Origin of the sequence: Neolewinella antarctica, assembly GCF_011927835.1 — a bacterium.
Lineage (GTDB): Bacteria > Bacteroidota > Bacteroidia > Chitinophagales > Saprospiraceae > Neolewinella > Neolewinella antarctica.
This window is the reverse complement of sequence record NZ_JAATJH010000001.1, coordinates 115,343-173,013: the sequence shown is the minus strand read 5'-3', so window position 1 is coordinate 173,013 and position 57,671 is coordinate 115,343. Positions and strand designations below refer to the sequence as shown.

The 57,671-nt window shown below is 56.0% G+C and carries 48 protein-coding genes (1 of these 48 cut by a window edge); 26 read left to right on the top strand and 22 right to left on the bottom strand.

Annotated elements, in window-relative coordinates; all coding sequences use genetic code 11:
* The 5 genes in view from GGR27_RS00715 to GGR27_RS00695 are tightly spaced (at most 37 nt apart) and all read left to right on the top strand, a layout consistent with a single transcriptional unit that may run on beyond the window.
* Nucleotides 1-2,617, top strand: partial view of a hypothetical protein gene (locus GGR27_RS00715; protein ID WP_168035481.1) — the 3' portion only. 323 nt of this gene lie to the left of the window's left edge; 2,617 of the gene's 2,940 nt are visible here — the last part of the coding sequence; its start codon lies off the left edge, out of view; it ends in the stop codon at nt 2,615-2,617.
* 11 nt (nt 2,618-2,628) lie between these two features.
* The gene (locus tag GGR27_RS00710; protein ID WP_168035480.1) at nt 2,629-6,492 is read left to right on the top strand and encodes a carboxypeptidase-like regulatory domain-containing protein; all 3,864 of its coding nucleotides are present in this window, start codon (nt 2,629-2,631) and stop codon (nt 6,490-6,492) included.
* Between the two features lie 2 nt (nt 6,493-6,494).
* On the top strand, nt 6,495-7,757 hold the full coding sequence (locus tag GGR27_RS00705) for a contractile injection system tape measure protein (protein ID WP_168035479.1): 1,263 nt from the start codon (nt 6,495-6,497) through the stop codon (nt 7,755-7,757).
* Nucleotides 7,754-9,112, top strand: a complete 1,359-nt coding sequence (locus GGR27_RS00700; protein ID WP_168035478.1) for an ATP-binding protein — start codon at nt 7,754-7,756, stop codon at nt 9,110-9,112. Before GGR27_RS00705 ends, GGR27_RS00700 begins: the two co-directional genes overlap by 4 nt.
* A 37-nt stretch (nt 9,113-9,149) precedes the next feature.
* The gene (locus tag GGR27_RS00695; RefSeq protein ID WP_168035477.1) at nt 9,150-10,469 is read left to right on the top strand and encodes an eCIS core domain-containing protein; all 1,320 of its coding nucleotides are present in this window, start codon (nt 9,150-9,152) and stop codon (nt 10,467-10,469) included.
* Nucleotides 10,470-10,860: 391 nt separating this feature from the next.
* Here GGR27_RS00695 and GGR27_RS00690 read toward each other — a convergent pair whose 3' ends face one another.
* Nucleotides 10,861-11,349 (bottom strand): peptide-methionine (S)-S-oxide reductase, encoded by a 489-nt coding sequence (locus tag GGR27_RS00690; RefSeq protein ID WP_168035476.1) that lies wholly within the window; start codon nt 11,347-11,349, stop codon nt 10,861-10,863.
* 183 nt (nt 11,350-11,532) lie between these two features.
* Here GGR27_RS00690 and GGR27_RS00685 point away from each other — a divergent pair, with 183 nt between their 5' ends.
* The 3 genes from GGR27_RS00685 to GGR27_RS00675 are packed head-to-tail and all read left to right on the top strand — an operon-like array spanning nt 11,533 to nt 14,663.
* Nucleotides 11,533-11,694, top strand: coding sequence for a hypothetical protein (locus GGR27_RS00685; RefSeq protein WP_168035475.1), 162 nt, complete (start codon nt 11,533-11,535; stop codon nt 11,692-11,694).
* The gene (locus tag GGR27_RS00680; RefSeq protein ID WP_168035474.1) at nt 11,691-13,430 is read left to right on the top strand and encodes a sodium:solute symporter; all 1,740 of its coding nucleotides are present in this window, start codon (nt 11,691-11,693) and stop codon (nt 13,428-13,430) included. Before GGR27_RS00685 ends, GGR27_RS00680 begins: the two co-directional genes overlap by 4 nt.
* A 24-nt stretch (nt 13,431-13,454) precedes the next feature.
* The gene (locus tag GGR27_RS00675) at nt 13,455-14,663 is read left to right on the top strand and encodes an RsmB/NOP family class I SAM-dependent RNA methyltransferase (protein WP_168035473.1); all 1,209 of its coding nucleotides are present in this window, start codon (nt 13,455-13,457) and stop codon (nt 14,661-14,663) included.
* A gap of 9 nt (nt 14,664-14,672) precedes the next feature.
* On the opposite strand, the gene GGR27_RS00670 is transcribed toward GGR27_RS00675, so the two are convergent.
* The 6 genes from GGR27_RS00670 to GGR27_RS20350 all read right to left on the bottom strand — a co-directional run bounded on the left by GGR27_RS00670 (nt 14,673) and on the right by GGR27_RS20350 (nt 20,995).
* The gene (locus GGR27_RS00670; RefSeq protein WP_168035472.1) at nt 14,673-16,076 is read right to left on the bottom strand and encodes an adenylate/guanylate cyclase domain-containing protein; all 1,404 of its coding nucleotides are present in this window, start codon (nt 16,074-16,076) and stop codon (nt 14,673-14,675) included.
* Nucleotides 16,077-16,140: 64 nt separating this feature from the next.
* On the bottom strand, nt 16,141-16,569 hold the full coding sequence (locus GGR27_RS00665) for a hypothetical protein (protein ID WP_168035471.1): 429 nt from the start codon (nt 16,567-16,569) through the stop codon (nt 16,141-16,143).
* 4 nt (nt 16,570-16,573) lie between these two features.
* A complete protein-coding gene (locus GGR27_RS00660; RefSeq protein WP_168035470.1) occupies nt 16,574-17,125 on the bottom strand; it encodes an RNA polymerase sigma factor in 552 nt (183 codons plus the stop codon).
* A 24-nt stretch (nt 17,126-17,149) separates the two neighbouring features.
* Nucleotides 17,150-17,914: a lipoyl(octanoyl) transferase LipB gene (lipB, locus tag GGR27_RS00655; RefSeq protein WP_168035469.1), complete on the bottom strand. Its 765-nt coding sequence runs from the start codon at nt 17,912-17,914 to the stop codon at nt 17,150-17,152.
* 140 nt (nt 17,915-18,054) lie between these two features.
* Nucleotides 18,055-19,038 carry an NAD(P)H-quinone oxidoreductase gene (locus GGR27_RS00650; RefSeq protein ID WP_168035468.1) on the bottom strand — a complete coding sequence of 328 codons (984 nt, stop codon included), beginning with the start codon at nt 19,036-19,038 and terminating at the stop codon, nt 18,055-18,057.
* Between the two features lie 19 nt (nt 19,039-19,057).
* Nucleotides 19,058-20,995: a sialate O-acetylesterase gene (locus tag GGR27_RS20350; RefSeq protein ID WP_168035467.1), complete on the bottom strand. Its 1,938-nt coding sequence runs from the start codon at nt 20,993-20,995 to the stop codon at nt 19,058-19,060.
* A 110-nt stretch (nt 20,996-21,105) separates the two neighbouring features.
* Between GGR27_RS20350 and purB the strand changes: the two genes are divergently transcribed.
* Nucleotides 21,106-22,446: an adenylosuccinate lyase gene (gene purB, locus GGR27_RS00640; protein ID WP_168035466.1), complete on the top strand. Its 1,341-nt coding sequence runs from the start codon at nt 21,106-21,108 to the stop codon at nt 22,444-22,446.
* Nucleotides 22,447-23,085: 639 nt separating this feature from the next.
* On the opposite strand, the gene GGR27_RS20500 is transcribed toward purB, so the two are convergent.
* Nucleotides 23,086-23,316 carry an IS3 family transposase gene (locus GGR27_RS20500; RefSeq protein WP_406603634.1) on the bottom strand — a complete coding sequence of 77 codons (231 nt, stop codon included), beginning with the start codon at nt 23,314-23,316 and terminating at the stop codon, nt 23,086-23,088.
* 296 nt (nt 23,317-23,612) lie between these two features.
* Between GGR27_RS20500 and GGR27_RS19770 the strand changes: the two genes are divergently transcribed.
* Entirely contained in the window at nt 23,613-24,068 is a 456-nt protein-coding gene (locus tag GGR27_RS19770; protein WP_209037842.1) for a YqaE/Pmp3 family membrane protein, read from the top strand.
* Here GGR27_RS19770 and lpxB read toward each other — a convergent pair.
* From lpxB to GGR27_RS00615, 4 genes are all read right to left on the bottom strand, one after another.
* Nucleotides 24,065-25,192 (bottom strand): lipid-A-disaccharide synthase, encoded by a 1,128-nt coding sequence (gene lpxB, locus GGR27_RS00630; RefSeq protein WP_168035465.1) that lies wholly within the window; start codon nt 25,190-25,192, stop codon nt 24,065-24,067. The two genes, GGR27_RS19770 and lpxB, sit on opposite strands and share 4 nt — an antisense overlap.
* Nucleotides 25,193-25,285: 93 nt before the next feature.
* Complete coding sequence (locus tag GGR27_RS00625; protein ID WP_168035464.1) at nt 25,286-26,203, bottom strand: DMT family transporter; 918 nt, start codon at nt 26,201-26,203, stop codon at nt 25,286-25,288.
* Between the two features lie 40 nt (nt 26,204-26,243).
* Complete coding sequence (locus GGR27_RS00620) at nt 26,244-26,999, bottom strand: ZIP family metal transporter (RefSeq protein ID WP_168035463.1); 756 nt, start codon at nt 26,997-26,999, stop codon at nt 26,244-26,246.
* Between the two features lie 161 nt (nt 27,000-27,160).
* Nucleotides 27,161-27,481, bottom strand: a complete 321-nt coding sequence (locus GGR27_RS00615) for an ArsR/SmtB family transcription factor (protein WP_168035462.1) — start codon at nt 27,479-27,481, stop codon at nt 27,161-27,163.
* Between the two features lie 134 nt (nt 27,482-27,615).
* On the opposite strand from GGR27_RS00615, the gene GGR27_RS00610 reads away from it, so the two are divergent.
* From GGR27_RS00610 to GGR27_RS00600, 3 genes are all read left to right on the top strand, one after another.
* On the top strand, nt 27,616-29,637 hold the full coding sequence (locus tag GGR27_RS00610; protein WP_245184351.1) for a maltotransferase domain-containing protein: 2,022 nt from the start codon (nt 27,616-27,618) through the stop codon (nt 29,635-29,637).
* A 142-nt stretch (nt 29,638-29,779) separates the two neighbouring features.
* The gene (locus GGR27_RS00605; RefSeq protein WP_168035461.1) at nt 29,780-31,129 is read left to right on the top strand and encodes a (Fe-S)-binding protein; all 1,350 of its coding nucleotides are present in this window, start codon (nt 29,780-29,782) and stop codon (nt 31,127-31,129) included.
* 49 nt (nt 31,130-31,178) lie between these two features.
* Nucleotides 31,179-31,958: a (Fe-S)-binding protein gene (locus GGR27_RS00600; RefSeq protein ID WP_168035460.1), complete on the top strand. Its 780-nt coding sequence runs from the start codon at nt 31,179-31,181 to the stop codon at nt 31,956-31,958.
* 184 nt (nt 31,959-32,142) lie between these two features.
* Here GGR27_RS00600 and GGR27_RS00595 read toward each other — a convergent pair whose 3' ends face one another.
* From GGR27_RS00595 to GGR27_RS00585, 3 genes are read right to left on the bottom strand one after another with little or no spacing between them, the layout of a single operon-like run.
* Complete coding sequence (locus GGR27_RS00595; RefSeq protein WP_168035459.1) at nt 32,143-33,393, bottom strand: Pycsar system effector family protein; 1,251 nt, start codon at nt 33,391-33,393, stop codon at nt 32,143-32,145.
* Complete coding sequence (locus tag GGR27_RS00590; RefSeq protein ID WP_168035458.1) at nt 33,386-34,327, bottom strand: SdiA-regulated domain-containing protein; 942 nt, start codon at nt 34,325-34,327, stop codon at nt 33,386-33,388. The genes GGR27_RS00595 and GGR27_RS00590 overlap by 8 nt, the downstream gene beginning before the upstream one ends.
* A 10-nt stretch (nt 34,328-34,337) precedes the next feature.
* Nucleotides 34,338-38,123, bottom strand: a complete 3,786-nt coding sequence (locus GGR27_RS00585) for an outer membrane protein assembly factor (RefSeq protein WP_168035457.1) — start codon at nt 38,121-38,123, stop codon at nt 34,338-34,340.
* Between the two features lie 200 nt (nt 38,124-38,323).
* Between GGR27_RS00585 and GGR27_RS00580 the strand changes: the two genes are divergently transcribed.
* On the top strand, nt 38,324-38,821 hold the full coding sequence (locus GGR27_RS00580; RefSeq protein WP_168035456.1) for a VOC family protein: 498 nt from the start codon (nt 38,324-38,326) through the stop codon (nt 38,819-38,821).
* Here GGR27_RS00580 and GGR27_RS00575 read toward each other — a convergent pair.
* Nucleotides 38,811-39,998 carry a lactonase family protein gene (locus tag GGR27_RS00575; protein ID WP_168035455.1) on the bottom strand — a complete coding sequence of 396 codons (1,188 nt, stop codon included), beginning with the start codon at nt 39,996-39,998 and terminating at the stop codon, nt 38,811-38,813. The genes GGR27_RS00580 and GGR27_RS00575 overlap by 11 nt on opposite strands.
* Before the next feature lie 105 nt (nt 39,999-40,103).
* Between GGR27_RS00575 and GGR27_RS00570 the strand changes: the two genes are divergently transcribed.
* From GGR27_RS00570 to GGR27_RS00535, 8 genes are all read left to right on the top strand, one after another.
* The gene (locus GGR27_RS00570; protein WP_168035454.1) at nt 40,104-40,418 is read left to right on the top strand and encodes a DUF4286 family protein; all 315 of its coding nucleotides are present in this window, start codon (nt 40,104-40,106) and stop codon (nt 40,416-40,418) included.
* 58 nt (nt 40,419-40,476) lie between these two features.
* On the top strand, nt 40,477-40,758 hold the full coding sequence (locus GGR27_RS00565; protein WP_168035453.1) for a hypothetical protein: 282 nt from the start codon (nt 40,477-40,479) through the stop codon (nt 40,756-40,758).
* Between the two features lie 14 nt (nt 40,759-40,772).
* On the top strand, nt 40,773-41,825 hold the full coding sequence (gene lpxD, locus GGR27_RS00560; RefSeq protein ID WP_168035452.1) for a UDP-3-O-(3-hydroxymyristoyl)glucosamine N-acyltransferase: 1,053 nt from the start codon (nt 40,773-40,775) through the stop codon (nt 41,823-41,825).
* Between the two features lie 234 nt (nt 41,826-42,059).
* The gene (locus GGR27_RS00555; RefSeq protein WP_168035451.1) at nt 42,060-43,451 is read left to right on the top strand and encodes a bifunctional UDP-3-O-[3-hydroxymyristoyl] N-acetylglucosamine deacetylase/3-hydroxyacyl-ACP dehydratase; all 1,392 of its coding nucleotides are present in this window, start codon (nt 42,060-42,062) and stop codon (nt 43,449-43,451) included.
* 2 nt (nt 43,452-43,453) lie between these two features.
* Nucleotides 43,454-44,248: an acyl-ACP--UDP-N-acetylglucosamine O-acyltransferase gene (lpxA, locus tag GGR27_RS00550; RefSeq protein ID WP_168035450.1), complete on the top strand. Its 795-nt coding sequence runs from the start codon at nt 43,454-43,456 to the stop codon at nt 44,246-44,248.
* 212 nt (nt 44,249-44,460) lie between these two features.
* The gene (locus GGR27_RS00545) at nt 44,461-45,090 is read left to right on the top strand and encodes an ABC transporter ATP-binding protein (protein ID WP_168035449.1); all 630 of its coding nucleotides are present in this window, start codon (nt 44,461-44,463) and stop codon (nt 45,088-45,090) included.
* A gap of 24 nt (nt 45,091-45,114) precedes the next feature.
* Complete coding sequence (locus GGR27_RS00540; protein WP_168035448.1) at nt 45,115-46,194, top strand: arginine-tRNA-protein transferase; 1,080 nt, start codon at nt 45,115-45,117, stop codon at nt 46,192-46,194.
* A 19-nt stretch (nt 46,195-46,213) separates the two neighbouring features.
* Nucleotides 46,214-46,831 (top strand): tetratricopeptide repeat protein, encoded by a 618-nt coding sequence (locus GGR27_RS00535; RefSeq protein WP_168035447.1) that lies wholly within the window; start codon nt 46,214-46,216, stop codon nt 46,829-46,831.
* Nucleotide 46,832: 1 nt separating this feature from the next.
* Here GGR27_RS00535 and GGR27_RS00530 read toward each other — a convergent pair whose 3' ends face one another.
* From GGR27_RS00530 to GGR27_RS00520, 3 genes are all read right to left on the bottom strand, one after another.
* On the bottom strand, nt 46,833-47,048 hold the full coding sequence (locus tag GGR27_RS00530; protein WP_168035446.1) for a hypothetical protein: 216 nt from the start codon (nt 47,046-47,048) through the stop codon (nt 46,833-46,835).
* A 187-nt stretch (nt 47,049-47,235) separates the two neighbouring features.
* On the bottom strand, nt 47,236-47,742 hold the full coding sequence (locus GGR27_RS00525) for a thioredoxin family protein (RefSeq protein WP_245184350.1): 507 nt from the start codon (nt 47,740-47,742) through the stop codon (nt 47,236-47,238).
* 43 nt (nt 47,743-47,785) lie between these two features.
* The gene (locus GGR27_RS00520; RefSeq protein WP_168035445.1) at nt 47,786-48,844 is read right to left on the bottom strand and encodes a PorP/SprF family type IX secretion system membrane protein; all 1,059 of its coding nucleotides are present in this window, start codon (nt 48,842-48,844) and stop codon (nt 47,786-47,788) included.
* Nucleotides 48,845-49,171: 327 nt separating this feature from the next.
* Between GGR27_RS00520 and GGR27_RS00515 the strand changes: the two genes are divergently transcribed.
* Nucleotides 49,172-50,029, top strand: a complete 858-nt coding sequence (locus GGR27_RS00515; RefSeq protein WP_168035444.1) for a C40 family peptidase — start codon at nt 49,172-49,174, stop codon at nt 50,027-50,029.
* Nucleotides 50,030-50,079: 50 nt separating this feature from the next.
* Here GGR27_RS00515 and GGR27_RS00510 read toward each other — a convergent pair whose 3' ends face one another.
* On the bottom strand, nt 50,080-51,288 hold the full coding sequence (locus tag GGR27_RS00510; RefSeq protein ID WP_168035443.1) for a pyridoxal phosphate-dependent aminotransferase: 1,209 nt from the start codon (nt 51,286-51,288) through the stop codon (nt 50,080-50,082).
* Nucleotides 51,289-51,756: 468 nt separating this feature from the next.
* On the bottom strand, nt 51,757-52,797 hold the full coding sequence (locus GGR27_RS00505; RefSeq protein ID WP_168035442.1) for a pepsin/retropepsin-like aspartic protease family protein: 1,041 nt from the start codon (nt 52,795-52,797) through the stop codon (nt 51,757-51,759).
* A gap of 163 nt (nt 52,798-52,960) precedes the next feature.
* Here GGR27_RS00505 and GGR27_RS00500 point away from each other — a divergent pair, with 163 nt between their 5' ends.
* Nucleotides 52,961-54,583: a CTP synthase gene (locus GGR27_RS00500; RefSeq protein WP_168035441.1), complete on the top strand. Its 1,623-nt coding sequence runs from the start codon at nt 52,961-52,963 to the stop codon at nt 54,581-54,583.
* Here GGR27_RS00500 and GGR27_RS00495 read toward each other — a convergent pair.
* A complete protein-coding gene (locus GGR27_RS00495) occupies nt 54,580-56,298 on the bottom strand; it encodes a T9SS type B sorting domain-containing protein (protein ID WP_168035440.1) in 1,719 nt (572 codons plus the stop codon). The genes GGR27_RS00500 and GGR27_RS00495 overlap by 4 nt on opposite strands.
* Before the next feature lie 333 nt (nt 56,299-56,631).
* On the opposite strand from GGR27_RS00495, the gene GGR27_RS00490 reads away from it, so the two are divergent.
* Nucleotides 56,632-57,201 (top strand): YceD family protein, encoded by a 570-nt coding sequence (locus GGR27_RS00490; protein WP_168035439.1) that lies wholly within the window; start codon nt 56,632-56,634, stop codon nt 57,199-57,201.
* 49 nt (nt 57,202-57,250) lie between these two features.
* Nucleotides 57,251-57,481: a 50S ribosomal protein L32 gene (rpmF, locus tag GGR27_RS00485; protein WP_168035438.1), complete on the top strand. Its 231-nt coding sequence runs from the start codon at nt 57,251-57,253 to the stop codon at nt 57,479-57,481.
* The last annotated feature ends 190 nt before the right edge of the window (nt 57,482-57,671 follow it).

The following is a 57,671-nucleotide window of genomic DNA, read 5'->3' as shown; positions in this document are numbered from 1 at the left end:
CATCCGGAACGCTTGGCTTAGTGTCGGCACGCCGGACTGCTCGCCGCCGCTGTACCCAGCTTGCGAAGCCGGAGAAATGGATTTTGCACCGCGCTGGCGAACCGACATAGCTGGTAAGCCGGACAAAGACCCCGCCGTGCGGGTAGGGGGTATTCACGACGTGTTGATTCAACTCGCACCAGACATTCAGCACGGAAATTTAAATAGTGACGTAATGGCCACGACCGTACAGTACGCAATGGACGGTCAGCACTTTCCGCTGGAGTTAGAGTTGTGGTTCCCCCGTTGGCGAGCGGCCAGTCCGCGTCTGTACCGCCGGATCGTGGCGGCCGTCCAGAGCACCGGGTTTGAGCAACAACTGGCTATGACTCTGCGCGTCACCCGGGATAGCGCTGAGACCATTGATGACCAGAGCCTGCAACGCAATATTCGCGGTGTTTTTTTCCTCGATTACGAATTACGGCTCTCCATTGGTAACCCCGCGGCCGAAGTTACCGTGCGCCTGGCCAACGTAGCCTTACGTGTTCGCGCGCATAGCCGCGTTCAGCGGGGGCTACTGACGGTGGCGGGGGTAATACAATCAGTTAATGACTCGGACTTACTTGCCCGCTATTTCGCCCGTCTGTACGCCCGTAGACTGAGCTTCGACCGGGTCCGCGATTTGGTCCGTACCAACCGGAAAGTGGGAGAAGATTTTTGCCGGATTACCCACGTTCACCCGCTTCCCATAGGGGTTTGCGCCGAGCTGCACCTCGACGGCACCACCGACCTAGAATTGGCTCTCGCGGCATTTTACCGGGTTATTGAGCGGTTCTTGAATCCCGCCGTGCCGTTTCGCACCCTCGATGAATTGGTGGGAATGGGGTTACCTACCGAGGATATCTTTACCGGCCCCGCCCTCGATCACGGCTTCATCCTGGAAGAGGATCTTACCGCGGCAGCCTTACCCACCCGGGTGGCCATCAGCGACTTAATCGGTTTGGTGATGGACGTCCCCGGCGTACGAACCGTCGAGGGTCTTCGGTTTACGACCTACGACCGGGAGGGAAAGCCGCAGTGCACGGGTAAAGAATGGGCTTTCCACGTCCCGGCGGGGCACTATCCGGAGCTCTACCTCGATGGGTCGGCGATCAGTGTTTATCGGGATGGATTGCCGCTCCAACCGCGCCGGGCGGAGCTACGGATGCTACTAAATCAGCTCCGGAACGACGACGTAGCAGCAATGCCCGATCCGAAAGCGCTAGACTATCCCGTACCCCGTGGGCGCTACGTAGGGGACGCTGCGTACCTACCCATACAGCGGACCTTACCGGAGGTGTACGGGTTGGGCATTACCGGTTTGCCGGCCGGGGCGGATGCCGAGCGCAGGGCTCAGGGTAAACAACTTGCCGGCTATCTTCACCCCCTGGAAAATATCGCCGCCGCCACCGCCAAAAGAGTAGGCGATTTTGCGGATCTTTTTTCAACTGACGCAACGCTCGACCCAGGCTGGACGGACCCCGCGTTGACGGACCCGCGGGAGGGCGTACCCCTCTTGCTCGTCCACGAAGCAAATTTATTTGGACCGAACTATACGCAAGATGTCGCGCAACAATTGCTCCGGGAAGGTGGCGACGCCGCGGCGTTGCGTGGTTCCGTACTCGACCACCTACTGGCTCGTTACGGCGAAGAAATTCAAAATTACGTGGCGTTAGTCCACGACGTAGATACCCGGGAAGGTCACGGCGTCGAGCGGCTGAACGCGAATAAGGCCGGCCTCCTGAAGGGCATCGTTGCGAGTAGCGCCCGGCGCGGAACGCGGGATGGTCTATCTCGCCGATTAGACGATCTGCTTTTCACCGAGGGTGACGGGCCGATTATTATCGAACACGTTCGCCTGCGACCAAAATTCCCGGGCGATGCGGTCATGGAAGTATGCCTGAGCAACGATTGTGACCACCGGGGGCGAGACGACGCCTATTCGTTTCGCCTGACGTACCTATTTAACGGGGAAGCATCTTTATACAACGAGGACATGGAATTGCGCCGGTACGCGAACCGGCTCATCCGCCGGCAAACGCCCGTTCACTTATTACCAAAAATATGCTGGTCGTCAGCCGAGGTTGTAGAAAAAGTGACAAAAGCTTACGAAGAATGGAATAGCCTCGACGAGCCTTTTGATTGGGCTGACCGGAACGCAGAGCTACGGGCAATGACGGCTCGCAAATTAGCATTACCCGGTACCGAGGCTGCCCTCCTGCTCGGTTATTTCGGCAATCTTTTTCGTCAGATAGTAGTGGACCTAGCTGAGGCCGAAGGCGAGCCTACCCTTCTTGAACCCGCGATCGTCGAATCACTATTTACCTCGCTGAGGGAAGACCTAGTACGTATCCGTACCGGGGATGCCGATCTGGCGCACTGGCGGTGGGTTGACGTTCTCCTACGGGGCTGGCTGACGGAGGCTTTGGTCCACTACCAAGAATTTTTACCCGTCACGCTAGCACTCAATCGTTTGCTGGCTGCAATTGCTAAAGCCAACAGTGTCTACCCCGTCGCGACGCTCCACGATTGCGACGATGGAGATGATGGCAATCCCGTTCGCCTGGGCGCCACTTCCCTCGGAAATTTCAACCCTTAACCGTAACTGCTATGTACCCACAACAAAGTCTGTACCCCCATTTTACCGCTAACCAAGTACTGAGCGATGGCGACTTGAACCAAACCTTCGCCTATCTCTACGAGCAGCAGCGGCTGACGCGGAGCCACCTAATTGGCGTTGGAATCGTCTGTGGCCTACGTGCGAAGTTGATAACGGTAGGTGACAAACCCGCCTTTACCATCAGCAGCGGTTGTGGCGTGACTACGGAGGGGCAGTTAATTCTGCACGAAGATGACGCAGCCCAGTGGCGATTCGTCGAACCATACGACCCCCCGGGGGGAAGCGAGTACTTCCAGCTATCCGGCACGCCCGTCCCACTCTGGGAATTAACTACGCGAGAAAATAATGACAATGAATCCCTCTCGGACAACTTCCTGAGGGGTAACCGACAAGACGGTGGGATGGCGCTCCTGCTCTTTCGTGAGTCGCGCCTGGAGGACAACCGAAATTGCGACCGGACGAACTGCGACGAAAAGGGAGAGACCGTCCTCACGGCCATCCGCCCACTGCTACTCCGCCGTAGAGACTTGGCGGAGATTATGCGTAACCTGGGGGGGGAGGCGTCAGAGATTGGCGTCCTCCACGGCCTGCGAAATCAACGACGACGGGACAGTCCGGTACTGGAGCGGCTGCGCCTGGCCCGCGTCCGCCTGGGGGAAGAGCTGACGGGTACGACCGCTACGGTGCTACGGGCTTTTCAGCGTGCAATTACGGAGATGATCGATGGGGACACGGAGCAAAAAGTTCGGACCCTAGAGAAGGTAGCCGGTGTACTGAGCGGAATAGACCGGAAGCCGATCGACCTGAGTAGACTAAAATTTTTGTCGGAAAGTGAAATGTTAGCCGGGGCGCACGCGCTCGATCTGCCCTACTACTATGACCACCTGCGTCATTTCGTTGCCGCCTATGAAGAATTGAGGTATGAATTAGAACGGTTTACCCGGGTTTGCCTGCCGGATTCGCGCTACTTTCCCCACCACGTGGTGCTTCACGATATTCGATTTCCTACTTTAAGCGATGCCATGCGGACTCCCTGGATCAGTTCCCCGGCTGGCAATAACCAGGTCGAAGCGAAGCGACGGATCGGTCGACTTCACGAGAGGCTGGTCGACTTAACGGAAAGCGTGGACTTACGACGCCCCCCCAACCGGCTAACCACTGTGTTTGACGTGAGGAATACAGCCACCGTCAACGTCAGCAAGATAGATGCCGTACACGAAAGGATGGCTGCTTTCCAACCGTTACTGAAGTCGATTGGTAGTTTTCGCGCGGCAAGTCGCTTTAACGTTGCCCGGGATTATACTAAATTTAAGCATACCACCGCCCGGGTGCGGGGCGCTACTGAACCAATTGTGGGGGCCTCCGAGGTTATGGGGCCTCAACCTGCCGGCAAGTCGGCGACCGCTACCGTAAGCGTTAGTGCGGCGGAGGATATCAGGAATATGATGGAGGCACTTGAGCGTGCTAGCGTAAAGCCCGGAAAAGTGGTGGCTGATATGGAAGAAACGCTCGCCGACCTAATTAAAATGGACAAACGAGATGGTGCGGCGGCCGAGGAGTTAATCCCCTTCTCCATAAACCCTAGCTCCCTCACGACGGCCCTGTCACAGCGTGCCTTACCGGTGTACTATAATAGTGAGGCCTTAATTAATTCGTGGAACGACCACCGTACCCACCGGGGCCAGGGCAGCTATTTGGCGGGCTTCAATGCAGCGTCCTTCGGGGGGGATACCCGGGCGCTCGATTATGAAATGGCCCCTCACCAGTTCTTACGTATCGAAGGTGCCATCGGCCAGTCAGCGGAGCTCGTACGCCGGCGCGTGGCAATGGAAATTACCCAACGACAACTTCCCCTGGACTTGGTTGTCCTCAGCGCCGGAACGGACCAACGCGCGGTCCTGAGCGCAACTTCAGTCGTTCAGTTCGCTGATTTGGAGACAGCTTATCTGGCGCAAAGCCACGACATGCTGGGTGACCTGGTAGAGGTCCTCGTGAGAATCTATGACCTGCCGCAGCGGGGAGAAGGAGACGGAGACGGTCAACTATCCGGGATCACCAGCCCGACGATCCCAAGCCATCCTTTGTTTTCACTGCTACCCGAGTACAGAGTGTTGCCGGGGACGGTGGGGGCGTTAAAGGAGGCGGGGGTAACGCCGACTACCGGGGCGGATGAATTTTATGGAGGCTTAGCGGATCGTATCCTGGAGGTCGCCGCGGCCGTTCCGGCAACGTTGGTTGCTTATGGGGGGTCCGGTTTCTCCCCCAGGTTACTGAAGTTGATGCAAGCGGTACGAGAAAGCCAGACCGCTCTCATTAACGCGATGACCCCGCAGTACGAGGAAGCACTGCAAGCGGTTGGTATAGACGTTAGATCATTCATCGATCTGGCCAACCTGTGGCTCTTAGCGGGTGACCGGCCGGCGTTAGACGCGCTTTATTTACGCTACACAGAGCGCAAGAAATCGCTACTGACGCAGCAACTTTTGGGCTCATTCATCCGTAAGCACCCCGGTTTGCGACCTGCCTGTGGTGCACCACTGGGGGGTACGTACGTACTCGTCCACCACGGTGGGGGGGACGGTAGCGTTAAGCCGGGTCGGGTCACCCTGAGCGGTCGTGTCCTTGACGGATCGGACGCGTTGGCGGGGGTTAACGTTCTTAGTGTGGGGGCCGGTAAAGGAACGCTCACCGACATCGACGGTAATTTCAGGTTGGAAGTGTCTTCGCTTCCCACTCAACTAAACGTGAGTTATACGGGCTACCCGACGCGGCGGACAATTATTTATACGGGTGCCCCAATTCGCATTGACCTCAGCCAACTCGTGCGCCAGGACGCCCCCTTCCCCGGTGTAGCGGCCGGGACGGTAATCGCGGACTTCTATCTCCCCTATCGGATTGGTGATGGCTCGGCGCCAACCACCATCATGGCACCCGCGCCCGCGCCCAAACCCACCGACCCCGACCCCGACCCCGACCCCGACACAGAGGAAGGCGACGATGATGATGACGCCAAGAAGCTCCCCTTTGCGGGTAAGGCGATCCGGTATCGCTATCCGTTCATGATACAACTGCCCGCGGCGAAAAGTATCAATTACGCGGAGTGCTCAATTGTACTGGACCGGTTGAGTGTCGTGCTGGACAAGGATACGCTTGCCCTGAGTGAGGACGATCGCAAAGCATTCAACGACAAGTTGGCGAGTATGTGGTCGGGCAGCGTAAATCAGAGCGGCTTTAGTGAGCGGATGGTTTTGATGAATGACGCACTGGCTGAGCTCGGTGATTTACTGGGTAAAGGCGATGACCGCTTCACTAAAATAGCGCCGCTAAAGCTTTCCGTGGAAATAGAGGAAGGCTTTCAACTCCTCACGGTCCGTCACTTCGGTGCGGATGGCAAGGGAGAAGCCACCATGCAGTGGACGGTTAAATACCAGCAAACAACAAAAGATGCTAAGCTGATGAATCGCCGGGTGTGTACTTATGCGCAAGGACAACTCTCGCTCTCGCTGCCGGAAATTAATACTTTCATCAGCCAGGGCCGGTGTAAGGTAGAAACGGCGGACTTTAGCGTCGGCGAAGATTTTGAATCCGTCTCTACGGAGGCCTTGACGGGTGACGTATGGACAGACCCACCCTCCATCGGAGCTCAGCGTTTGGGGCGTGCCGTAAAGGCATTTATTGAGATTGGCCCGGCAAAGCCGTCCGTGACGACGCTCGCCTCCCACCCCGACGATATAGAAACGAAAGTAGAATTCGGCGAAGTTGGCAAAGCGGCCGGCAAGAGTCTGCTCAGGGCATTACTGGTGGATAATTCATCGGGTGCCTTTCGGGTGATTACCAAAGAATACACGGCTTAACCATGCGACACGAAATAATCACCCAACGTATTGAATGGCACGTACCGAACGTCAAACCCGCCGTGGTGGCGGGCTTTCACGCCCGCCTGGAAGATTTTCAACGCGAACGGTTTTTACCTGACTTTGCTATTTACCTGGATGAGCGTTACCACACCGATGTAGTAAAGATTATTCCCCGGCTGTGTATAGAAATCAATCTTAACGGAGCAGATGATCTGGAGAAAATCGGGCCTTCCGATATCAGGAGAGCGCTGCGGGACGCTACTGTAGTGGAAGATCAAGAACTGCGGTCGCTAGATCCCCTGCACGTAGCGGTTCCTTCGCCTTACGACGCTTTAGTCGACTATCTGCAAACGGGTAATCTCCTAACTACGTACCGACAACCATCCCTCATCATTATCGAATTAGCCAGTTCTTGGCAATTGAAATTGAAGCGCGTAATTAAGTCAATGAACGAGCGTACGGCGAGGTTTGCCCTGGCGCGTTGGAATCGCCTCTTACGGGAAGTAGCGGTGTCGGTCATGACGAAGCAAGCAACGGTAATAACCGCCGTTACCGAAGCAATCGTCGCGGCAGTGCGCAACGAAAGGGACGGGGTTGGCCCGGCGCGGGCCGTTACCTCAACTTCCGAGATCAACGGGACTGAGATCAGCGACACCTCAATGAGTCTACCATCGACGGCGGAAGTTAACGGCACGCACGAGAAAGACACACCTCAAATACTTACCAAGCTCACTACACTAGGGTATAATTTGCGGAAAACTCCCGCCCCGACCGACGCCGCGCGTATCTATTTTGTGGAGAATGCCGGGGTCGTATTGCTACATCCCTACATCAATACAATCAGGGACCGTGCGGGGCTGGCGCTGGACGACACTACCGCCCTCGCCAACCTACTTGATCAGGCTGTTTTTGCCAAGAACGACGTGCCGGAATGGGAGCGTGCCCTGACGAAGCTTCTGGTGGGGCTGGACTCGGATGAACCATTACCAGCTGGTGATCCGCTCGGCGAGGATCACAAACTCATCGTTACGGAGTTACTCGATTCAGTCATCGAGCACTGGGCTAAACTCGGGAACACCGACCACGCCGGCCTGCGTGCCGGATTTTTACAACGCCCGGGGAAGCTCAGTTTTGCTGGTGATCAGTGGGTGCTCCAAGTTGAAGAAAGCGCCATCGACGTGCTACTTGACTTTTTACCCTGGGCGCTTTCGCCGGTAAAAAACGAGGCCATGGGTACGCCACTTAAAGTAATCTGGCGATGACAAAACTAATCACTTACATCCCCGCCGTAGAACTGGCTTTAGATTATCTATTCGCGGTACTGGAACACCAAATGGTGCCCAATGAAGTTCCGCGGCCCGCCCGGCCGGAGTTTGTGGACGATGGTAGTCCTTTCGCCCGTTTCATCGAAATTTTTAAGCCAACGGCGGCGGAGCTACTGGCGCTCTGTCTGGCACTTAGTCCTCATTTGAGACCCGGTGCGCTCGACGCGATCGTGCGTCAACACCTGCCCGATGGCGGTGAGATGCCGGCGTTCGGAGGGGTGAGGGGCCAGTCCTACCGGGGAATTCTGCCGACCGGGCAGACGCTGCTTTTTCTCCTTTCGAGCCGACCGGGCGGGGCCTTGGGGCCACTCAGTGGCTTAGCGGGGGCGTCACGGGTACTTAAGCTATTACGTATCGGTAGTCGATTGGTGAACGCTAAGCTGCTGAGCTTGGAACCACCTCCCCGCGGCGAGCCGGTGCTGAGTGGAAAATTGGTCGTGAACGAGGCCTGGTTGGGGGAATTGCTGGACGTGGGCGAGGCCATCCCCGCCTGCGGTCCTGACTTCCCCGCCGAAGTGTTGCGGCCGGTACTAGGCTGGCCGGACATCGTGTTGCCCCCCACCACGGCAGGGGAACTAGAACGATTACGACGGCATTTAGGGCAGTTCGAACGGCTGTCGCGGCTCCCTGGCCTCGGCAAATACCTGCGGCCCGGTTACCGTGGTTTGTTCCACGGTCCGCCGGGGACGGGTAAGACGCTGGTCGCCGGCTTGCTGGGGGAAGAATTAGGTCGCCCGGTGCTACGGGTCGATCTCTCCGGTATCGTCTCTAAGTACATCGGCGAGACGGAAAAACACCTCGCTAGCCTTTTCGATCGGGCCGCCGACCGGCGCTGGATTCTCTTCTTCGACGAAGCCGACGCGCTGTTTGGCAAGCGGAGTGAGACCAAGGAAAGCAAGGACCGGTACGCTAACCAGGAGATTAGCTATTTACTACAGCGGGTCGAGTCTTTTCCCGGTATCGTTCTGCTGGCCACTAATTTCCGGGAGAACCTGGATGCGGCTTTTTCTCGTCGGTTCGAGGCCATCGTGGCTTTTCAGCCCCCGGGCGCGGCGGAACGTCTGCGGCTTTATGAAGCCATGTGGCCGACCGCGGTGGGCGTCGACCCGGAGACGAACTTAGCGGAAGTGGCGGGACGCTACGCATTATCGGGGGGCCAGGTGGCGGGTGCCTTGCGGTTTGCGACGGCAGAGTGGTTGGCGGATGGTGGCACGGGGCCGATCATGCACGCGGACTTGCTGGCGGGCGTCGCGGGGGAGTTTGGTAAGGTTGGGTGGATGTTTAAGGGGTGAGGTTACGCTATTGTCACTAAATTTTAAAGCTATAATTATGAAAACCACGCAAGCAAAAGCCGCTAAAAAGCAATCAAAACCTTTTTTCCAGGCCAAGACTCCTTCAAGCGTTAAGATTGATGGTGTACACCACGCGCGGGAGCAGTCTGCGGCCCGGGAGAGCGGTATGCCCTCCGGAAAGCACGGAAGTTCTGACGAGTTAGTAGCTAGTAAAGAAATTGTCAGCAACTTAGAATCCATAGCCGGATCTGGCACCGCCATACCGGATCAAGTACAAGCGGAATTGGGTGACAAAGCACGTACCGATCTGGCGAGGGTGAGGGTTCACGCCAGCCCTCAGGCTGATGCATTAACCAAACGCTTAGGCGCAAATGCGTTCACTTACGGCAAGGATATATTCTTTAAAGGCGGAAAATATCAGCCCGCCACGGATGCTGGGAAGGCACTATTGCACCACGAGTTAGTTCACGTCAGGCAGCAGTCTGCGGGGGAGAAGCGGATTCAGCGGCAGGCAGATGAGGAAGGTAACTGGTTAGACGATGCAGTGACCCTCGGGGGGCATTTTGCCGAAGAATTTGGTGAGAGCCTCATCGACGTCCCCATCGGTATGGCAGAGGGGGGCGTCGACGCCGTTAAGGGGATAGCCACGATGGCGCGGGGTGCCTACCGGATTTCTCCGGTCGGGGAGTTAATGGATAAAAAGCAGCACGATGAATCGGAGGCAGCTTTGGAGCGAGTTGCCACCGCAGTGAGGGAAGATCCCACCGTTCTGTGGAATGCAATCAAAGAACCCTACGAGAAGGCAATCAAGGAAGGCCGACCCGGTAAAGCAGTCGGGCGGGGTATTTTTGACGTCGGGTCTGCGATATTTGGTGGAAAAGGGTTGTCAAAACTGGGAAAACTGGCAAAAGTCAAAGTTCCTGCAGCCGTAATGAAAGCCGGTAAAGCGGTAAACGCAAAGATTCCACCGGGTAGTAGACTGCGCGTGATTAGTCGCTTGTACCAACTGAGACTTACGAAGGTAACGGCCTCCGTGACTGGGGACGCTGAACAGGTAGTTGTAAAGCATTTAGAGCGCATGCAGAATTTATACAATACTACTGCTAACGATGATGCCTTTATCAAGTTGGCTAGTGAGATTACACAGGAAATGACTGACAAGATTGTGGTCCCAAATTCACGACGGATATTAAATGGACAGAACTACAATAGCATTACGGGCTTGGCGAAAATTAAGCCCGATGATCTAGCGGGGCTAGGGAATCATTATTCAAGTTTTATTACAAAAGGGTTTAATCATAATAGTAATCCAAGTCACGTAAACGCATCACTTGCCAGGTTAGGTACAACCTGGTGAAACCAAGGGTCAAGCAAAGTACACGTCGGACCAATAAATCCCATAATTGTGTAGAACTGTGTTGAATTCAACCGTCCGGGAACACGAATTGATGAACGTCAAGTACCTGCATTTATCCATCCTTAAATTAGCAGATTTACTCGTTCGCAATTCAACCACAGTTTCGTTTTTTCGACCTTTTACGTCATAAGTACACCGGCTCAGAAGGGGTTAGATTCTTGAGAACTGCACGCGTTGACTAGCTAACTTCCGGTTACCTACTAACAGCCAGCACAAGCACTCAATTGGCTTGATCATCGCCTAAATAATGTGGCATCCAATTGCTAGAATCCAGTTTACTAGCGGAAGGGCTCCACCGGGCGAGATGCAATACAGTTTGCCCAAACAATCATCACCTAACCACCCCCCCACGGTAACCCCGCAAAAAGTCCAACTTAGGCGCAATGAACCGAACACAAAATGGTCGACCCGGGTCGGTACGGTAATAATCCCGATGCTCCGGAAGCGAAGGCTTAAAAGCCACAAAAGGCAATACTCGCGTTATGATAGGCTCAGCGAATTCATTGCCCGCCAGTATCAGTAAGTCAGTAAGTTGCGCACGATCACTTACGTCGAAATAGTAAACGGCGGAACGGTATTTATGACGCAACCCGTGCACCTTTATCGCGGCGTGCGTACGCAGATGCACGTCAAGCAAACTCACCGCGCTAATCCTGTCGGGGTCATAGTGGACGATCACCGCTTCGGAAAAAGCATCGTTGGGCGCCACAGAGGAAATCCAGCCCTGCTCCACCCGCTCGACGCCGATCAGGGACACGAACACGCCTTCCGTACACCAGTGGCAGCCGCCACCCAGACCGATTTTCTTTAGTTTACCCATGAAACGGGTAAACTACCCGCTCGGCAACCTGGTTGGCCCTCCCCGCGATTTTCGAAATTTCTCCGCACCCGTCCCGGCTAAGTCGGGATTAGCTAGTCCCGTACTTAGTCGGAGCGGACGCGCCTCGGTACCAATGGACCACCCGCACCAACTTTCAACGCCCAAACAACGTACCTTACGGGCATGCCACTGAGCCAGTACCCACCCGCACCGCCCCCCGCCGACGACGACCCGCCCGAAGAACCGCCCATCCTCGGTAGTTGGGGCCGGATGTACGCCACCGTTTTGGTCGCGCACGTCGTCCTGATCATCTGTTTTTATTTATTCAGCCAAGCCTACGCATGAGCACTATTGACTGGATGGTGATGATCGGCACCCTGACGGCGATCGTATCCTACGGCGTCATCAAGACGCGCTCCGTTGACAACGTGAAGAGCTATTTACTCGGCGACCGCGACCTGAAGTGGTGGACCATCGGCCTGTCCGTCATGGCCACGCAGGCGAGCGCGATCACGTTTCTGAGCACGCCCGGCCAGGCTTACGACAGCGGGCTCGGCTTTGCCCAGTTCTACTTCGGTTTACCCATTGCGATGGTCGTGTTGTGCGTCTTCGTCCTGCCGATCTACTACCGCCTGAAAGTGTACACGGCGTACGAATACCTCGAAGGGCGTTTCGACCTGAAGGTCAGGACGTTAACCGCCCTCCTCTTTCTGATCCAGCGAGGTCTGGCGGCGGGCATTACGATCTACGCGCCGGCCATCATTATGTCCTCCATTCTGGGCTGGTCGCTCAACCTGACCATCTTCCTGATCGGTATCGTCGTCATTTTTTATACGGTGATGGGTGGTACGAAAGCGGTGTCGGTAACCCAGAAGCAGCAGATGATCATTATCCTGCTCGGGATGATCGCCGCCGGCGTGGTGGTGGTCACCAAGCTTCCGGCGGAAATCGGCTTCAACGACGCGCTCAACATCGCCGGCAATCTCGGCAAACTCGAAGTGATCGACTTTAATTTTGACCTCAACGACCGGTACAACATCTGGTCGGCCATGCTCGGCGGCACGTTCTTGTTCCTGAGTTATTTCGGTACGGACCAGAGTCAGGTGCAGCGTTATTTGTCGGGAAAGAGCCTCACCGAAAGCCGGTTGGGTTTGCTCTTTAACGGATTATTGAAAGTCCCGATGCAGTTCCTGGTGCTCTTCATTGGCATTATGGTTTTCGTATTTTTCCTCTTCGTCGCGCCACCGGTTCACTTCAACAATGCCAACCTCGACCACGTGCGTGAGAGCGCTTACGCACCCCAACTCGTAGAATTAGAAAGCGAGAACGAATTGATCAGCGTGCGCACGAACGCGGCGGCGCGGTCGCTGGTGCAGGCAATCAAGACGGATGAGCCGGGTCGAGTGGCCACCGCCAAACAGACCCTCCAGGAAGCCGTCGACGCCCGTAAACTGGTGGCCAGCCGGGTCGACGAACTAGTTACCCAGGAAGCAAAGGACCGCGGAATCGACGCCATCAGTGAAGACCGGGATTACGTCTTCATCACCTTCGTCATCAATTATTTGCCGGTAGGCCTGGTCGGCTTGCTCCTGGCGGTCATCTTTTCCGCCGCGATGTCCAGCACGAGCTCTGAACTAAACGCGCTGGCAACCACTACCATGGTGGACATTTACCGGCGGAGCATCGTCAAGGACAGGGACGACCAGCACTACCTCCGTATGAGTAAGTACCTCACGATTGGCTGGGGTTGCGTGGCGCTACTTTTCGCCACGACGGCTAACTTATTCGACAACCTCATTCAGGCCGTCAACATCATCGGTTCCCTCTTTTACGGGGTGATACTGGGGGTTTTTGCCGTGGCTTTCTTCTTCAAGAGTGTCGGTAGCAGAGCGGTGCTAAACGCCGCGATAATCGTACAGATTCTAGTCGGTATCACCTTTACGCTCTCCTACTTTGAGGTGATCGACCTGGCGTATCTCTGGTTAAATTTAATCGGTTGCGTACTCACGATTTTAATCGCGCTGCTGCTCGAAAACAGCGGCGTGAACGATGGCCCGCGGGGTGACGTTCTCGATGCCTAATTTTTTCCCTCAATACCCTTTCCAATGTCAGCCAGACTGTACCCCGCCCACTTCGAAGCCATCGCTTCGGCCCTCCAAGCCATCTTCCTCAAAGGCAATTACGCAGATAAAGAAATATCCCGCGTCCTCAAAGAAGATAAGAAACGAGGAAGTAAAGACCGTGCCTTCATTGCCGAACAGACGTACGGTGTTGTCCGCAACTACCGCCTCCTCAAGCACCTGGCCGAGCTGGAAAATCCTACCTCGCGGGAGGACTTCTGGCGGCTAACCGGCGCTTGGCTGTTGCACAACGGCACGAACCTGCCCGGTTGGAAAGAATTTGGCAACTTATCCCGCGAAAGGGTGGAGGAACGGATGGCGACGGTCGACGACAAGCGTGCCGTACGTGAGTCAATCCCCGACTGGCTCGACGCACTCGGAACCGATCAGTTGGGAGACAACTGGGGCGCAACCCTCACCGCCCTGAACGAGCAGGCACCGGTCGTCCTGCGCACCAACCGACTCAAAACCACTCCGGAAGAACTGATCAAGGCGCTCGCTAAAGAGTCCATCCTGACGGAGCACATCGCCGCCGACGCCCTGCTGGTTACCGAGCGGCGTAATCTCTTTGCTACCAAAGCCTTCAAGGCCGGTCATTTCGAGTTACAAGACTTCAGCAGCCAGCAAGCCGCCCCTTCGCTCGACGTCGACCCCAGCCACACAGTTATCGATGCTTGCGCCGGCGCCGGTGGTAAAAGTCTTCACCTGGCCGCGCTGATGCAGAACCGGGGAAAACTGCTCAGCCTCGACGTGCACAATTGGAAGTTGGAAGAACTCAAAAAGCGGGCAAAACGGGCCGGCGTTAATAACCTCGAAACGCGGGCAATAAGCTCCACCAAGATCGTCAAGCGGCTTACCGAGCGCGCCGACCGGCTCTTACTCGATGTCCCCTGCTCCGGCCTCGGCGTTCTCCGGCGTAATCCGGACGCCAAGTGGAAGTTGAACCCCGATTTCCTCGAGCGCGTCATTACCGAACAGGCCGATATTTTGGCACGGTACAGTAGAATGGTCAAACCCGGTGGGAAAATGGTCTACGCCACCTGCAGCATTTTACCCAGGGAGAACGACGACCAGGTCGATCGTTTTCTTAATGAGGAGGCGGGGAAAGACTGGACGTTGGCGCGTAAGCATACCTACCTACCACAAGTGGAAGGGTACGACGGGTTCTTCGTCAGCGTGCTGGACCGAACGTAACGAACCCCGTTACTCCGGCGGAATTACGAAATACCGTTTCATCATCCCAATATTTTTGGCATCGAAGGTGCCGGCTGGCTCGGTAACGATGGAGCCCGGTAGTAGCGCGCGGGTCGACTCCGAAATGGCTACTTTACCCGCTTTGCCGGCCGTTTCCAGGCGCGACGCCTGGTTGACCGTGTCGCCCCAGATGTCGTAGACAAACTTGTGTAACCCAACGACCCCGGCGACAACGGGCCCGGAGTGAATACCGATGCGGGCGGAGAAGTTTGGATTAGTTTTCAGATACTCCTGGATGGCCAGGGCGGCCTTCACGGCGCGCTCCGCGTGGTCGTCGGACTCGATGGGTAAGCCACCGGCGCACATGTAGGCATCACCAATTGTTTTAATTTTTTCGATGCCGTATTTTTCTACGATGCGATCGAGCGCCTGAAAAGCTTCGTCGAGCATGGCGATGAGCTGCTCCGGGGAGACGGTCTTGGCCAGTGAACTGAATCCTTTAAAGTCGGCAAACATGACCGTGACCGAATCGTAACGCCTGGTATTCGCCTTGCCGTTCAGCTTGAGTTCTTCCGCGATGGGGGCCGGAAGAATATTTAGCAGCAGTTCGTCGGACCGCTGGCGCTCGAGCTCGATGACGTTGTTTTGTTCCTGCAACCGCTCCTCGTGCTTGCGGCTGGCGTGGAACCGCGCGTAGAGTAGGCCCGCCAGTGCGATTAATGCGACAATCAGGAGAATAAAGAAATTCCGCCGCTGTGCTTCTTTCTCGGATCTCATTTCCTGTAAGTACAGTTCTTGCTCCTGCCGGATCAACTGCATGCTGTCTTCCAGCGCGCGAAAGGCGTAGTCGTCCAGCAAGCGGTCCTTTTGTTCCAGGACGACCATTTGTCGTAACTGACTGTCGTTGAGGGACATGATCTCCCGCTCCTGCAGTGATACTATAGCATTTAACGCGCTTTCGTCGATGCTGTCCGAGGACGGTAGGTCGCGGAGCCTGGCCCGCCGGTTCTTGCGCCGCTTGTCCACGCTGGGCAGCTCAGTGTCGGCGGTGCCGGTGAGTACCCGTAAGATGGTGCCTACCGAATCCAGCATCGTGGCGTTCCGCTGCGTACGGAACAACTGAGCGGCCTCCTTCAGGTAAGTAGCACCCTGGGTTTTTTCCTTCAGCCGGGCGGCGGGGTCGGCGGCCAGTGCTTGGCCCAGCAAAAGTAGCGCTTCGGCTTCCACCTTGGGTAGCTGCGCCTGGCGGGAACTGGTGACTAATCCGCGCGCCTGACCGACGGCGGCGCGGTAGTTCCCGTCGTCGATCATGGACTGAATGACGGACACTTGGCGGGAGTATTCGTCCGCTTGGGCGCATATTCCGGGCGAGACGAGCAACAGGGCCACCAGTACGAGGATCGATTTTATCATCATCTCTTAGTACCCTCCCCGGGCGGCAAAGGTTTGCGCAGAGTTTAACAAAGCGTTTCCGCGTTTACGAACGGTACTTTTCGGCGACGGTCAGGTCACGGAATTCAGCGGGGGTGTTGGCGCGGTCCCGATCCCGATAGCTATCGGGATCGGGGGTGCCGGGTTCAGTGGTTTGAAGCCGGGTCCGGAAGGCGTCCACGTCGAAGTTATCCGACGGAGAAAAAGCGCTGTTCAGGTCTTCAACGGACTGCGAACGCTGCGCCAGTGGACTAACGGGGCGGTTCGTCAGCAGTGAAATGCCCACCGTACCGGCGATTAGGAGCAAGAGGGCCGCGATCATCCAGGGTCGCAGACCGATGAAGCGCTGCGTTGCGGTGCGGCCTTTGCGATCCAGCCGGTGCTCCAGTTGGTTCCAGGCGCGGGGCGACGGCGTACGGCGAATCGAATTGGCCCGTTGACGAAATTCGTTATCGAAAGGATCAAATTGTCCCATGGCGTTAATCTTTTAGGTTGGGGCTGTAGCCCAGTTTCGTGAGTTGCTCCCGCATGCGCTTCTTGGCCAGGATGAGCTGGCTTTTGCTCGTGTTGATGCTGATGTCCATCAGGTCGGCGATCTCCCGGTGTTTGTAACCTTCGATCACGTACAGGTTGAAGACGGCGCGGTAGCCGGGTGGCATCCGATCGAGCTGCTCCATGATGTCCGCTTCGGAGAGGCGGGAATTCGCAACGGCCGGCGTGGAAAAATACTGGGGGTTTACGTCAGCGATCTCGGAAGCTTGCTTAAGCGCATGGTTCTTGCGGAGCAGCATCAACGCTTCGTTGACGACGATCCGGCGAACCCACCCTTCAAAACTACCGCTGTCGGTGAACGTAGAAATTTTGTCGAAGACTTTGAAGAAGGCCGTGACCAGCACGTCCTCCGCATCCGCATCCCGCGCGGTGTAGCGGCGCGCGACGCCCATCATTACGGGGCCGTACCGATCGTAAACGGACCGCTGGCAGCGGCGGTCACCAGCTCTACACCCATCGATCAGTTCTCTTTCGCTCATTCCCTTATTGTCTGCGGTTGCCCCTTAGATGCCCGGCGGGTGAGTTTTGGCGTCTACCGTCCAGTCAAACTGAAATACATCCCGAAAATGTCTGCGCACGATGGGCTTGACCTCCGCCACATCCACGGGTCGGCCAACTTCAATGCTGAGACTCGTGACGGAACGCCCATCATCCGCGATGCCGCACGGGACGATGTTTCCGAAGTGGGTCATGTTCGGTCGCACGTTGAAAGCAAAGCCGTGGAGCGTCGTCCACCGCGAAAGGTGCACCCCGATTGCACATATTTTCCGGCGGGGTTGTCGCCGGGCCGCATCGCCGGGTAACCACACACCGGTAAAGCCCTCGTCCCTTTCGGCGCTAATGCCATACTCGGCGCAGGTCCGAATGACGACTTCTTCGAGCGCACGTACGTAGCGGTGTACGTCGGTAAAAAATTCTTCCAGGTCGAAGAGTGGATAAGCCACCAGTTGGCCGGGGCCGTGGTAGGTGATGTCACCGCCGCGGTTGATCTTGTAGAAAGTAAATCCCTGGGCCGCGAGGGCTTCCTCGTCGAGTAAAAGATGATCGGCCGAACCAGATTTCCCGAGCGTATAGACCGGAGGGTGTTCGACGAAGAGAAGTTCGTGCACCTGGGGCAGGACCGCATGCCCGTCCTTAGCCTGCTGACGGTTGCTCCGCTTGCGGGCTACGATGACGGCATGGCGCTCAGTTTGCGTATCCCAGGCTATTTTGTAGTCCAGGACGCCCAGGTCTTCAAAGCGGACTTGTGGGATGGGGTTTAGTGGCATTGGCGTGATAACAGCTCGGGCGTAGATTTTGATTTACGGCACATAGTTCACTCCTGCGAAACACTGCTCCCCAACGAATTTCTATGCACCCGCGACTGCGCCTATTTGTGTTGATTCACCCAATAGCACTGATACTCTCCTTAATCGCCAATGGTGATGACGATTTTACCAACGTTGGCGTTCGACTCCATGTACTCCAGCGCCGAGCGAGCGTCGTCCCAGTCAAAAATGGTATCGACCAGCGCGAATAATTTTCCTTCCCCAAAAAGCGGCCAGGCGTGCGTACGGAGGTCAGCGGTCAGCTTACGCTTGTACTCATCGGAACGATTGCGCAACGTGGACCCGACGATGGTCAGGCGTTTCATGAGAATCGGACTCATGTCGTATTCCTCCGCGTACCTGCCCCCCATTTGGCTCAGCATAATTCCGGTGCCGTCCACGGCAATGGTGTTGATATTCTGTTTTGAGTAGGGCCCTCCGATGAAGTCTACGAGCACGTCCACCCCCTTACCGCCGGTGTGGCTCATGACGATCTCGTCAAATTCCTCGGACTTATAGTCGATGCAGACCTCCGCGCCGAGGTCGTAAAGTTGGGCGTGCTTCGGGGCGCTGGCGGTCACGAATACGCGGGCTCCCTTTTGCTTTGCGTACTGCACCATCGCCGTACCGACGCCACTAGCGCCCGCGTGAATCAGGACGGATTGCCCGGCCGTTAACTGGGCCAGCCAGTCGAAACACTGATATGCGACCGTGAACACCTCCGGCAGGGCGGCGGCTTTCGTGAAAGACATATTTGCCGGTAGCTTCAGGCACATTGCCGCGGGCACGGCCGCCAGTTGGGCGTAACCGCCCCCGTCGACGAGGGCGCACACGGGGTCACCGACCTCCAAATCGCTAACCTCGCTCCCCACCTCGATCACGGTGCCGGAAAGGTCCAGCCCCAGGATAGAACCCGTCCGCTCGTAACCGGGGTAGCGGCCACGGAGTTGCAGCAAGTCCGCCCGGTTCACGGAAGTGGCCACGACGGCCACCAGCACCTCGTCGGCCGCGATTACCGGATCGGGGACCTCCGTTTTGATCAACTTTTCGGGGCCGCCGTGCTCGTTATAGATTAGTGCTTTCATGGATGGGTCGGGGGTGTATTCATCTAATTTCTACGTCGAAGCCGTTCACCGGCAGGCCGTGCTTACTGAAAAGATTCCCGTCGGGATTGTTCGCCCAGTTGTAGCGAACGCGGGTGATGGATTTTCCGGGGGCACCGAAAATCGCTATCTTGTTCCCGTCGACAAGAACTGCCTGAGCAAACTTCCACTCGCCCACCCCGTCCAGCACCGTGAAGCCTTTAACGTACCCGTACCGGTCATCACTAACGACCCGCAATCCTCCGTCCAGGTGATCAAAAGTTAGGTCGACCCGGGCGGGGTCATCCGACTTCGCCTCGGCGGTAACTAGCTGGGGGCTATCCGCCACGACGTCCTTCCCGTAGACATCCCGCAACGCGAATAAGGAAAGGCGCCGCCCGACTTCCCACTTATTCTTTGGGTGGATGTCATCAGCTTCCCCAATATCGGTGATGACGGCCATCCCGGTCAGCGGTTCGGCCAACGCCTGGGTTTGGCTCTCCCGTAGGACGGCCCAACCGGGTTCGTCGGGTGTCGCTACGGCGTCTTTGAAATTGGCCAGTTGCACCCAGTAAAAGGGCAGTGTACCGGGATTACTAAACTGCTCGCGCCACTGACGGATCAGCGCCCGCATTTGTCCGGCGTACTTGACGTTATCGCCCTCACTGGCGTTGCTCTCACCCTGGTACCACAGGACCCCGGCCAGCGGCATGTTCCCCAGCGGCGCGATCATGGAGTTGTACAGGATGGTGGGGATTTGATTTGGTTTATGGTCGACGCTGATGCTACCGATATTGTAGCGATACTCTCCCGCCAGAGATACCCTGCCGGTGGCGGTTTCCAGATACATTTCCGGCGGGGAAGCGCTGAAGCCACCGCCGCCGCCGGTATCCACGACGCGGATGGTGATAATGTCGTCACCAGCCTTCAGTACGCCGGGCTCGATTACGTAGACACGTTTCTCCAGATGACCCTGGGGAATGCTGCCGACCAGTTGGTCATTCACGTAGGTAAAATCACCGTCATCGATCGCCCCCAGATGGACGGTCGCGCCACCCACAGCCTGCTCCGTGGTAAGCGTGAAGGATTTGCGAAAATAAAAGGTGCCGTCGATGGCGGGGTAGCCCGCTGCTTCCCAGAAAGTCGGCAGGTTCATTATGGGCCAGGCGGAGGCGTCGTGATCTGCCTTGAGCCAGCCCATCTCTTCACCTACGTCGTCGGACGGAAGTTCTCGGCCGGGGAAGTTTTTTCGGAAGTTCTCCATCCCCGGGCCCCCGACGGAACTCACGGCCGCGATCAATTCGTCAACCTCGTCCGGGGTTTCCGCACCCAGTGCCGCGGGGCTCATCCACGGCTCGATGCGGCTGCCGCCCCAGCTGGAGTTTAGCAGGCCGATGGGCACGTCAACTTCCTGGCGTAAGTAGTGGGCGTAGTAGGCGCCGACGCCGCTGAATTTCCCGATCGTCCCGGCGTCGCCCGTGCGCCAGCCATCCGTTGTGGTCAGGTGCTCCTTCGGTTCGTTCGCGTGGCTGTGGGGTAGGCTTAATTCTCTGATGAGCGGATCACCGATGGCGCGGGCGCGTTCTCCGGTCAGGTCCGACTGCTCGAGGTGCCAACCCATGTTGGACTGGCCGGAAATTAAATACACGTCCCCAAAGTACACGTCGTCGACGGAGGTACGCTCCCGGCCGCTCGTGACGGACAGGGTATGGGGCCCGCCGGCTTCCTGGGTGGGCAGTTTGAATTCCCAACGGCCATTTACGTCGGCTTTCGTTCGTTGCTTCACGCCACGAAAAGTCAGGCTGACCGTTTTTCCCGGTTTACCCCAGCCCCAGATTGGGTGGGCAACTGCGCGCTGTAAGACTGCGTGGTCGGTAAAGGATTCGAAGAAAGTGAGGCCCTGGGCGCGGACGCCGGTGCAGAGGGTTACCGTTAATAGCAAAATCAGTTGGCAGCGCACGGCAAATTACTTAGGTTACTCTTTTGTTGTTGGCGGAAGTAAAGCTAATCCTTAGCACCGGACGTTAACTACCTTCGTCGGAAGTTTTATCGATCGCCCAACAATCACCCATGTCCGCACTCCGCGCAATCGGCCCCATCGACGGGCGCTACGCTTCCAAAACCAAAGAACTCAGCGAGTACTTCAGTGAATACGCGCTGATCAAGTATCGCGTCCTGGTGGAAGTCCACTACCTGCAAGCTTTGTACCGGTTGGGGCTGCCGCAACTCCAAGCGTTGACGAAAGCACAAGTGAACGGCCTGAGCGACATTGTGACCAAATTTAGCGAAGCCGACGCCGAATCCATCAAGGCCACCGAGCGGGTGACCAACCACGACGTGAAGGCGGTCGAGTATTTCGTGAAAGAAAAACTGACGGAGGCGGGGATGGGCGAAGTCGTAGAGTTCGTCCACTTCGGCCTGACGAGCCAGGACATTAACAATACGGCCATCCCACTTTCCCTGAAGGATGCGCTGGACGAGGTAATGTACCCGGCCCTGGAGAACCTCATTAGCCAGATCGACCACCACGCGATCGACTGGGCCGAGATCCCCATGCTCGCCAAGACGCACGGCCAGCCCGCCTCCCCCACCCTACTCGGTAAAGAGTTCAGCGTCTGGACGCACCGGCTGCGCGAGCAGCTGCGCCAGCTTTTGGAGGTGCCGATCCCCGCAAAATTTGGCGGCGCCACCGGCAACATGAACGCCCACTACGCCACCTTCCCGGATTACGACTGGCACGGCTTCGCGAGTGACTTCGTCAGCAACAACCTCCAGCTCAACCGCTCCTACCCCACCACCCAGATCGATCACTACGATAATCTGGCCGCGCTGTTCCACGCCCTCAACCGGATCAGCACCATCCTGATCGACCTTTGTCGGGACGTCTGGCAGTACATCTCCATGGAGTACTTCCGCCAGCGGACCGTCGCCGGTGAGATTGGCAGCTCGGCGATGCCGCACAAGGTCAACCCCATCGACTTCGAAAATGCGGAGGGTAATCTGGGCATCGCCCGGGCGCTGTTCACGCACCTGGCCGATAAGTTGCCCATCAGCCGCTTGCAGCGTGATTTGACGGACTCGACCGTGCTGCGTAACGTTGGTTTGCCCCTCGCGCACTTGCTGCTGGCCGTTAAGGCAATCGATAAAGGGTTCAGTAAACTGCTGCTAAACGAAGCTAAACTCGCCCAGGACCTGGAGGCGAACTGGATCGTGACCGCCGAGGCCATCCAGAATATTCTGCGCCGGGAGGGTTACCCTAAGCCTTACGAAGCCCTAAAGGAACTTACCCGGGGGCGGACGGAATTTTCGGAAGGTGTTCTACACGCGTTTATCGACGAACTGAACGTATCAGCCGCGATTAAAGAGGAGTTGAAGCAAATCCGACCGGAGACTTACGTGGGCCGGTTTTGAGCAGGGTGCCATTCTGACCTCATGGTTGACAACTTCATAGACTGAAGGATGCCCCGGAGACATCACCTGCGCGTTAGTCCATTAGGGCAAACGCATCAAAATAATTAGCATCACCAAATTATTGATAATTGTGCGGAACGAACGCAGTGAGCTGGCACGTGCGGTAGCTAACCGCCGAAGGTAGCAGCGAAGCTAATCGAATATCGTATATCAAGAATCGTCAATCAAAAACGCAGCTTACGCAGTTTGATGCGTTTGCCCTAGTTAGTCCATCAAATAATTTCGAACCGCATTTCTGTTAGCTAGTAGCAGCAAACAGTGCTGAATCAGATTCGACTAGAGATTGTCCGAAATACAGGTAGCTAGCTACGGCAAAGGATTCATCTCATATTTTGCTATTTTGGTTACAGTCCAGCTATGCGCGGTAACCAAAGGATTGAATAATAGCAAAGGGGGCGATTGCTGAGTGGCCTAAGCCCCCGTTCCATCGAATCTAACGATAACGCCGTATGAGTGAGTTGAATAGCAGCGATGATGATGGCCGCACCGATGGTGGCTATGATGCCGCAAACGAATCCGGCTATTACCAAACCTCTGAGGGGCGCACCGTCGACGCGTGATCTTTTCATACCGATCGCGCTAAAGATGATCCTCGGGGGACCGAGAACGATTCCAAAGACGAAAAGAACATCGACTCCACAGACGTAGCCCACGGTGGCCATTCCACCTCCCTCGCTGGAATCCGCCGTGGATGTGCTCTGCCAAGACCGTCCGGACCGTCTGCCGACCAACCTGAATCCCTTCATCAGCTAACTCCGAAACGAGGCGGCGGGTGCCATATCGGCGCTTATGTAAGAGAAACGCGGTGATGATTTTTTAACTGGTTTCACTTTGTGTAGATGTGACCGAATCGCGTTCGAAACGGTGGCGTCGTACTTTCGGTACTTCTTCTTTGTGTTCGTTCCTTGTTTCATTTGACTGAAAATTACAAAAATTTCCCATCCGGTATTTCAGGACCATCTCAAGAATACGTAAGCTGCAGAGTACGGTCGAACACCACTGAGAAAATAGTAGGTCAGGAGACCGGAAAGGGCTTCCGTTCTCCTATCTTTGGTGGAGAGTACCAATATTCCTCCCAACCAGACTTCACCGCTTAAACAACTATAATGCGCATTTCTACACTGTTTCTGCTCGCTCTGATGCTCCTCCTAGCCACCCCCAATGCCCGTGCGTCCGTAATCGTGAACCCCATCCAGGACACCGAAGAAGCCGCCACCGAAGCTGAAGTACTGGCAACCGCCGCCGCTTACAAAGAATCGCTTAAGACCATGACCGGTAAAGAGCGCCGCAATTTGAAGCGCAGCCAAAAGCGCCAGTTGAAAAAAATCCTTAAGGACCAGAAGGACGGAATTTCTGATTTAAGTGATACGGAGATATTACTGCTCATCTTAGCCGTCTTCATCCCACCCTTAGCCGTTTACCTGCACCAAGGCGAGATCAATACTAAGTTTTGGATCAGCCTCGGACTAACGCTAGTATTTCTCATACCTGGCATCAGTTTTTTCTTGCTATTTCTTCCCGGCATCATCTACGCAATCCTCGTCATTCTCGGTATCGTCTAAACGAGTTTTCCGGTGAAAATCAGGCGGGCCGCTCTCTTTGCGGCGCCTCCACTCCCTAATTTGGCGCGTAAGGCGACCAAGTCGGCTAACTGCCGGTCCCGTTCGGGGCCGGCAGTTATTTTTTGGAGCTGGGTGGCCAGCTTTTCGACCGTGAAGTCATTCTGCACCAACTCGGGGACGGTCGGCGCTTCCGTGATCAGGTTCACGAGGCTGATGTATTTGATGTGCTTGCCGACCAGGCGCTTAGCGATGGCGTAATTGATGGCGTTGCCTTTGTAACACACGACCTGCGGGACGCCAAAAAGGGCGGTTTCCAACGTAGCCGTGCCAGAAGTCACCAGCGCAGCGTCCGCGCGGCCGAGGATGTCGTACGTCGCTCCTTTCTCAATCGTTAGCCGTGGAGGAACGTCGACTCCATTCGTGAAATCTTGGTAGAAACTTAGTTCCTGGCCGGGCGCGGCCGCGATTACGTACCGGTGTTGTGGGTGTCGCGCGGCGGCGGCGAGCATGATTGGCAGACCAGTGGTAATTTCCTGGGTGCGGGAGCCAGGTAGGAGCGCCACCACCAAGCCATCCTTGCCTCTTGTTTCATTTCCCCGCACCCGCGACCGCGCCCCTTGCTCCGCAACGGTGTCCAACAGTGGGTGCCCAACGAAAGTAGCTTTGACCCCGCGCTCACCGTACCACGCCTCCTCAAACGGAAGAATGACCAGCATCCGATCGACGGTGGCCTTAATGGTTTTGACCCGGTAAGAACGCCAGGCCCAAACCTGGGGAGAGATGTAATAGCTGATGTCGAAACCAGCTGGTTTGGCCCATTTGGCGATGCGCAGATTGAAGCCGGAATAGTCGATGAGTATGAGGCGGTCGGGCTGGAAGGCGGCGATGTCCCGGCGGCAAAATTTCTCGTTACCCAGAATCGTCCGCAAATTTTTAACGACCTCCACCAGCCCCATGAACGCCAACTCGCGGTAGTGTTTGGCGAGTGTGGCCCCCGCCGCCTCCAGCAAATCCCCGCCCCACGCCCGAAATTCCGCATCGGGGTCGAGCTGCTTTATGGCCAGCACCAGGTTCGACCCGTGCAGGTCGCCCGAAGGCTCACCGGCGATCAAATAGTATTTCACAACAGGTCGTTTAGTTACCGCTCGCGTGCCTCAGAAAAACGTGGTTGGCGCGTCCGCGGGGATGCAAAGTAAATGGTCAAGGAGCAAAATCGGTCAGGTACGCACCGCGGTTTTGGACCGCCCGATAATCACCACCCCGACAATGACGAGCAACGCCCCCAAGCCCTGCACCAGGTTGAGCGATTCATCCAGCACAAAATACTCCAGCACGATCGTCGCCACCGGCCCGATGGCGCCCAGGATTGCTGCGTCGTTCGCTCCGATCCTCCGCACACCTTCCGTTACGAGGTAACTGGGGATAACGGTACAAAAAATAGCCAACGTCACTCCGTAGGCGTACAACTGCCACGGGAATCCAAATAGCGTGTTACCCGACAGGTAAACGTGGAACAGCACCGCAACGCTCGCACCGATCAGCGCCAGACTTGTGAAGCGCACCGTCCCCAGCCGTGGTGCCAGCCGGCCGGAGCCAATGACGTAAAAACTGTACAGAAAAGCACTCAAAAACACCAGCCCCGCCCCCAACGTGAATTGGTTCCCGACGCTAAAATCCGACGAGCTGAACGCCAGCGCGATGCCGCAGTAGCACAGTCCGGTCGCCAGCCACTGGACGGGTTTAATGGCCGTCTTAAAAATGATGCGTTGCAAAATAAGCACCAGCGTCGGATAAACGAAAAGGATAATCCGCTCCATACCCGCGCTGAGGTACTGGAGACCCAGGAAGTCCGTATAACTCGCCAGGTAGTAGCCGAAGACACCGAGCAGAAGGATGATCGTGGCGTCCGCACGGGAAAGCGGGCCGTTCGTTGCGGAGCGTTCCCGACGAAAAAAACCGATGAGGAGGAACAACGGCAGCGCAAAGGCCATGCGAAGCCCGAGCAAACTGATGCTAGTGATGTCGTACTGGTAAGCCAGCTTGATTACAATGGCCTTAAAACTGAACAGAATGGCACCCAGCAACATGAGCAGCACTCCGGTGCGGCGATTTCTATCTTCGGCTAAGTCAGGCAATACGGGGTGGTTCTTTAAATCCAGCTTCGGCGGGCGGGGATCAGTGGGCGGTGAAATAGGCTACGAGGACGCCGGCGAGCACCACGGTCATTTTGGGGACGGAAATGCCGTGCGACCGGCCACCATCCGCCTCGAAGATAATTGTCGTGGATATGTGTAAAAAGCCACCAATGACGAGAGCCAAGATACGGTTCGTCCACACCGGGTCCATACTTAAGAAAGCCCCGACCCACGCACCAAGCGGCGAGAGGCAGGCAAAACCTAACAAGCAGAGCCAGGTAAAGACCGGCGTAAAACCCGACGCCCGCAGCAGTAGGGCGAGTGCGAACGCCGCGGGTATTTTGTGTAGGACGATGCCCCAGAGCAAATGCCCCCCACCGGCGTGCGCGTGCGCGTGGCCGGCCACGTCGCTGACGGCACCCAGTGGTAGTCCTTCCATGAAGGCATGTAACCCGAGCCCGAACATGATGGATAGTGCGTAACCCGACCCGGCGTCGTGGTGCGCGTGCACGTGACCGTGCTCTACACCCTGGCTAAAGGACTCCAGGACGAGCTGTAGGATAAAGCCACCGATGACCCACGCGCCGGTGTGCGAGGCGGAGTCACGAAAGACCGTCGGCATCAACTCCATCGCCGCGATACCCAGCAGGTAGGCCCCGCTGAAGGATAACAGGAGGGGCAAACCCTTAGTCTTGACTACTTCACCGGCGCGGACGCTGCGCGTGGACAACCACTGGGCGATCCCGCCGCCCGCCAGGACGCTGATGAATAAAAACAGGTATTGCCAAATGGCCATGGGGGTGACTTTGCGGAAAGGCAAAGTTAGCGCAACGGTGTTGCGCATTTTACTAACCGGCTACTTGAATGGTGGAAAATTGGATTAACCGTATGCATACCCTGCAGGCTACGTTGCGTTCCGAGTCGTGGCGCTGCGCACGGGACGGCGGGTAACCTCGCCTACATGTTGCACTGACAATTCTCCAGGCATTCGATGATGAGGCTGACGTCCCTTTCCTTAAGTGAGTACATCATCGAGCGGCCGTCGCGTTTCACGCTCAGGATACCCTTCAACTTCATGTTTTGGAGGTGATGGCTCACCAAGCTTTGCTCGTACCCCAGTGCTTCACAGATGTCGGTAACGTTCAACCGTGGGTGTTGCTCCAACAAATGCACGATGCCGAGCCGGAGTGGGTGGGCAACGGTCTTGAGGATGTACGCAATGCGCTCCAGCTTTTCGGCTTCCTGGGGGTTAATGGCGGCGGGCTTGATGGAGGGCATGATCAGTCAGTTTAGAGTGGACGGCGTGGCGTACGTCGGCACCGTAAGGTGGGTCAATATACAACCTTCATGGCCTCATGGTTGATGAGCGGGGGGGGCACGGTTTGTCGCATTTCGACTTTACCGCATCAGTAATGCCCCGCACCGAGAAATTTACGAACCCGAACATTCAGCATACGCAGTCCTTTAATAATTTTGCCGCACACAAACTCAGCCTAACTATGCAGAACCGTTCCATCATCGACCACGTAAAACCGGAGATCAACGCCGGCAGATTCATGATAAAACGGGTGGTCGGGGAACTGGTCGACGTGTCGGCAACAATTTTTGGCGACGGCCACGATTACCTCCGCGCCGTCGTCCAGTTCAAGCACGCGGCGGAGAAAGACTGGACGGAAGTTGAAATGAACGAACTCCCGAATGACTTTTGGGAAGCTACGTTCGCCGTGCCCAAGCAGGGTATCTACGGTTACCGCATCGTGAGCTGGGTGGATCACTTACTGACCTGGTACCGCGGCTTTAAGAAAAAACAGGCCGACGGTCAGGCGATGGGTATCGAACTCACGATTGGCGGCAATTTTCTGACCGTGCTCAAAAAGCAGTCTCCGAAAAAAGACCACAAAAAGCTGAGTGAAGCAATCAAAGCACTGGGGCAGTCCGATACGGAAGCGGCCGTGGCGTACGTACTCGGGCCGGAGTTTGGTAAACTCATCAACGACTACCCGCTGCGTCAGTACGAAACCACCTACGATCGCGACCTGCGCGTCAAGGTCGGTCGTTTGCGGGAGCGTTTCAGCAGTTGGTACGAACTCTTCCCCCGTTCCACCTCACCGGACGTAAACCGGGCGGGCACCTTTAAAGACGTCGAGCAACTTCTTCCCCGCATACACGAACTGGGCTTCAACGTGCTCTACATGCCGCCCGTCCACCCGGTCGGCCGCAAAAACCGCAAGGGCCGCAACAACGCGACCACCGCGCTCGAGAACGAGCCGGGCAGCCCCTGGGCCATTGGTGCCGCAGAGGGAGGGCACAAAGCTATCCTCCCGGAACTGGGAGATATTGCTGACTACAAAAAACTGATTAAGTCCGCCAAGTCTGAATACGACATCGACGTCGCCCTCGACCTCGCCTTCCAGTGCGCGCCCGACCACCCCTACATCGAGGCCCACCCCGATTGGTTTATCTGGCGGCCGGACGGCACGATCATGTACGCGGAAAACCCGCCGAAGAAGTACCAGGACATCGTACCGATCAACTTCGAAACCGAAGACCACGCCGCGCTGTGGAAAGAGCTCCTGAGCGTGGTCATCTACTGGTGCGAAGCCGGCGTCAATATTTTTCGCGTCGACAATCCGCACACGAAGCCCTACCGTTTTTGGGAATTCATTATCGAAGAGACGCACAAGACTTACCCGGACGCCATCTTTCTGGCGGAAGCCTTTACCCGCCCGGCCATCATGTCCGAGCTCGCCAAGCGAGGCTTTCAGCAGAGCTACACTTATTTTACCTGGCGGAACTCCGCCCAGGAAATGAAGGCCTACGTGATCGAGTTGACGACCACTGAGTTGGCCGACTACATGCAAGCTAACTTCTGGCCGAACACGCCGGATATTCTTGCCTACGAGATGATGGGTGCCGACGCGAACCAATTTGCTAAAAGGCTACTGCTCGCCGCTACCCTATCGAGCTCTTACGGGCTCTACGGCCCCAGCTACGAACTGATGGAAAACCGGGGCAACACCAATGGCAAGGAAGAATACTACGACTCCGAGAAGTATACCATACGGCACTACGACTGGAGTTACCGCAACCGCATCACCGATATCTACGAGCGGATTAACCGCGCGCGTAATAACCACGCGGCCCTCCAGCAAACGCGCAACGTTCGCTTTACGGACGTCAGTAATGAGAACTTACTGAGTTACGTGAAGTGGGACCAGAATAAGACGAGCTTTATTTGGACGATCGTCAACTTTGATGAGCACAACACGCAAGCCGGCTACGTCGGTGTGCCCGTTGATTTACTCGGTGAACAAGGTTTCCGGGTCCGCGACCTGCTGACGGGTGCCACGTACTGGTGGAACAGCAACGCCAATTACGTAGAGCTGAATCCACACCAGATGCCGGCCCACGTTTTCGAAATCACTCCGGCGTAGTTCATTTAAGCAATTTGGACAAAGGGTTGTGGTTTGTGGGTGCTTTTCACGCAATAGTCATCCAGAATACCCACCCGAATTCTTCCCAGCGAATTTTCGCTAACTATTGCCCATCCCCCCGGGCAAGGTTACCTTTGGCTCCATGCTACAGTCAATTGTGTTTGCGCTGGTCGCCCTGGCCGCGTTGGGTTTTGCTTACTACCAATTCAGTAAGGTTTACGCCAACATTCAGTTGGGTAAAAAAGAAGAGTTGCGCGGGCCTACGGGTGAGCGTTGGAAGAATATGTTTCTGGTTGCTTTCGGGCAGAAGAAGATGTTCAAGCGGTGGATTCCCGCCGTGCTGCACCTGACGCTTTACGTAGCTTTCGTGTTTACGCAGATTGAATTGATCGAGATCTTTATCGACGGCATCTTCGGGGCGCACCGCTGGTTTCTCGGCCCCCTGGGTGGAATGTATAACTTCATCATCAGTACGATCGAGGTGCTGTCCGTGCTCGCCTTCGTAGCGACGGTCATCTTCCTCATCCGCCGCAACATCCTCTTCATCCCCCGGCTGAATAAGCCAGAAATGGAAGGTTGGCCGAAACTGGACGGTAACTTAATCCTGATTTTCGAGCTTATCCTGCTGGCGTGTATTTTCACGATGAACGGAACCGACGTTGTCTTACAGGACCTCGACCCCGGTCACTACGGAAAAACTAACTTTGTCGTCTCCGGGCTAGTAGCGCCCTACATCTTCGGTGGGATGAGCGCCGACACCCTCCACGTGCTGGAGCGCGCTGGTTGGTGGGGCCACATCACGATGGTCTTTGTGTTCCTAAACTACCTACCGAAGTCAAAGCACCTGCACATATTACTGGCCTTCCCCAACACCTGGTTCGCGCGCCTCAAGCCCCGGGGTGAGATGATCAACATGCCGGAGGTGATGTACGAGGTCAAATCGATGATGGAAATCGAGGACCCCGACATGCCGGAGATGGACCCCAACGCGGAGCTACCGGAGTTCGGCGCCGACGATATCTTCCAGATGACGCAAATTGATTTGCTCGGTGCGTATTCCTGCACAGAGTGCGGGCGCTGCACCGACGTTTGCCCGGCCAACATCACGGGGAAAAAGCTGTCGCCCCGCAAGATCGTCCAGAACCTGCGGGATCGTTCCGAAGAGGTTGGTAAGAAGATCGCCTCCGGAAGCGCTGAATTCGCCGCCGACGATAGCCAGCCGGTCTCGGCCACCAACTTTGAGGACGGTAAAACGCTCTGGGATTACATCACCCGCGAGGAAATTCACGCCTGCACCACGTGCAATGCCTGCGTTGAAGCCTGCCCGATCCTGATCAATCCACTAGAAATGATCAACAAAATGCGCCGCCACGAAATCCTCACCGAAGCCGCCGGACCGCAGGACTGGCTACCCCTGTTCAACTCACTCGAAAACCAGCAACGCGCCTGGAGCGTCGGCACTTCCCGCACGGCCTGGGCCGAAGAAGCGTAAGCCGCACGAGCTCCCCCATCACCCTTTCCAACCCCTAAAGCTCATTACCATGACGGTTAAAACAATGGCTGAATTTGCCGCAGAAGACAAGATGCCGGAAATACTCTTTTGGGTAGGTTGCGCCGGCAGCTTCGATGACCGGGCGCAAAAAGTGACCCGTGCTTTCGCCCAGATTTTGAACGCGGCGGGTATTGAGTTTGCCGTCCTGGGTGACGAAGAAGCCTGCACTGGCGACCCCGCTCGTCGGGCCGGTAACGAGTTTCTTTACCAAATGACGGCGCTCCAGAATATCCAGACGCTGAACATGTACGGCGTGAAGAAAATGGTGACGGCTTGCCCGCACTGTTTCAACACCATCAAGAACGAGTACCCCGCCCTCGGCGGTCACTACGACATCGTTCACCACACGCAATTACTGCAGGAACTGATCGACGGCGGCCGCATCAAGATGAGTGGCGGCGGTGAGTTTAAGGGTAAGCGCATCACCTACCACGACAGCTGTTACCTCGGCCGTGTGAACGGCATCTACGAAGCACCGCGGGAAATTCTGGAATCTCTAGATACGCAGCTCGTAGAAATGAAGCGGAGCAAAACCAATGGTCTCTGCTGCGGAGCGGGCGGTGCGCAAATGTGGAAGGAAGACGAGCCGGGCGAGAAGCGCATCAACGTGGAGCGCACGGAGGAAGCTCTCGCGACCGGAGCCAGTGTGATTGCCGTCAATTGCCCGTTCTGCCTGACCATGATGACCGACGGCGTTACTGGCAAAGACAAGCAGGACGACGTGATGGTGTATGACTTGAGCGAATTGATCGTGCGCCAAATGGCGTGATCGCCGGGGCGCGGACGCGGGTGCGGGGGTTTTGGGAATAAAGAATAAAGAGGTAAGATTACAGACTGGATCGAACGTAATGCTCGATTCAACCCATTGCTAAGTTCTTACTTCTTTACTCTTTATTCTTACCTCTATACGCTCCTCCCGAGTAAACCTTTGCACCCGCGGCCGCGCCCAATCCCTAAGAATATACGTTGAGCAGGTACACGATCAGGAAGGAAATAACCGCCAGGGCCAGACCGCCGACGAAGGTGTTGTAGCTGATCGTTAAAAGCAAATACTTCTTGTGCATAACCGCTCCGAGGTCGTAGAGGTCGCGGGACAAATCGTCGTACATCGACGTCTGGTCGTGCTTAATGTTGCGGAGGTAACTGACAAAGTCAGACTTCTCAAGTTTAAGAAAGTTACCGAAGTATAGCAAACTAGCTTCCTTGCTTTTGATCAGCTTGTCCTTTTTAATCCGGTATTCCGTCACGCTCGGACGGGCGGAGAAGACCGCGAACACGACGGCAATCAGCGAACTCATCATGAGGCTGATGATGGGCACCAGGAATTCTGGATTTTCGTAGAAAGTATCCTCGAAAAAGCTAAGACTAGCACCGGAAACGGTGATGACAATCGACAAAATGATCGTGTTGATCGAGATCATCATGTTGGCCTTGCCGTCGGCTATCTTACTCAGCGTGATGTGATTACGGAAGGCCGTGCGGTACATCGTGTCGATGCCCCGGCCGAAGTTTTTCCCCGTATTGGCCTTGACTTCTTTCTGCTCAATCTTGTAGTTGTTGCTGTGTTGATCGGCAACGTTGCGGCGGCGGCGCTCGTCAAAGTCTTCCAGCCCGACTTCCGTTAGGTATTGAAAGTTCATCAGCAAATCCTGCATGTCGTGACCGAACTTGACGGGGTCGCCTTCCCGGCCGGATATTTCGTCGCGCTCCAGTTGGAGCAGATCGTAGCGGCGCTCGAAGCGCTTGCGGCCGTACCAGCTCCAGGCGGCGTCGTGCAGGAGCCGTACCGGTAGGGAGTCCTCCTGGCGGGCGTCGTAGGCACCCTTTATCCAATCGGCGGCATTGCCCTCGGTGGTGCTCAAATCCACGTTATTTTGCTTAGCCCAGTCGCGAAACAGTTCCGTAGAACGCTCCGCCACTTCGTGAGCGCCGCCCACGTATCCGAGCGGATAGAAATGGCCAGCAATGGTGAGGAGATCTCTGGTATCACCGTCGAGACCGGCATCATCCGCTAGTTCGGCAACTTTTTCCGAGACCTCCTCCGCGTATTCGAAATTATGGAAGATAAATTTGGGGTCCAGATCAGAGCGAAACTTGCGTTTAACGTACTTGGCCGCATCCGCGATGGCCGGATTCTTTTTGTCCTCACTTTTCTTCTCCTGCTCCTGATCAGCGGTAGCAACCGTGGTTTCCGTCTTACTCATTTGCTTCTTTTTTCGACTCGGTTACTTGTTTGCGGCTGTAGCGCGCGAGCACTGCTTTTCCACCTTTGGCTTCGCTACTAATGTACAAATCTCCCAGCAAATTAAATTCAATGCCCTCGGGCTGACGGAACACACTTTCTTTAAGTAACTCAATTTGCTTGATCTCACTTTCGCGATCAATAACAATCATTATTTTGCCCACCGAAGCGATCACGTAGATATCACCGGAGATGGGGTCTACCGCAACGCCTGATGGTTTGAACTCATACCGAGTGCGCTTCCCGTAAATTACCTGCCCAATTTCGAACTCGTCGATGTAGTAAGCAGGCTGTTCTACCATTGTCATCGATTCCAGCGAGAAACTGTAGATGCCGTGGCGATAGTCATTCTCACCGGGGTTGAGCTCCTGCTCTTTAGGGACGATGAGGAGTGAGTTCGTTCGTTCATCGTAAGCAATACCTTCGGTATCATTGCGGTAACTGAAAGGTGTTTCGATTTTCTCCGCTTCAACTTCATCGACATTATAGTCTAAAATGAAGCGGTGCAAATCACCGTCTTGCTCCAGTACGTAAACCATGCTATCCTTACGGGCGATGCCCTCGTAATCATTATCCTTATCGAAACGAACGCGATGTATGATCTTACCCGTCCGGCTGTTCAGGACGAACACTTGGCCATCTTCATCCTGCACGGCCAGCATTTCGTCGTTACCGAACCACGGACTAAGACCGCTTATCTCGTCCAGATCTTCGTCCAAATACAGCACGTCGTTCGGATTATCAAAATCGTAACCGAAATCGTAATCATTATCTACCCGGTAATGCTCCAGATCCGGACTTTGCGTATAAGTCAGAAAGCCATAAGTCCCGGCAATAAGGACCACAATGCCAAGTATAGCAACGGAAAGCAGGTTAGGTCGATCAAGTAAACTCATAAAGTCAATATTAAAATGGCCAGCCGGCCGCGAAAGCGATCCGCGCGTCGTCGCTGTCCCTAAAGTACGTTAAGCTAAAGATACTGGCTCCCAGCGGGGCCATCCAGACGCCGCCACCGTAGCCAACGTGCCACACGCCATTATTTGCCTCCCCGTCCAACCATACCCTACCGTAGTCCAGCCCAAGAATAAAGCCACCGACCGTACTGACTTCTTCCTTACTCTTCCCGAAGCTGAAGCCCATGAAACGTAGATCAATATTTTGGTAGAAAGCAGTGTTCCCCCGGTAGCGCTCCGCACGCGCGGCACGGTAATTCGTCCGGCCACCGAGCACGGCGAGCTGGTAGAATTCCGGGGACCCTTCGTTGTGCTCGATGCCAATTCGCGTAGAAATGTTGATCGCCTTCTTAAGCATCTTGTACAGGGTAAAATTACCGCCGATCTTGGTGTTGGTCAGGTCGGAATCATCCAGATTGAAAGACTGTTTGGCGTAGATGTCGTAGCGGATGCCGTTGTCCGCCAGTAGCGGAATCGCGACATTATTTGAGCTGAAAGAGGCCTGGAGACCACCGAAGTTCTGCTCATCGAAGACCCTATCCGGAATTTTACCGGAAGCTCGGTCCAGCGTGATGAGCGCGAAATCGTCAATGTCATCACTCAAGTCATAACTTTCAAAGAACGGGCCAATTGAGAACTGCACGCGGTTACGTTTACCCCGCAGACGCAGCATCGGTGAGATATTGATTTCCCGGCGGCGCGCACGGTTGTAGTCTAAAATCTGATCGTCCTCCAGGGTTAATTCCTCATCACCGGGTAGTAGGATGGGTACGCCTTCATCGGGCGCTCCGGTGCTCCTGTTACCCAGGCCGAAGTAGTTGGCAACGTACCCATCGCTGAAGAAGTGACCGGCTACGACCAGGTCGTTGCGACGGCCAAAAATGCCATTGAGTTCAAGATCTCCGTTGACCGTAAAAAATTCGTTCGAACTGTATTTAGCCAGGAGGCCGTAGCGCGCGCGGTAGGGGTCGGGCTTATGGCCCTGGATCGTCGTGGTAAACCCGGCACCTAAGAAGAACCCATCATCAACGTTGAAACCCAGCGCGGGAATCGGAACCGTGTAATTAGGGTAGTATTCCGTGAAGTTGAATTGGTTGAGCTCGGGGTGGTTATCACTTCTGCGATCCATGAGATTGCCGGTTGTACCCGTGACGTCCATGCCTTTTTTCTCGTCGTAAACGCGAGCCTTCAGGTCACCGGAGGCGATGACTTCATCCCCGTCCGTTCCTCCCGTCAAGCGTAGTCGTATCGGCGATTCAGCCCCCGATATTTCAAAGTGGTCGTCGCCATCGAGGCCGTAGATAACTACGTCCTTAGTTTCTTCTTTATGGAAAGTGCGGCTGAAGTACATCTCGTCGGCCTTTCCCTCCTTATCAGCGTCGAACACCTGCACGGTGAGGTCCCCGTTTTCGAGGCCAACGGCTTTTATGACGTCATCCTGGTCGGTTGCCAGAATATTTACACTCTCCGCAAGCGTGTAGTAGTATTCTTCCGCAAATCGGTCGAGCTGCTTAAGCCGCGACTTAAGCTTGATGCCAATCTCCTCGCGTTCCAAAGAAAACGCCATGACTTCTTCCGGAAACTTTGCCATCGCCTCGTCGATTATCTCATCCGTGAGTGTATTTTGAATAAACTTGGCTTCCGCAATCATCTGCTCCCTAGTAATCTGGTTCAGGAATACCCGATCGTTCCATTTACCGTTCATACCGCGCCAGCGGGCTTTATCGAGTTCACCCGTGAAGGGCCGAACCTTGCGGGCCTCGGGTACGAACACGCGAGCCAGCCCCAACAACAGACCATCGTAGTTGCCGTAGACTTGGTCCCGGTCACGGCCAACGGCTACGTAGCGGGTTCTGCCGTCTTCTTCGGGGAAGGAAGCCCACCGCCACTGGTCGCGGTGGCGGTCCCAATCGCCGATAAACAGATCGAATAGCCGGGCGCGGGCGTAGTTTTCCTGGTCCGGGTAGTTTTTCCAACTGTCGGCCATTAATTCCCGCATCTTGGAATTAGAAATAATGTCTTTGCTGCCCCCGAAGAACCGGGTCCCGCTCCAGTCCTCGTCGGGTCTTTGCTCGACCCAGTACATTTCACCACCGAAATTGGTGTTAAAGTCACCCAGTGCCGGTTGCTTGGGAATATAGAAGAGGTACGGATCCGCGCCGTAGAGGCCTAATGCTTGCTGCATGGGGGGCAGCGTCAGCGGGGCATAAGGGTGGATGGCGGTGAACTGGTCTTTGACGATATCCGCCGCAAAAGTCTTTTCGACCATGCTCGGGAGCAACTGAGCGGGGTTCTTCCGCACGCTCCGCAGTTGGTAAAGATGACCGTCAGCTCCTTCGGTGTGCAGACTCATCGTGGTCATCCCACCACCACGGCGGTAGGGCCTCAGGCCTCCGTACACCGTATCGATCATCAGCACGGGGACCTCGATGTCCTGAAAGTAGAGCGGTCGGTAGTGACGGCCCAAAATTCTCTTGCCGAAAGCCGACTTTTCTTCGGCATCCGTTCCGTAAACGCTCGTTTTGACCACCCGCTCACTAATTACTTCGGTGGGTACTTCTTTGATGTCATTATCTTGCTGGGTGTTGCGATTTTCAATTATGCGCCGGTAGAAAACCCGGCTTTCAACACCTTCTTTATCAACTTCATAGAATCCGACAAATACTTCACCGCTATCGTAAAAATCGAGACGGCTGTAGCCCACGGCACCGTAAGCAAAGTTGGCGTCGTTCCCGCCCGTGGAGGGTCCGTAGACACTACCGGAGCCAGCATTGATCTTCACGTATTCCCCCTCGTGGGCCAAAAACATATCGTGCTCGTGGCCGGTCACGAAAATGACGTTGACCTCATCGTCGATGCCGGCTTTTATTTTGCTGATCATTTGCCGGTAGAGCAGGCTATTGACGTCGTTCTGGCCGCCGGATACGGACTGGACGGCCCGGATGACGGACCCGATGATGGGTAACGGAATGTACGCGCCGGGGATGATGTCGGCTAGTGGAAAGAGGTGTTGTTTAGTGCTGTATTTTCCACCACGGTTACCATTACTCTGCAGGGTGTGGTGCATCATGACGATCTTGACCTGGTCGCGGTAACCCTTAATCTCGTCGGCGAGCGCCAGGGTAGCTGCGTCACGTTCGGTGAAATCGCAGCCCTCGCTCACTTCGTCGTCGCGCGACCAGTCAGCTAGGTACCAGGCGGTGTTGAAGCCAATGAGGCCGACATTCTTGTGCAGTTGCTCGTCGTCCGGGCCCGAGCAAGCGTTGTTGGGCATAAATTTGACTTTCTTGTCGATGTTGTCGTCAAAGAAATCTTCCAGGCGGTCGAGGCGGCTGAAGTCACTATTGCGGCCGAGTTCGTTTTCGCCGGGGGTATAGTACACTTTACCGGGCACTTTGCCGAGCAGCGTACCGATGGCCCGCAGGTGCGCCTCTTCGTCACCACCGTTCTTGGCTAGTCCATTCTTTCCGGTAATGTCGCCAAGCAGCAGCAGAGAGCTCTTTTTCTTGCCGCCGGGCATGGCGCGCACCATGGCATCGAGCGTAGTCAGGCCGCGTTCGTAATCGTAGCCGAGGTCACCAACCATAAAGGTGGAATAGTCGATCGACCCGGTAGGCGTTTCAACTTCGACCAGACCGTCCTGATCGTCAACGTACTGTTGGTAGTTGGCGCATTGTGACAGGAAGAGAGTAAGAATGGCTAAAGGGAAAAGCCGCAACTTCGGTAAGGAGTAGTTCAAGGTAGAGTAGGTCAATGTTGGGGTATAACCTCGCGTGTTCGGGCAAGGTTCGCCTTGCGCGCGCCGCCTGCCGTCAACGCAAGTACTCGGGTGGCGGTATAATTCCCCCTACCTTGCTCCATTCCCACCTTCACTGCACCGGCGACCGCGCCCCTATTTTAGCTGTTGCGCGGTCGCGGGTGCCAAGTATATTCAACCGAATGCACAGATTGATCCTTCCGCTACTCATACTCTGCATCCTGTTTGGCTGTAGCCCCAAGCCCGCGGCCTTCGGGGCGGCGAACGGCCGCTACCTGGCCAGTTTCGACCACTACGCGATTAACGTGGACGACGTTGACGAGGCCGTCCGCTTCTACCAGCGCGTGCTCGATCTGGAGGAAATTCAGGACGGCACCGGCAAGGACAATATTCGCTGGCTGAGCCTCGGCAACGGAATGAGCCTCCACGTCATTGAAGCCGACCGCAGTGAAGTACGAACGCAGAAAGGCGTGCACCTGTCGGTCAGCGTACTAGAATTTACGGCGTTCGTCCAGCACCTCCGCGACATCAACCTGCAATTCTACAGCTGGCAAGGCGTGCCGATGGAAGCAAATAAGCGAGGCGATGGCGTCAGCCAGGTTTACTTCAAAGACCTCGACGGTTACTGGGTGGAAGTGAACGACGGACGTGCCGTTTGGGAACAATCGCCTACTCGGTAAATTCCAAGCAAACCGGCGTGGGGATGCTATAATCGAGACCCGTGAAGGTGAGTTTACCGGAGTCAGGGTCGATACCGTACGAAGTTACGTTCGACGTATTCTGGTTGGCCACGAAAAGGAACTTCCCGTTTGGTGCCACGGTAAAATTACGGGGGTACGCTCCACGCGTCGGTTCAAAACCCAGACTGGTCAACTCACCCGTGCCCTCCACTACGGCGTACACCGCGATGCTGTTGTGGCCCCGGTTCGAGCCGTACAAAAACCGACCGTTGGGGTGAAGGTGAATATCCGCCGTGATGCTTCTTTCCGTGACCCCGGAAGGCAGCGTGCTGATCGTCTGGTCCACCGAGAAGCGATCCTGCGGGCGGTCGTAGGTCAGTAAGTTGATGGTGTTGTCCAACTCGTTGATGACGTAGAGCCGCCCGCCGTCGCGCGACCACACCAGGTGGCGGCTACCGGCACCCTCGGCCAGGTCGACGGCTACCTGTGGGTGGGGAACCAGCTTCCGGTTCGCAACGTCGAGGGTAAACAACCAAACCTTGCTCAGCCCCTTGTCCGCGATGGCCAGTATTTTGGTGTCCGGAGAAAATTGCGACGAATGCAACCAGGAAGCCCGGCCGTTCTTGGCGCTTTCCGGGACGGTAAACTTGTCCACCGCCACCACGCCGTCGGCCGTATTCTGGTAAAGTTTGGCTACGCCGCCCACATAATTCGTGACGACGATGAACTGGCTCGGCCCCGAGTGGGCGATGTGGCAGGGCGCCTGACCATCGGTGGGCAACTTCGCTACTTCACGCAGTTCGCCCCGCCGCTCGTCGAGGACGTGCAAATAGCCGGTCGGTTCCCCTTCCCGCCGCAATTCACTGACGGCGTAGAGTCGACGGGTGGTCGCATCATACTTAAGGTAGCTGGGATTCGTGATGTCGGCGACGAGCTCGTAGGGCTTGATCGCACCGGTTTCCGTGTTGAATACCGCCCGGTAGATCCCCGCCGCTTTGCCATCGACGTGGCCTTCTTTTCTGGTGTAAGTCCCGACGTAGACCGACTGCTCGTCCGTGCTGGCACCGGATGGTCGTAGGGGCGGTGTACAACGGTCGCCCGCGAATAGGAGCAACAGCAAGGGGAATAGAAGTGAGAACAGGCGCACCGGAGAAGAGGAGGGAAAAATAGCTTTCATGCCCACAAAGTAAAGCACCGCGCTCGATCCGCGTAGGTCCGAATCGCCTTTGCTTTTTGTCAAGCTCCCAAAACGGGCTACCTTGCCGGCAAAACCCCTTTCCGTTTGCTGATTTACAACGTTACTTACAAGATCGACCGCGCCGTTCACGGCCAGTGGCTCAAATTCGCGGAGCGGGATTTCCTGCCCGTTATTATGGAAAGCGGAGCCGTGGAAGGTTATGACCTCACGCGCTTGCTGGGGGTCGATGAATTGGACGGGCTTACCTACTGCCTCCTGTTGCGTTTTGCCTCCCGCCCCTCGTTCAACGTTTACCAAGAGAAATTTCAGCTAGGGCACCAAAAAATGATGGATGGCTCCTTTGCGGGCCGCTACGTCAGTTTTCCCAGTACCCTGGACGTCGTCCTCCGTGAACCCTAGTCGTTGCCCTTTACCCACCGGCAATCATTAACCCTACCGCAACGCAAAACACGCCCCCATGCGCATCATCGGCCGCCTTCCCCACCCGGAAATGCAGATCACCGTTTTTTCTAACGACGGTCGCTTCCCCGTCCAGTTCGAGCTACTGGGGCAAACGCAACAGTACCGCTTCCGCCACGCGCCGGAGCTGAAGAATCTGGGTGATATCGCCCGCATAGTCGACGAGCAATTTAAAGCTGAAGTCCTCGCCACCTTCAAGCACATGCGCGCCACCCAGGCACGCGTCGTCGAACAACACCTGACGCCCCCGCCGGCTGACGAATTACCCGAGATCATCTAACCGACCCCGCCCATATGAACATCACCGTAGCCGAACTCGCCAAGCTGATCGGCGCCACCGTAGAAGGCGACCCGGCGGTCACCATTACCGGCCCGTCCCAGATCGAAGCCGGTAAGCCCGGCACCATTACCTTTTTGGGTAACCCCGCGTACGAGAAGCACCTGTACGACACGGGCGCCTCGGCGGTCCTGGTGCAGCAAGATTTCGTGGCAAAACAACGGGTGGACGCTACCCTGCTACGCGTCGAGAACGTTTATCTGACGGTAAGCCAACTGTTGGCGCATTTTCAAACTTCGGCGGTCGCTACGGTCGCTACCGGGGTGTCGGAACACGCCATCGTCGACGGGACGGCCCGGTTGTCCGAGCACGTTGCGGTGGGGAAACTAAGCATCGTCGAGGCGGGTGCCTCGGTGGGTAGCGGCACGGTCATTCACGCCCAGGTTTACGTCGGGGAGAACACCATTATTGGCGAGAATTGTGTTTTGCACCCCGGGGTGAAACTGATGAAGGGGTGCGTACTGGGGGACAACTGCGTGTTACACCCCAACGTCGTCATCGGCGCGGATGGGTTCGGCTTTGCGCCCGACCCCGCGACCGGGCGCTTCAACAAGATCCCGCAGGTGGGCAACGTCGTGGTGGAGTCGGACGTGGAAATAGGGGCGAACACTTGTGTCGACCGTGCCTCCATTGGGTCGACAATCATCCGCCGCGGCGTAAAATTGGACAACCTAATTCAAATCGCCCACAACGTAGAAATCGGGGAGGATACCGTCATCGCGGCGCTGACCGGCATCGCGGGGTCGACAAAACTGGGCAGCAACTGTATGATCGGCGGGCAGGTCGGCATCGCGGGCCACAAGGTTATCGCTGATGGAACGAAGGCACAAGCGCAGACGGGTATTACCCACCACATCAGGGAACCGGGCCGGGAAGTTGCCGGTACGCCCTTCATGCCGTGGTCCGGATTCAAACGCAGCGCGGCGCTGTACAAAATGTTACCGGAAATCGTCCTGGAGATTCGTAATCGGCTGCGGAAGCTAGAAACGGAAAGTAACCGCGAAGACTAGTCTGACGGTAGTATTGCTTCGCTCGGAACAGCCGTTGCATTGAGGTGCGCGGGCGCAGGTGCGGGGGAAACACGGTGGAGCAAAATGCCCTCCGCGCGAAGTACAAGATTTTAAGATTTAGAACCCCTCACTCCCCTCATACACGAGAAAAACTATCTTTGCCGCCCCGGGCTGACGTTTTTACCGAATCATCACTCCCGGACGGTTCCATCCACTCACCGCTGACGACCATCCATGATCAACCAACGGACCATTGCCAATTCGTTTTCCCTGAAGGGCCCCGGCCTGCACACGGGGGCCGAAGTCAAGCTTACTTTTAAGCCCGCCCCCGCCGACCACGGCATCAAGTTCCAGCGGGTCGACCTGGAGGATGCCCCCGTCATCCCCGCCGACGTCAACCGGGTTACGAGTACCGACCGGTCCACGACCCTGGGTTCCGGTGAAGTGACGGTCTCCACCGTCGAGCACCTGCTGAGTGCCGTTTCCGGTTTGCAGATCGATAATCTGCTCATCGAATTAGACGGAGTAGAAATTCCCATCCTGGACGGTAGCGCGCTGCCTTTTCTCGAGCCACTACAGGCCGCCGGTTACGAGGAGCAGGACGTGGAACGCGAATACTTCGTCGTTGAAGAACCCATTACCTACCGGGACGAGGAAACCGGCGTGGAGATCGTTGCCCTCCCCTACGATGGTTTCGAGGTTGTTTCCATGATCGACTTTGACTCCCCCACCCTCGGCCAGCAGTACGCTACGCTACGGGGTTACGAAGACTACGCAACGGAGATCGCCCCGTGCCGCACCTTTGTGTTTCTCCACGAGCTAGAGGCCCTCTTCGAGCACGACCTGATTAAGGGCGGTGAGCTTACGAACGCCATCGTGATTGCCGACCAGCTCGTCCCCCAGGAACGCCTCGATAAGTTGGCCCGGCGCATGGGTAAAGAGACCGTGGCGGTTACTCAGATGGGCATCCTGAATACCCTGCAGCTCAAATTCCACAACGAGCCCGCCCGCCACAAGCTGCTGGACGTGATGGGGGACATCTCCCTGCTGGGCGTCCCCATTCGCGGGCGCATCTTGGCTACCAAACCAGGCCACGGAGCGAACGTAGGGTTTACCAAACTCCTCAAGCGGGCCTACATGGACCAGCGCCGCCTCAAGGGCCGCCCCCGGTACAACCCCAACGATAAGCCGGTATTCAATTTGCAGCAGATTCAGGCGATCATGCCCCACCGGTATCCCTTCCTGCTCATCGATAAGATCATCGAGATGGAAGGCAATACGATTGTCGGCCTGAAAAACATGACCGGGAACGAAGAATTTTTCCAGGGCCACTTTCCCGGTAACCCCGTTATGCCCGGCGTGCTCCAAATCGAGGCCATGGCGCAGACGGGCGGCTTGCTGGTACTCAACATGCAGGACGACCCGTACGGATGGGATACCTACTTCCTAAAAATTGAAAGTGCGAAATTTAAAAGTTTCGTGGTTCCGGGGGATACCGTCCTCTTTAAAGTGGAACTCATCGCACCCATCCGCCGGGGCATTTGCCAAGTCCGGGGGACTGCCTACGTCGGCAACACGATCGTATCCGAAGCCGAGTTAGTCGCCCAAATTGTAAAGCGCCCTTAATCATGTCCACACACTCCCTCAGCGTCGTTCACCCCAACGCAACCATCGGCGCGGGCGTCGAAATTGGCCCCTTCTCCTACGTTGAAGACGATGTCGTCATCGGGGAAGGTTGCCACCTCGGCCCGAACGTTACCATCTACGCTGGCACCCGGCTCGGTAAGAACGTCCGCATTTTTCCCGGCGCCGTAGTTGGCGGCGTACCGCAGGATTTGAAGTACGCGGGTGAGTACACGACCACCCAGATCGGCGACAACACGACCATCCGGGAGTGCGTAACCGTCAACCGTGGCACCGCCGCCGCCGGCGAGACGATCGTCGGTAAGAATTGCCTCCTGATGGCCTACGCACACGTAGCGCACGATTGCATCCTCGGCGACAACATCGTCATCGCGAACAACGTCAACCTGGCGGGCCACGTCGTGCTGGAAGATTTTGTCATCATCGAAGGTCAGGTGGGCGTGCAGCAGTTCGTGCGGATCGGTCAGCACAGCTTTATCGCCGGTGGTAGCTTGGTCCGTAAGAGCGTCCCCCCGTACATCCGCGCGGCGCGGGAGCCGCTGAGTTACATCGGCGTAAATCGGATCGGCCTGCAAAGGAGAAATTTTGCCATCGACCAAATCAACCGAATCCACGAGATCTACCGCATCCTCTTCGTGCGGGGGCTGAACCTGACGAACGCAATCACCGAGATCGAGGCGTCCGTGCCGGTCTGTAACGAGCGGGACGACGTCATTAAGTTTATTGCCGAGACGGAGAAAACGGGCATCATTCGGAGCTTTAACAGCTTAAACGACTAATTCTTTCGGTGGAAGAAGATATCGTTGTTCTCACTGGGCCAAATTGGTTGAGCTCGTGGTGGGATAGAGTTGTGATGTCCTTGCAAAGACCCCAAGGTAAACCCGTACTCGGGGCGAGGACAGTAACCGAAAACCGAGTTAATGCCGCTACCTAGCGGTGTCGCCAGTACGCACCCTCCCGGTATTCTCCGGACGAACAAAAAGCCGAAGTCATGCCCCCCAGCCTTACCGTCAAGATGGACCGCTTAAGTAAGCGTTTCGGCCGCCAGTGGGTGATCCAGGACTTTAGCGAGCAATTCGGTAGTGGTGAAGTCATCGGCATCAAGGGTAGAAATGGTTCGGGAAAGTCTACGCTGCTGCGGATGATCTGCGGGCAATTGACGCCGAGCCGCGGTAGCGTAGCCTGGCAACTCGCGGGGCGGAACCTCGCGCTGGAGAATCGGTACCGACACGTCAGCTGGACGGGTCCCTACACGGAAGTAATCGAAGAGTTGACCATTGCCGAAATGCTCGGGTTCCATTTCGGCCTCAAACCGCTGAGGGAGGGATTGTCGGTCGAGGACATCCCGGTCGCCCTGGAACTAGAGAACGCACGGAACCGCCCGCTAATGGATTGTTCCAGCGGCATGCGACAGCGCGTTCTGCTGGGGACGGCTTTGTTTGCGGACACGCCCCTGCTCGTGCTGGACGAACCCACCGTAACCCTCGACGCTCAGGCGCGAGCTTGGTTTCAGGACCGATTATCCGAGGCCAAGCGGGGGCGCCTGACCGTTATTGCGAGTAACGACGAAGAAGACTTGCGGCAATGTAGCCGAATTGTGTCACTCAATTCCGCTATTTAGCGCATCTTCACGGCCCCTAAGACTATGTCCTTTAACTACGCCGAAAAAAGTACGCCCTTTGTTTTGAGCCCCAGCAGCTTGGACGAGCACCTGGCCCGGGGCTGGTACCGGATGGGGAGTAGTATTTTCACGACCCACTTTCTGTTTTTTAACAAGCGGCCTTTTTCCGCGGTCTGGATTCGGCTCGACCTGAACACCTTTCGGTTCAGTAAGCGACAACGTAAACTGCTGCGCCGTAACGCCGTACTTTTCGAGGTGGCGCACGGGCCCCGGCAGATCGACGCAGAGCGCGAGGAACTGTACACGGTTTACGCCGAAGACTTCGACGGTCGGCTCTCCCCCAGCATTGCCGATAGCCTGGAAGATTACGGGGAGTTCACCGTTTTCGATACGCAGGAAGTAACCGTTCGGGAAAAACTCACTGGTAAATTAGTTGCCAACTCCTACTACGACGTCGGGGAGGATTCTGCGGCAAGTATTCTGGGCATCTACCAGCCGGTCATGAAGTCTTTCAGCCTTGGCTACTACACCATGCTGCTGGAGATCGAGGATTGCCTTCGTCGCGGGTTCAGGTATTATTACCCAGGGTACGTCGTGCCGGGGTACCAACGGTTCGACTATAAACTGCGACTGGGGGTCAGCGAATACTACGACCTGCACGCGGGCGACTGGAAGCCATTCGCGGAAGCGGAAATAGAACAGCAGGGACCAACCGAGATACAGAAGCTGAAATTGGGCGAAGTGCTTGACCGTTTCGCCGCCCAGGACATCACGAGGCACCTGATCATTTATCCACTCTTCGAAGCAGAACTTTACGATGCCTGGAACGACTCCTACTTCCCCTACCCGTACCTGATTTACCTTGGCAACACCGTCGATAAGGAACCGATCGTTCTGTCCTTTGACCCCAAATCGAGGTGCTACGTCATCACCCACTGCACGCACTTGGTTCAGACACAATCCATCTACAACGCGAGCTATTTGAGCCAATTCAGCGGAAGTGAGTTCTACGTTCAGCTGTTAACCGCCAGAAGTATTCTGTACCGTTCCACTTCCGTTGAGGACCTGATGACGGTGATCCTACGCGGTCTTCGGAAGACGTAGTCCACAGAAATAATACTACATGAAAAAGCACGCTAGAATAATACTTCTTCCGATCGTACTCTTCACGATGCTTCTCCCGGCTTGCGCCGATGATGCCGTTGGTACCGATGATAAAAATGGTGTGGACACGCAGGTGACGGCAGGAGCTTTCGACGAGATAGAAGCTCGGCTCAACGGCGAGGTAACTACCGTTGAGGCACGGCAATTATTGCTCGATAACTTTATTCTGGTTATTGATGAAGCGACCGGTATGGTCGACCGGGAAGCCGGGCTTCAGTACGCACGACTCGCGCGGGAGTTGGCGGCGAAAGCACCCAACGATACCCTCGTCGCCCTGCCGCTCTACAAATCGGCGGACGTACACAAAGCACTGAACGACTACCGGAGCGCGGCAATGATTTTCGAGCGGGTCCACCGGGATTACCCTACGTTCAGCAAGGCGGGGGAAGCACTGTTCATGCTGGGGTTCACGTACGACGAAAATCTAAAGGACTTTGACAAGGCGCGGGAAGTGTACACAAAATTCCTCACCGAGTTTCCGGATAACGTTTTCGCCAGGGACACAAAAGTGCTGCTGGAGAATCTGGGTAAATCGGACGCGGAGGTGCTCGAAAGGATGCAGCAACCAAACGAGTAATCTACTTAACTTGAGGCATATCGGGCATCTTGCAATCTTCATCTACGTTCTTGCCGCAGACGTCACAGTCACCCACCTTATTTTTCAGCATTGGGTTGTTACTCGCGCAAGTGCCCCGGAACTCCTGGCCCGTCACAACTTGGCGCAAGTTGATGAGGATAAACGAGACACCGAAGACGACGAAAATCACGACGAACATGTACAGGAACTGGGCCATGGGGGATAGAATTTATTGAGAAGGGAATCAATACTTGGGCGAAGGTCCAAAATTTTACCGGAACTAAAGGATTTAAACAGCTAGAGTCAAGTTAGGTTGTGCGAGTAAGTCACCCCGCAGGCGAAGCCGATCGCATTACCCCGCACCTGCGGCCGCGCCCTACTTATGAAACAAACGAGAAGCGAGGTCACTTACCAAGACTCGATAAATAAGCCTGGTAAGTGCCATTTCGGTAGTGCTCACCCGCCACGAAACTGAGCTCGTTGACGTATTTAGCGGCGGGCTTAAAACCGGGGCTGATCGTGATACGGTTTCGGCTCTCGTCGAGGTAAACGATGCTTGGAAAACTCAGGCGACCATCCAGCAGCGTATAAGCCAACTGGTGCGCGCCACGGCGGCCAATCTCGGGGTCGAATTTGAAAGTGTGTTCGTCGTAAACCACGTCCGCTCGCTGCTCGGCATTGAACTTCACGGCGTAGAAATTTTCGCTGATATAGCTGGCGACGGCGGGGTTAGCAAATACGTCTTTATCCATCTTTTTGCACCAGCCACACCAGTCGGTGTACAAATCGACGAGCATCTTTTTGGGCTCCTTTTCACTGCGTACGACGGCCTCTTCCCAGGTCAACCATTCCACCTGGGCGGAGAGGGATATGGAGCAGGCGAGGCAACAAAGTATAAGGAGATTTTTCATGTTTGGGTAACTGAGTAGTACTCCCAGAAGACAAGAATGAGCTTCAGAAAGTTGGGCACGGCACGGCATCGTCGTCGTCCCCCTGGCCGAGGTAGGCAATGCTGAGCTCGAAAGCACCGCGGTGGCGGGGGTTAGTTTGCAGGCCGTTCTTAGAGACGTCGTAACTCAGGCCGACTAGAAAGTTTTCGATCTCGATGCCTACCTGAGCGATACCGCTGTCGATGCCGAACCCCGCATCACTACCGACGCCCCGCAGGTAAGCCCCCAGGTGCAGGGCGCTACCGTTGGAATCATCGATCAGAAAGCGAACCGTACTCCCCGCATTAACGAGGGAGTGCGGCCCCTGCGCGAAAGCATAAATACGGGGGCTGATCGTTATGTCCTGCGACACGTAGATACCGACGTTCGCGTACAGGCTGTAGCGGCGGTCCAGTACGTTCTTTACCTCGATGTCTTCCCCCTGCGTGCTTTCAGCGTAAAAGCTTTGCTCCGGCTCGGCGACGTGGTGCACGGCCGCACCGATTAAATACGAAGTCGAGTTGCGCGGAGCGTAAGAATAGTTGAGGCCAATTTGGTAGTCACCGAAAGCGTAGTTGTTCGCTACGAGTTCTTCACCAGATGCACCATCCACGTACGTACTCGTGCCGTCGAAACTGTCCTCAAAAGTTAGTTCGCCGTAGCTCACGTTGCGTTGTACGACGCCGAGTTGGAACCCCAGGCTCAACGTCTGGTTATTCCGCGGGTCCAACGATTTGTGGTAGGCGCCCCCGACCATTACTTGGTTCACGCTGTAATTGAACTGCGAAACCCGATCGCTGGTAAACATCACGCCGGCACCGAAAGCATCGCGGTAGCGTCGCTTCTTAGGGTTAACGTAGTAGTGAAAATCGGTTGAAAATGCCGTCGTCCGGAAGGGTGTTTCCAGCACTTGCCCCCACTGATTCCGGTTCGCCAGTGAAATCCGGTAACGGCCCTGAAAAAGCCCGGTCAGCGCGGGGTTCAATGCCTGGGGCGTGGCAAAAAACTGAGAGAAATGGTGGTCCTGGGCCACGCAGGTAGCCCCCATCAGGGATGCTGCAAACAAGAGAAAATAGTACTTCATGAATTGCCTTTGCGGGCCGCGAAGATAAGTCGGAGATCGGCGGATTGAAGGAGGAACGGTTCGTCGGGTTGCTGTAGTGCGCCTTTTGGGATCAACTAAGGATGATCCATAAACTTAGTTAGTAAATTTTAATAAATGAAATTTCTGGATGAGTAAGATATTACAATTATCTACGTGCGGTACTTAAACTAGTGACTGGCGCGGCCGCTGGTGCCAAGTAGTTTCGGTGAGCAGTAACCGACGGCAAATCGCCGGCCGTCCACGGTTATCAACCTCCACCCTCGGGATGATCGTCGGGCGTGGCCGCGCCTGGTTATCTTTACCCCCATGACGCACTTCGCCATTGGTCGCTACGCTGCCGCCGCCATTCGAGCCAGACCGCGGGTCGACGGAGAGCTGGTGTCGCAAATACTTTTTGGCGAGCCCGTGATCGTGTTACAGGATGGCAAACAATTTTGCCGCGTGCGCTGCGGTGATGATGATTTCGAAGGCTTCGTACGGGCCGATCAGCTGCTTTCGGTCGACGAACGTACCTACCTAGCCCAGGTCGATGACCCCGCTTTCAACCTCGATCTGTTCTCCGTCATCATGAGCGAGCGGGCGGGTATTCCGATCACTTTCGGCGCGCGGTTAACTGGTTTCGACGGCTTGCGACTCAACCACGGTGGTACCCCCTTCAATTATACCGGCCAGGCCGCCCTCGGGCAGGATCTACGCACCGACGCAGAATTACTAGTGCGCCTCGCCCGTAAGTGGCTATTCGTACCGGGCCAACGGCGGGGAAGGACGCCGACCGGCGTCGACGCGACCTCGCTCGTGCAGTTAGTGTGCAGGGTCATCGGCCTCCGGCTGCCCCGCACCGCCCCCGCGATGGCCAAGGAAGGCCGCTCCGTCGATTTTATGGAGCAAGCGCAACTCGCCGACCTCGCATTTTTTGACAACCGTAAGGGTGAGATCGACCACGTCGGAATTCTTTTTCCGGATAGCACCATCCTGCACGTTCACGATCGGGTCCGGATAGATGCCGTCGACCATTTTGGCATTTTCAATTACGAATCAGGCCGCTACACGCACCGGCTAAGGATTCTCAAGCGGCTGTTGCCCAACGACGAGAAACCGGGAATTCTCCGAACCAAGCAGGAAAGAGTTGCGGATGCGGCGGCGAACCAAATGCTCATTTTTTAGCGGACTGGGACAGCGATTCGACGAATGCGTACCAGTTAATCAACCCGTTCTCACGCTGGTGTGTCCAGGGTTCGTCCGGGGTATTCCAGGAGCGCGGCTTCCAGGCAGTCCATCGCCTTTTCCAATTCTTGCTGATTGAGCACGTAGGCAATCCGACACTCGTCGTGCCCTAACCCGGGCGTAGCGTAAAAACCGGGCCCGGGAGCGAGCATGACCGTGGCGCCGTCACGCTCAAATTCTTCCAGCAGCCACTGACAAAAGTGCTCACTATCCGCGATGGGAAAGCGCGTAAAACAGTAAAAAGCGCCACCCGGCAGGTAGGTTTTTACCCCGGGCATGGCCCGCAGCCGCCGGTAGACCAAGTCACGCCGTTCCCGGTATTCTTCTTTAGTTGCCTCCAGGTACCCGGCGTCATCTTCCAATAAGCATTCCGAAAGCATCTGACCGAGCCCCGGCGGGCTCAGACGTAGGTTGGCGTAGCGGGCTACCCCCGCGAGAATTTCCGCGTTACGACACACCAGCGCACCGACCCTCGCCCCGGTCGCGCTGTAACGTTTCGAAACCGAGTCCATAACCACGGCGTGTTGGTGCAACCGCGGTATTTGCAACACAGAGCGCGCGGGGGTGTCGTAGGCGAACTCCCGGTACACTTCGTCGGCGCAGAGTAATAAGTCGTGCTCCACCACGATGTCCGTGAGGGTTTCCATTTCTTCGTCTGAGTAGCAAACCCCGGTGGGATTGTTCGGACTGGTGATCATAATTGCCTTGGTACGGGGCGTGATCTTCTCGGCAAATGCTTCCGCGCTGGGGAGGCTGAAGCCATTCTCAATGGCACCTGTAATCGCGACCACGCGCACGCCAGTGATGTCCGCGTAGCCGTTATAATTTGCGTAGAACGGCTCCGGGACGATCACTTCATCCCCGGGGTCCAGACAACTGAGCATGAAAAACAGAATGGCTTCGGAACCGCCCGTCGTCACCATAATGTTTTCCACCGCCAAATCAATGCCATACCGGGCGTAGTAGCCGGTCAGTTTTTCCCGGTACGAAGCAATGCCGTTACTCGGGCTGTATTCCAGAATCTCCCAGTCGATGCTGCGAAACTTCGCCACCGCCGTCGGGTGCGTCTTAATGTCGGGCTGCCCGATGTTCAGGTGATAGACGTGACGACCGGCGGCCTTGGCGGCATCGGCGTAAGGAATCAATTTTCTGATGGGAGACAGGGAGACGGTCTCGGAACGGTGGGACGCTTTGGGCATGGGGCAAAATTACGTCCCGGCGGGGTGGCGCGCGTAATACCCCGTAAGCTAATTACTACTTATTTATCGATTACGGTAGCTTCAAAGCACAACACGTCGCGGTGGCGCTGACAAAAGTGAGCAACCGAGAAATACTTAGCAATTGAACCTTACGCAAAATATTTAACCACATAGTACACAGAGGTCACAAAGGGTAGCTCTTCTGTGTGTTCTCCGTGTCCTTTGTGGTAAAATACGGATGCTGCGTAAGATCAGAAAGTAAGATTGGCCGCGGTCGCGGGTGCAGAGCAATTTAGCGGTTCGGCGCGAAGTTCTCCGACGCTATTTCATCAAGCGAATAGCTGGTTCTCCCGTAAATTCTTGGAGCCCTTCCGTAAGTCCTAAGCTAGCCGTATTCTCTTCCCAACCGTGCGCTCTCCCGTACCGGACCTTAGTGAGTGAGTGCTACTAACCGGGCCGGCACCGGCACTAGTTGAGCGTTAGCGGTGGCGATGTGGGTACGGAATTTGACGGTTTCCAGAGGTAGATGCGGCCGCGGCGGTAGTCGATGCCCACGGTAAAACGGGCGAGAAAAGTTGATCCGAGGATGCCGTCGACCCGGCCGTCCACTCCACGCCCCCCGAGTTCCGACAGGTCGAGTAAGGTAAAATTTGAATTACTCAGTAGGTCCGCAACGTCGTCCGTTCCGGAGAGCGTAACCACGTCGGTGGTAAATGGCCGGCCGTCGAGGCCCTGCACGTTCATCTGGGTGCCGGTGGGTACGGTGCTCCCCGCAAGACGCCCATCCAGCAAGTTAGCACTGGCTCCGGTGTCGAGCGCGAGGCGAAGTTTTTTGCCACCGGCAGTCGGTACGGTGATAACGGGTAGGTGACCCTGTAATTTGAAGTTTAGGATGTAGTCCGGTTTGCGCGCTTCGTGCCGTGGGTGACGGTCGGAGTTGCGCAACTGGAACGTCCGGTTCGGGTAATCGATTCGTAACTCGCTCCGGTGGAGGAGTTCGTAGCCTACGAATCCGTCGACCTTCCTGTTTAGCCTGGCTTCGAGAGGGCGTAGGTCGAGCGACAGCGCCCACATTTTGCGGTGCTCCTGGCCCGTAAGTACAAAAGATTCAATGAAGGATTCCGTGAGTGGCACGGCGCCACCCGCACCAACGCCGGTGGTCGTCGGGGCGAGTGCGCCGCGGTGATTGAGCATGACGTGCGGCGCGCCGGTGTCCAGAATAAAGTTACCCGGCCGGCCATTCACGGTGGCGGAGAAACAGATGAGCCGACTGCGGAAGTCAAAGTGTTGGAGATGTTCAGAAAGCGGATTACCGTACGGTACGTGGCGTTGTGTCTCAACTGTTTGCAAAAAATTGGCAACGTGCGTGGGTTCTTTAACGTCAACATTTTGCTCCCCACCCCCCTTACCCTGCACCCGCGTCAGCGCAAAAAAACCAACACCCGCAAAGAGAATGACCAACCAGAAGTTGGATCTCCTGAATCGGCGGTTGATGAATAATCTTAACATTACGCTTACTTTATAGCCACCAAGTTAATACAAAATTTACATTGGCTTAACATTGCGCCTTGACTTCGGTTCGCAACGGGGTCAAATTAACTTCAAGACCGCACCCGCCAACGGTGCATCTTGGACCATCGTGCCGTACCTTTGTGTCCCGTAATCGCACTTTATGAGCAAGTATATATTCGTTACGGGCGGGGTCACTTCTTCCCTCGGCAAAGGCATCATCGCCGCCTCGCTGGCCAAACTTTTGCAGGCGCGCGGGCTGTCGGTCACCATCCAAAAATTTGATCCCTACCTCAACGTCGACCCCGGCACGCTGAACCCCATCGAGCACGGCGAGTGCTACGTGACGGACGACGGCGCCGAGACGGACCTCGACCTCGGCCACTACGAGCGCTTTCTGAATACGCCGACTAGCCAGGCCAACAACGTCACCACCGGCCGTATCTACCAGACCGTCATCACGCGCGAACGCGAGGGTGCTTTTTTAGGCAAAACCGTCCAGGTGATCCCCCACATCACCGACGAGATCAAACGGCGCGTCCAACTCCTCGGCCAGACGGCTGACTACGACATCATCATTACCGAGTTGGGCGGCACGGTGGGCGACATCGAGTCCCTACCCTACGTCGAATCCTTGCGCCAACTCCGTTGGGAGCTCGGCCGCGACAACTGTATCTGTATCCACCTGACGCTAATTCCTTACCTGGCGGCCGCAAAGGAACTGAAGACAAAACCAACCCAACACAGCGTAAAAGAACTGCTCAGCTCCGGCATTCAGCCAGACATCTTGGTCTGCCGCACCGAGCACCCGATCGACGACGCCATCCGCCGCAAACTCGCCCTGTTCTGCAACGTCGAAAAAGCCTGTATCATCGAAGCGATGGACGCCAGCACGATCTACGACGTGCCGCTGCTGATGCACAAAGAAGGCCTCGATGCGCAAGTAATTAGTAAGCTGCGTATTCAGGACCGTAAGGAGCCGGACCTGAGAAAGTGGAAAAACTTTCTGGGTAAGCTCAAGAACTCTACCGGGGAAGTCACGATCGGCCTCGTCGGTAAATACATCGAGTTGCAGGATGCTTACAAATCCATTTACGAGTCTTTCATCCACGCCGGCGCGGTCAACGAAGTGAAGGTCAAAGTCGTTACCGTCAGCTCCGAGCAACTGGAAGGCAACAACGTCAATCTCGGTCGTTTTCTGGATGGGTTTGACGGCATCCTCGTCGCCCCCGGATTTGGGGAGCGCGGCATCGAAGGAAAGATCAACGCCATCCAGTACCTCCGGGAAAACCAGATTCCCTTCTTCGGTATCTGCCTCGGAATGCAGTGCGCCGTAGTGGAGTACAGCCGCAACGTCGCCGGTATCGAAGGCGCCATGTCAACGGAGGTAAACCCGCAGGCGAAGGCACCGGTCATTGCGCTGATGAGCGACCAAAAAGACGTGACAACCAAAGGCGGTACCATGCGACTGGGCGCTTACGATTGCGAGCTCGTCAAGGGCTCCAAAACGGCCAAAGCTTATGGCACCACGAAGATCAGCGAGCGCCACCGGCACCGGTACGAATTCAACAACGAGTACCTGGAACAACTGCAAGCCGCCGGCTTAAAGGTTACCGGAACAAACCCGAAGACGGGCCTAGTTGAAGTGATCGAACTAGCTGACCATCCGTACTTTGTAGGTGTGCAGTTCCATCCGGAGTTGAAGTCGACGGTAGAGGTTCCGCATCCGCTTTTCGTGGCTTTCGTGGCGGCGGCGATGGAGCGGAAACAGCGGGTTAACGCTTAGCGGATTAGCGACAAAACTTGACTGAAGATCTTGGTGGTTCCCAGATCAGTTCTGGCGATAACCCGCACTACGTAAGTGCCTACCGGCGCATCCTTGACGTCATTGCGCCCACGCCAATCTTCCAGGCCATCGTAAATAAGCCCACCCCAACGGTCGAAGATTTGGACACTGAGGATTTCTTCGATCCGCTCCCCCACGCCAATTTGGTAGGCATCATTAATACCGTCGCCATTGGGGCTGAAAGCGCTGGGTAAATACACGTCGATGCCACGGAGGTCGGGGGGTAGTTGCTCAATGAGTAGGGTATAGCGCACCAGAGAGTCACAACCAGTATCCAATGGAAACGGAACCACCGTGGTGGGGTTAGTATCGTTAAGTATTTCTCCGGTCACGGGCGTCGTGAAAGTTTCGTTAGTGAGAACCGGCACTTCCACCAGCGTTACGTCATTGGCACAGGGGGGATCACCGACGGTGAACGTACAGCTCGCTAGCTGACATCCCCAAACGGTCGTAACGGACCCGACGTAACGCCCCGGGGCCAGCCCGGTAAGTGTCATGGCGCCTCCATCGGCCAGGACGGGTAGCGGCGGCGGCCCAGGATCATCGGCGGATTGGTAAGTAAATAAACCTTGACTATCAAAAAAGAGGCTGGTCGGCCGCCTTGTTTCTATCCGAATCGTCCCCTCCGGCAGCGAATTACCAGCCGCGTCGAGATTAGTACACGTTAGAGACGACTGCGTTGTATCCTCCCGCAAGACCAGAATGGATCCGAAATAATCTTGGGTCGCCGTGGGGCATTCCGCCCGGAATTGGATGGTATCGAAACGGGTCGTTGCGTAGGTGACTTCGGTAATGCGGTCGCTGTCCCGACGCGCATCCGCCAGGTTATCGTAAAATGCGTAGGGGCTTAGGGAGCGGGGATAGGTGTCGAGGATATCTAAGAGGGGTAAAATTCTCGGCGGTGCACCGTCGCAGTAAACGAGTATGGGGATTTCTGATTCGCACGCTTGGCTGCCCGGCAGCGGGACACCGCAATCGGCTCGTTCTCCGTAACTATCCGTGGTTGCGTCGTAATAACTTCCGTCGGTGGTCGAGATAAGGTTGGTGTCGTAGGTGAGACTGTCCGGGCCACAGGGCGTATGAACGACGACGGTTCGGAGGTTGGTTGCTCCCGGGCGATTTGCCAGGGCGGATATGGTCCGTTTGCAGGCATTTTGCAATACGTACAGGGTGTTTTGCCCGTCCAAGTTTCCGTTGCAGTACGCCGAGAAGTCGATACGCGCAATATCCGCCGCGGTTACACCCGCCGTGGTGATAAATATCACGTAAGAATTTGCGGGAAGGTTTTCTTGCGCCACGCCGGGGTTTAGCCCGACTGACTCATTACATCCATTCAGATTGACCGCTCCTACCTCGGTAAACCCGCAGGGGTAAGGCGTCCCGTCCGGGGCCGTCCCCACGTCTCCATTGACCCTGCCAAATCCGTTTGCGGGCAGATCGATACCGATATCGTCAACGTCGATCAGCACGCCTTCCGTCCGCAGAATGATGAACTCAACCTCGACACGCCGCGTCGGGTCGTTAGTGGTGGCAACCGACACGCAACTATTAATTACGGCTAGCGCCGGCCGTAGACACTGTCCGGTAGCGAATGACCAAATGCAAAGGAAGAGGAGGGCGCTGACGCAGGTGCGGAGTATTTTGGGATAAAACATTGTGGTTTGGGTGTAAAACGTTAGGTGTTGCGGGTCACCCACAAGCTACGCAATCCTAATTACGTGTCGTGCTCGTGGGGACGACCAACCCATAAATTGATCACCACAATCAAATATCTTCCGTAACCGTTTTGCTTCCTTTTGTACTCCGGACATACTTTTCTTACTGCGGTACGGGTAGATGTTGCTGACCGATTTGTCCGCACAGCAACCCATTTATCCAACAAAAACCACCAAGCCTTGTCCATTTCCCCAAAAACCGTATCTTTGCGCCCACTTTTGAACGCCCACGGTACCAACGGGTACCATTAAACCGGGGTCAACCAGTCAGTTATGTCCGTACAATCTCCATTCATCTTTCCCTTACGGGGACTTGGCCAGGGTTTATACAACTACGAACTGACCATTGACGACGCGTTTTTCGCATCTTTTGCTGATTCTCCCGTGAGTCGCGCCGACATCAAGCTGGCACTTACCGTCGACCGCCGCACCAGGGAAATGAGCCTCGAATTCGATTTCGCCGGTACCATCGCCACGACCTGTGACCGATGTATGACCGACATCGACCTGCCGATCGCCGAACGCAAGACGCTCATCGTCCAGTTTACCGCCAACGCGGACGAGCTGGAGGACGAAGCCGACCTGATCTACCTCGACGCGGACACGAGCTTGTTTAACGTAGCCCCCTACGCTTACGAACTCGTGCTACTCGCCATCCCGATGATCAGAACTTTCGATTGCCGGAAAGGGGAGTCTCCCTACCCCTGCGACGAAGAGATGCTAAATCGCATCGACGGCAGCATTGAATACGAGACGGATGCAGATTTGCCCGATCCTTCCACTACGGAAAAGCCGGGCGATGAAAAACCCAGCCCCTGGGATGTTTTGAAAGATCTACAATAACCACAACTACTACTAGCGGCTGACTTTCAGCCACTCAAATACTTCCGCCATGGCGCATCCCAAGTCGCGAATCTCGAAACAACGCAAGCGCAAGCGTCGTACGCACTACAAGGCCTCCGAGCCAACCCTCACGGTCTGCCAGACCACGGGCGAAACCCACCAGCCCCACCGTGCCTACACGGACGCGGAAGGTAACATGTTCTACAACGGTAACCTGCTGGTGAAAGCCCCCGAGGTCGTCGAAGTAGCCGACGACGACGATACGGACGACGAAGCGTAGCGCCACCCGGCCCTGAGCTGAATTAAGATTAATAACATCAATAGCCTGCCGGAATATTCCCGGTGGGCTGTTTGTGTTGTAGCGACTGCGGGCAACGTCCAATCACGAACTAGTGCACTGCCTAATTTGACTGGTGGTTAGCCAGAAAAAAAGTAAGTAGTAAATAGCGGTAATAACTGCTAGTAATATC

What these genes read in the sequence shown, in the direction of transcription:
- GGR27_RS00665 (WP_168035471.1), bottom strand. Translation starts at nt 16,569, where the DNA reads ATGGGACAATTTGATCCTTTCGATAACGAATTTCGTCAACGGGCCAAT.
- GGR27_RS00520 (WP_168035445.1), bottom strand. Translation starts at nt 48,844, where the DNA reads ATGAAGTACTATTTTCTCTTGTTTGCAGCATCCCTGATGGGGGCTACC.
- GGR27_RS00580 (WP_168035456.1), top strand. Translation starts at nt 38,324, where the DNA reads ATGCACAGATTGATCCTTCCGCTACTCATACTCTGCATCCTGTTTGGC.
- GGR27_RS00555 (WP_168035451.1), top strand. Translation starts at nt 42,060, where the DNA reads ATGATCAACCAACGGACCATTGCCAATTCGTTTTCCCTGAAGGGCCCC.
- GGR27_RS00700 (WP_168035478.1), top strand. Translation starts at nt 7,754, where the DNA reads ATGACAAAACTAATCACTTACATCCCCGCCGTAGAACTGGCTTTAGAT.
- GGR27_RS00705 (WP_168035479.1), top strand. Translation starts at nt 6,495, where the DNA reads ATGCGACACGAAATAATCACCCAACGTATTGAATGGCACGTACCGAAC.
- GGR27_RS19770 (WP_209037842.1), top strand. Translation starts at nt 23,613, where the DNA reads ATGCGCATTTCTACACTGTTTCTGCTCGCTCTGATGCTCCTCCTAGCC.
- GGR27_RS00690 (WP_168035476.1), bottom strand. Translation starts at nt 11,349, where the DNA reads ATGGGTAAACTAAAGAAAATCGGTCTGGGTGGCGGCTGCCACTGGTGT.
- GGR27_RS00565 (WP_168035453.1), top strand. Translation starts at nt 40,477, where the DNA reads ATGCGCATCATCGGCCGCCTTCCCCACCCGGAAATGCAGATCACCGTT.
- GGR27_RS00575 (WP_168035455.1), bottom strand. Translation starts at nt 39,998, where the DNA reads ATGAAAGCTATTTTTCCCTCCTCTTCTCCGGTGCGCCTGTTCTCACTT.
- GGR27_RS00535 (WP_168035447.1), top strand. Translation starts at nt 46,214, where the DNA reads ATGAAAAAGCACGCTAGAATAATACTTCTTCCGATCGTACTCTTCACG.
- GGR27_RS00525 (WP_245184350.1), bottom strand. Translation starts at nt 47,742, where the DNA reads ATGAAAAATCTCCTTATACTTTGTTGCCTCGCCTGCTCCATATCCCTC.
- GGR27_RS00710 (WP_168035480.1), top strand. Translation starts at nt 2,629, where the DNA reads ATGTACCCACAACAAAGTCTGTACCCCCATTTTACCGCTAACCAAGTA.
- GGR27_RS00620 (WP_168035463.1), bottom strand. Translation starts at nt 26,999, where the DNA reads ATGGCCATTTGGCAATACCTGTTTTTATTCATCAGCGTCCTGGCGGGC.
- GGR27_RS00505 (WP_168035442.1), bottom strand. Translation starts at nt 52,797, where the DNA reads ATGTTAAGATTATTCATCAACCGCCGATTCAGGAGATCCAACTTCTGG.
- GGR27_RS00530 (WP_168035446.1), bottom strand. Translation starts at nt 47,048, where the DNA reads ATGGCCCAGTTCCTGTACATGTTCGTCGTGATTTTCGTCGTCTTCGGT.
- GGR27_RS00595 (WP_168035459.1), bottom strand. Translation starts at nt 33,393, where the DNA reads ATGAGTAAGACGGAAACCACGGTTGCTACCGCTGATCAGGAGCAGGAG.
- GGR27_RS00540 (WP_168035448.1), top strand. Translation starts at nt 45,115, where the DNA reads ATGTCCTTTAACTACGCCGAAAAAAGTACGCCCTTTGTTTTGAGCCCC.
- lipB (WP_168035469.1), bottom strand. Translation starts at nt 17,914, where the DNA reads ATGCCACTAAACCCCATCCCACAAGTCCGCTTTGAAGACCTGGGCGTC.
- GGR27_RS00495 (WP_168035440.1), bottom strand. Translation starts at nt 56,298, where the DNA reads ATGTTTTATCCCAAAATACTCCGCACCTGCGTCAGCGCCCTCCTCTTC.
- GGR27_RS00685 (WP_168035475.1), top strand. Translation starts at nt 11,533, where the DNA reads ATGCCACTGAGCCAGTACCCACCCGCACCGCCCCCCGCCGACGACGAC.
- GGR27_RS00660 (WP_168035470.1), bottom strand. Translation starts at nt 17,125, where the DNA reads ATGAGCGAAAGAGAACTGATCGATGGGTGTAGAGCTGGTGACCGCCGC.
- GGR27_RS00515 (WP_168035444.1), top strand. Translation starts at nt 49,172, where the DNA reads ATGACGCACTTCGCCATTGGTCGCTACGCTGCCGCCGCCATTCGAGCC.
- GGR27_RS00605 (WP_168035461.1), top strand. Translation starts at nt 29,780, where the DNA reads ATGCTACAGTCAATTGTGTTTGCGCTGGTCGCCCTGGCCGCGTTGGGT.
- GGR27_RS00490 (WP_168035439.1), top strand. Translation starts at nt 56,632, where the DNA reads ATGTCCGTACAATCTCCATTCATCTTTCCCTTACGGGGACTTGGCCAG.
- rpmF (WP_168035438.1), top strand. Translation starts at nt 57,251, where the DNA reads ATGGCGCATCCCAAGTCGCGAATCTCGAAACAACGCAAGCGCAAGCGT.
- lpxD (WP_168035452.1), top strand. Translation starts at nt 40,773, where the DNA reads ATGAACATCACCGTAGCCGAACTCGCCAAGCTGATCGGCGCCACCGTA.
- GGR27_RS00600 (WP_168035460.1), top strand. Translation starts at nt 31,179, where the DNA reads ATGACGGTTAAAACAATGGCTGAATTTGCCGCAGAAGACAAGATGCCG.
- GGR27_RS00670 (WP_168035472.1), bottom strand. Translation starts at nt 16,076, where the DNA reads ATGATAAAATCGATCCTCGTACTGGTGGCCCTGTTGCTCGTCTCGCCC.
- GGR27_RS00510 (WP_168035443.1), bottom strand. Translation starts at nt 51,288, where the DNA reads ATGCCCAAAGCGTCCCACCGTTCCGAGACCGTCTCCCTGTCTCCCATC.
- GGR27_RS00590 (WP_168035458.1), bottom strand. Translation starts at nt 34,327, where the DNA reads ATGAGTTTACTTGATCGACCTAACCTGCTTTCCGTTGCTATACTTGGC.
- GGR27_RS00680 (WP_168035474.1), top strand. Translation starts at nt 11,691, where the DNA reads ATGAGCACTATTGACTGGATGGTGATGATCGGCACCCTGACGGCGATC.
- GGR27_RS00615 (WP_168035462.1), bottom strand. Translation starts at nt 27,481, where the DNA reads ATGCCCTCCATCAAGCCCGCCGCCATTAACCCCCAGGAAGCCGAAAAG.
- GGR27_RS00500 (WP_168035441.1), top strand. Translation starts at nt 52,961, where the DNA reads ATGAGCAAGTATATATTCGTTACGGGCGGGGTCACTTCTTCCCTCGGC.
- GGR27_RS00545 (WP_168035449.1), top strand. Translation starts at nt 44,461, where the DNA reads ATGCCCCCCAGCCTTACCGTCAAGATGGACCGCTTAAGTAAGCGTTTC.
- GGR27_RS00610 (WP_245184351.1), top strand. Translation starts at nt 27,616, where the DNA reads ATGCCCCGCACCGAGAAATTTACGAACCCGAACATTCAGCATACGCAG.
- GGR27_RS00650 (WP_168035468.1), bottom strand. Translation starts at nt 19,038, where the DNA reads ATGAAAGCACTAATCTATAACGAGCACGGCGGCCCCGAAAAGTTGATC.
- lpxA (WP_168035450.1), top strand. Translation starts at nt 43,454, where the DNA reads ATGTCCACACACTCCCTCAGCGTCGTTCACCCCAACGCAACCATCGGC.
- GGR27_RS00675 (WP_168035473.1), top strand. Translation starts at nt 13,455, where the DNA reads ATGTCAGCCAGACTGTACCCCGCCCACTTCGAAGCCATCGCTTCGGCC.
- purB (WP_168035466.1), top strand. Translation starts at nt 21,106, where the DNA reads ATGTCCGCACTCCGCGCAATCGGCCCCATCGACGGGCGCTACGCTTCC.
- GGR27_RS00695 (WP_168035477.1), top strand. Translation starts at nt 9,150, where the DNA reads ATGAAAACCACGCAAGCAAAAGCCGCTAAAAAGCAATCAAAACCTTTT.